Source organism: Streptosporangium sp. NPDC023963, from assembly GCF_040639135.1.
Lineage (GTDB): Bacteria > Actinomycetota > Actinomycetes > Streptosporangiales > Streptosporangiaceae > Streptosporangium.
Genome location: NZ_JBEZZK010000003.1, coordinates 415,569 through 471,830 on the forward strand (window position 1 = coordinate 415,569; position 56,262 = coordinate 471,830).

Consider the following 56,262-nt stretch of genomic DNA (forward strand, 5'->3'; position numbering starts at 1 on the left):
GTCCATGCTCGACAGCACGGCCGTCAGGCCGGTGAGCGCCCACACGGCGACGCCGTCGATGCCGGCGGAGAAGTTCTCCCGCATGTTGCGGCGCGCCCGGACGGCGCTGGTGATGACGGCGACCTCGATGAAGGCGAAGAGCAGCAGCCGCAGGGGGCCGTCGAAGCCGAGCACGTCACCGGAGAAACGCCACATGCCCTGGGCGGAGACGCCCGTCGCGATGCTGGCGGCGACGATGGTGAGGATGTCCTCCGCCGGACGGGGCGCGATGTGACGGTGGTAGAAGCGGACCGCGACGCGCCGGGTCGCGCGCAGCACGAAATACGCCACGACCAGGAGGACGAGGGCGAACACACCGATGATGACCGTGAGAACCGGCTGGTCCGATGCGAAGGTGGTGATTTGATCGATGGGGGGCATCAGTCACTGTCCGTCAGTCTCGATGTCCGACAGGATATCCAGCGATCATTCCAGAATGTCGGCGGCTTGTTCGCGAAACGGGCGCTCACCCGCGTGACAGATGTGAACACAGTTGCGATGAGGATCAGTAAAGATCACGACGCCCGGACGGCCGGGCGGATATCGGCCGGACGGTCTCCCACCCGATCGACACCGGCCCGGCCGACCGGCGGAGGTCAGAACGGCCAGCTCGCGTCGCCGCCCCGCTCCAGCAGCGGGATCAGCCGGAACGACGCGTCGGAGAAGCCGCCGAACTCGTGGCGGCCGCCCGAGCCGGTCGGCATCGCCGCCCGCCGGTAACCCTGCAGGTTGAAGCCGTACATCGGAACGCGCTCCGGCACCGCGCGGGTCACCTCGGCGCCGTGGTGGCCTCTCATGGTCTGCATGTCCGACAGGATGACGACCCGGTCGTGCCCGCGGTAGGCGCGCCTGATTGCGGTGGCGATCTGCGTGCCGTGGCCGACCTCGCCGACACGCCCGCAGAACCGGTCCATCTCCTTCAGGACCGACGCGCCCCGGCCCACCCTGTGATGGAACACGCCGTCGGCGAAGCCGTGGAGGTCCACCCGCTCGCCGCGGGCGGCGAGCGTCACCCCGAACAGCGCCGCCGCCTGGACGGGCGTGACGGCCGAGCGCGCCGAGACCGTGCCGGAGGTCATCGACGCCGACGTGTCCACGAGGACGAGGGTGCGCCCGCCGAACGACGGCACGTTGCCCGTGGCGAGCGTCAGCGCCCTGTCCAGGGCGTGGCCCCAGCGCGTGCTCGGGGCGTTGCGGTACGCGGAGTAGAACCGGAACGGCAGCTGCCGCGACCCGGCGACCTCACCGGGGTCGGTGAGCTTCGCGGCGACCCGTCCCGCCACCTCGTCGGAGACACCGGCCTCGTCGAAGTTCCTCAGGTTCCTGATCAAGGACATGTAGCCCATCGACGGGATGACCGCCTCCCACGCCTCGCGGTCCATCGGGCCCTGGAGCCACCCGGCGAGCGCCTCCCAGGTCATGCCCGCGGCACGCAGGCGACCGGGGTCGGCCAGGACGGCGCGCCGCGCCTCGACCGGCAGTGCCGCCAGCCCCGCGCGGGCGCGCAGCGTCGCCAGCGCGTCGTGGATCGGCTTGTCACGGCCGTGCCTGCGGTCCAGGGCGTGCGCGAACAGCTCGCCCTGCCACGCCTTGTCCGCCGCCGGAGCGGGGTGGACGAGGTCGATGACGTCGGCGAAGCGGAAGCCCCTGGTGCCCGTGTCGTACTTGAGCAGGCCGCGCTCGGTGTACAGGCGCCGCACGGCGTCGGCGACGCCGCGCTTGACCGGCTTGGGGATCGCCCGCCCGTACGTGGACGTCCAGTAGGCGAGGGCCTCGCCGGGCTCGTCGGCGCGCTGCAGGACACCGTCCACCAGCTGCCGGTTGAGGCCGTGCAGACCGGCGGCGAGCCGCGCCCTGACCGACTCCAGCGCGGCGACGACCGGGGCTGTGCGCATGTTCGCCTCACCGCGCAGCCAGGGCAGGAAGCGGGCCGTCCACTCGCCGTCCTCGACCGCGACCCGGTGGACGAGCCGGCGGAACCGGTCGTCGCGGTCACCGGCCTTCTCGTAGAAGGTGTTCTCGCCGACCATGTTCGACACCGCGAGGAGGAAGAGCTCGCCCTTGGCGTCGCGGGCGTATCCGGGGGCGCCCTCGTGGGTGAGACCGGAGGGAACCCGCCCGGTCCTGACCGGGCTGGAGACGGCCGGCCGGTTGGTCGCGGTGTTGAACTTGGACATGGTCGGGCCTTTCTCTGCGGGTTCCGTGTCTCCCGCGCGCCGGTCACGCGCGCACGGCCGTACGCCTCCCGAGATCGAGGTGACCGCGGGTGCCCTGCCTGACGGGCGGCGGCCCCGCTGAGTGGAGCCGCCAGGAATCGAACCTGGAAGTAACCGCGATCGGCGCACCGGGAGGCGCGTGGACGTTTTACCGGGCCTTCCCGAGATCGGAGCCGGCGACGGAACGAAAGCGTGCTGCCTTTACACCACGCGCCGCAGGAGTCGGGCGGCGCGCCGGGAATCGAACCCGGACCATTCGGTCCCAAACCGAAGTAACCGCTGCCTTCGCACCGGGAAGGTCGATATGAATTTGTGGTCTTCCCCGAGGTCGAGATCGGCCGCGGACCTGACGTGCTGCCGTTACACCACAGCGGCCGGAGCCGGAGCCGGGAGTCGAACCCGGACCATCGCTTTGGAAGAGCGAAGTAGCCGCCGCCTTCGCACCGGGGAAGCGCGTATCGAGTTGTCGGGACCTCGTGTTCCGGAGACGGCTCCGGCGCGTTCTTCCCGCGATGTTCTTCTTACGATGTTCTTCTCGCGTTGGACGGCCGGTTTCGTTTCCGAATCCCGAGGCGTTCACAACGGTAGCGACCACCGCCGCACACCACATCTCATTATTCGCCGGAAAATAGGGGTGGCAGGGGCCGGCTACGGGGCGAAAATGTCGGTCCCGGGAGAGACGATGGAAGGTGAACACGGGCCGAACCACCGACGGGGACGCGATCGAAGTTCCGCAGGACCTCCGCGCCTCCCGGGAAAGGATCACGTGATGACGACCCTGATGAACGTGTCCGACCTGGCACAGGTTCTCTTCGCCTCCGAGCTGCAGGCCTCGGACGACCCCTCCCCCGATCAGGTACGGATGATCATCGAAGGCCGGATCCGTGCCTGCCGTGCCGATCTCTCCGACTGCGCCGCCCTCGTCGCCCAGGAGGCCGGGGACCACCCGGAGGCGTACGCGAGCCGGATGCGCTGGGCGCTGTGCGAGGCCGGCCGGGTCCGCCCGTCCCTCTCCCTCTCGACCTGACCACGACTTCTCTTTGATGACTTGACGACCTGACCACGACTCCTTCGCCACCTCACCACGCCGTGCCCGGACGGGTCGCTCGCCAGACGGCCGAGCGGCGTCGTAGCGTCGAGGAATGGACGCCAGAGACGAAGCGGGCACCCCGCGCATCCCCGAAGGCCGGCTGCCAGGCACCCCGGAGGAGCCGTGGGCCGTTCGCGGATCGCTCGGGGCCGATCACGCCCGCGTCCCCGAGCTGCTGGAGGCCACCCGCGCGTACGCGGTGCGCCTGCTCGGCGGGCTCGACGACCGGCCGGTGGCGCGGACGCCGGCCAGGCCCGCGCCCGCGTCCCTGCCGGAGGCGGGGATCGGCCTGGAAGGGGCACTGGGTGAGTTCGCGCGGCGGTGGGAGCCGGGCTTCGCGGCCGGCGCGGGCCCCCGCTACCTGGGCTTCGTCACGGGCGGCGTGACGCCCGCGGCGCTGGCGGGCGACTGGCTGACCGGCACCCTCGACCAGAATCCCACCTCGGGCCTGGACTCGCTCGCCCCCGACCTCGAACGGGAGACGGCCGCCTGGCTGCGCGACCTCTTCGGCCTGCCGCCCGAGCACGAGGGGACGTTCGTCAGCGGCGCGACCATGTCCACCTTCGCGGGCCTGGCGATCGCCAGGGAGTGGCTGGGCGAGCGGCTCGGCGTGTCGCCGGCCGAGGAGGGCGCGGCCGCGCTCGGGCCGGTGACGGTGCTGTCGGGAACCCCGCACTCCAGCGTCGTCAAGTCGCTGTCCATGCTCGGGCTGGGACGGTCGGCGATCCGGCGGGTCGGCCTGCTGCCGGGGCGGGAGGCGGTGGACGTGGCCCGGCTCGCCGAGGAGCTCGACCGGCTGGACGGCGCGCCGGCGATCGTGGTCGCCAACTCCGGCACGGTGAACACCGTCGACTTCGACGACCTGCGCGCCATCGCGGCCCTGCGCGAGCACCACCCGTTCTGGCTGCACGTGGACGCCGCGTTCGGGGCCTTCGCCGCCCTCTCCCCCGAGCACGCCCACCTCGTCGCGGGCCTCGGCGAGGCCGACTCGGTCTGCGTGGACCTGCACAAGTGGCTGAACGTGCCCTACGACAGCGCGATCCAGTTCACCCGCCGCCGCGACCTGCAGACCCGCGTCTTCCAGAACTCCGCCGCCTACCTCGGGCCGGTGGGCGACGACCCCGACTTCGTGCACCTGACCCCGGAGAACTCGCGGCGCCTGCGCGCGCTGCCGGCCTGGTTCACCCTGGCCGCGTACGGGCGCGAGGGGCACGCGGAGATCGTCCGGCGCGACGCGGCCCTCGCCGCCGGGCTCGGCGAGCGGATCGCCGCGATGCCCGGCTACCGGCTGCTCGCCCCCGTACGGCTCAACGTGGTCTGCTTCACCCTCGCCTCCTCCCCCACCCAGGCCCGGGTCGGCGAGGTGGCCGACGCGATCACCGCGTCCGGGGAGGCCTTCCTCACGCCGACGGTCTACGAGGGGGTGCCCGCGCTGCGCGCCGCGTTCAGCAACTGGCGTACCACCGAGGCGGACGTGGAGCGGGTCGCGAAGGTCCTTCGGGAGGTCGCGCTCAAGCCGTGAGTTCGCCCGGCGCACCTGTCGGCGACGACCCTGACCGATTCCTGGCACAGGTCTCGTATCCGAGACACCGGAAAAGTCTCCGATCGATTTTCCCGACGCGACCCTCGTGTCGGCACCGGCTGTGGAGTCACGGTGAGGGAGCGATCTACTACATCTCTCTGCTGTCTCTGCAAAACAGGCCGAGGAAGCCGTGCAGTGTTCTGCCGAGCTCGTGGAGCTCATCTGGGTCGAGGCGGCCCGCGAAGTCTCCAAGCCGGGAGACGTCGGCGGATCTCATCTGGTCGATGAGCACGCGAGTCGCCTTACCGTTCAGTTCGATCTCAGGGCGGAAAATCGCAGGGCCGGCGCTGGTCGATGTGGGGGCGACGACCAGGGTGGAGAGTGTGGCGAAGGTGTCCGACTGCAACACCACCGCGAATCGTTCGCCGCGTTGCTCGTGGCCGACCGTGTCACGAAGAGCGCGTAACCGGTAGACGTCACCCCGCATCCGCGTCACCGAACTCACGGTGGATCGCCCGGATCTCGGCCAGATCATCCGGATCGTTGGCCAGTCTCTCCGCGTCGGCGCGTGCCTGTTCCAGCCAGCGAAGCCGCCCCGCGACGCGGATCGCCTCACGGATCACATCTGCGGTGGATCTGCCCTCGGAGGTCAGCTCGGAGAGAATCCGCTCCGTGTCCTGGTCGATCTCAACAGTCAACATGGCCATATCTTCACTGTACGACGAGGCGTCTCGCAGGCTTTCGATCGAATTTCGTGAACGCTCGGATACTTACCGTGACGACGTTCCGATAAGTCGAACGCCGCCAGTTCCCACCCGCCATGTCCGATCCGGCCGACGGGGTGGCCGAATCGGACAGCGCGGACGGTGGAGCGGTCCCGCCCCGTAGGGAATCAACAGGAAACGGGATCGCCGGGCGACGGGATCTCTAGGGAATCGTGTCCGCGCCGCCGACGCCGGCGCCCGCGGGCGGCGGGGTGGAGGAGGCGGATCCAGCCGAGTAGGAGTACGACGGCCGCGAGACGGCGCCGTCGGCGCGCAGCCAGTCGCTCATGGTGCTGCCGCTGCTCTGCGCCCGCCGGATCGTGGCGATGTCGTAGAAGTTGGTGCTCGCCCAGGTGAGGCTCGCGTCGCCGAAGTCCTCGGTGATCGTCTTGGCGCCCTTCACGTGGTTGCTCTCGGCGTAGATCCTGCCGTTCACACCCAGGCCGATGAAGTAGTCGTCGACGTCCACGTAGTTGGCGAACACGTGGGCGTATCCGAACCGCACCCTCGGGTGGCGGGTGTTGGACCCGTCGAACCAGTTGTGGTGGTAGGTGACGTTCAGGTAGCCGGTGTCCTGGGAGCCGTTGCTGTCGCTGTGGCCGAGCAGCATCGACTTGTCCGTGCCGACGTAGCGGTTGTACGAGACCGTCGCCAGGTCGGACCCCCGCTTGATGTCCACCGAGCCGTCGGCGGACGGGTAGAAGGTGTTGTGGTCGATCCACACGTGGTGGGAGTAGCACTGCACGTTGACGGAGTCGTCCGGGGAGTTCCTGAACGACAGGTTCCGGATGATCACGTTCTGCACGTGGGTGAACCTGTCCCGCTCGGCGGGGTCGCAGAGGTCGCCGCCCCAGGCGACCTCCTCCGGGCCCCAGCCGTTGACGTCGAGCCCGAACCCGCTGATCGTCGCGTTCGCCCCGACGCCGATGATGGTCTTGTTCGACCCGACGTCCAGCATGTCCGCGCCGTTACCGGTGATCGTGCCCGACACCCGGACGATCCGGGGGGTGTCGTCGGCGACGGCCGCCGCCAGCTGCGCGTAGGTGCCGACGGTCACCGTCTGACCGCCCGAGCCGCCGTTCGTGCCGCTGCGGCCGTACTTGCCGAGGGTCGCGAAACCCACCAGGCCGCTCGCGTTGCCCGGGTTGCCCGGGGTGGGGGTGACCGTGGGAGTGGGAGTGGGAGTCGGGGTCGGGGTCGGGGTCGGGGTGGCCGTGGGGTCGGGGTTGCCGCCGCCCGCGGGGGCGAAGCGCCACTGCTTGGTGGCGACCGAGTCGCAGGAGTTCTGCTGGACGAGGGCGCCGGAGGAGGTGGAGTTGTCCTTGGTGTTGAGGCACTTGCCGCCGCCCGCGTTGACCACCCGGTAGTTCGACCCGGAGGCGGTCAGGCTCCACGTCTGGGAGGAGGCGCCGGTGCAGCTCTCCTGCTGAACGGCCTTGCCCGCCGAGGTGCTCGCGCCCTGGACCCCGGCACACTTGCCGCTGTGCGCGGCCCTGAGCTGGAACCCGCCGCCGGCGGCGGTCAGGTTCCAGGTCTGGCCGGCGGCGCCGCAGCCGGACTGCGTGAGCTGCACGCCGTCGGAGCCGCCGGCGCCGGGGACGGTCAGGCACAGGCCGCTGCCCGCGTTGACGAGGGTGTAGGCGCCGGGTGCCGGATCGGCCGCGGCGGCGGAGGTGCCGAACGCCCATCCGGACGCGGCGACCGCGCCGACGATGACGACGGCCACGACCCTCCTGACGAATCTGCTCTTCACAGCCGAACTCCTTGCTGGTCCGGCAGGCCCGCACGGCCTGCGTTCCGGATCCCCCCAGCGAGTGCGCACCGCTCACATGAGTGAACACGTCCGTGTCGACGGACAAGCAACACCATAGGAAAGCGCTTTCCAGCTGTCAATGAGCGGGAAACTTTCACATGGACAGCCGGTCGCGGGGCGGCGGCTCGGCGGGTCCGGCCCTCACGGTCCTCGCGGCGTGCTTCTACCGTGCTGTCATGGACACTCCGGACCTCCTCATCAGGAACGCCACCCTGCGCGGCCGCCCCGGCAGGTGGTCGCTGGCCGCCACGGGCGGGCTCATCGGCCTCGTCGCCGAGGACGACCCCGATCTCGGCCCGGCGACCGGCGTGACCCTCGACGCCGACGGCGCCCTGGTCACCGAGCCGTTCGTGGACGCCCACCTGCACCTGTGCAAGGTCCACACCCTCGACGAGGCCGGGCCCGGCGCGCTCTCGGAGTACACCGGGGGCACGATGGGCGCCGCGATGGGCGCCATCGAGACGGCCGCCGCCGTCAAGACCGGCCAGACCGCGCGATCCGTCCTCGAACGCGCCCGTCCGGTGCTCCTGGAATCCGTACGGCACGGCGTCCGGGCGGTGCAGGCCTTCGCCGACATCGACCCGCGGGCGGGACTCACCGGGCTGGAGGCGCTGCTGGCGCTGCGCGAGGAGTTCCGCGGAGTGGTCGACGTGCGGGTGGTGGCCTTCCCGCAGGACGGCCTGCTCCGCGAACCTGGGACCGAGGAACTCGTCACCGAGGCCGTACGGCGCGGCGCGGACGTGGTGGGCGGCATTCCCTGGATCGAGTGGACCGACACCGACGCCGCCGAGCACGTGAGGCGCATGGTCGATCTCGCCCGGCGGCACGGCCTGCGCGTCGCCATGCTGGTCGACGACGCCGGGGATCCGGGGCTGCGCACGGCCGAGATGCTGGCGCGGGAGCTTCTGGAGCGGAACATGATCGGACGCGGCAGCGCCCAGCACGCCAGGGCGATGGCGCTCTACCCCGAGCCGTACCTGCGCCGTCTGGCCGGGCTGTGCCGCGCCGCCGGACTCGGTTTCGTCAGCGATCCGCACACCGGGCCGCTCCATCTGCCGGTCTTCCGGCTGGCCGACGCCGGGGTCCCGGTCGCGCTCGGCCAGGACGACATCGAGGACGCCTACTACCCGTTCGGGCGGCACAACCTCCTGGAGGTGGCCTTCCTGGCGGCACACCTGCTCGACGCCCGCACCGACGCCGCCCTGGAGCGGCTGTACGACATGGTGACCGTCGACGCCGCGCGGGTCGTCGGCCTGCCCGCCTGCCGCCTGGAGCCCGGCGCCCCCGCCGACCTGGTGATCCTGGAGGGGCGGACCGTCCGCGAGGCCCTGACCCGGCACGCGCCGCCCCGGCACGTCGTCGTCGCGGGCCGGGTCGTGGCCTCGTCCGTCCTGCACACCTCCTTCGGGCCGGGTGTCCCGCGCTGACGGGCGCGGGCGAACGCCGGGCGCCGAACGGCCGAGGCGGAGAGACCGGCACGGCCCGGAAAAACGGGGCCGGGAAACCGGCACGACGCCGTACCGGGCAAGACGGGAGATCAGCACGGCGGGGAACGGGCAAGGCCGGGGAAACCAGCACGATGACGAACCCGCGAAGCCGGAAAAACGAGCAGGGGGACGGACGCGCGAAGCCGGGGAGACCGGCGCCCAGGCGCCCTGGCGGCCCCGGATCCGCGGGATTCTTCCCGCGAAAACAGGCACTCAGGCGGAGACGATCTACTGAACTCTGGCGGTTCCGCCGCGGATGACATCCTTTCGGGACACGAGCCTTCGGCGGGAGCCGGTAGCCGAGCGTTACCGATCGCTCTCTTTCCGCGCCTTTCCGCTACCTCCGGGTAATCCGACCGCCCCAAGGCTTGGGGATCCGCTAGCAGACTCCCGGGACTCCCCCACTTACCGTGAGAGTAGGTTACGCATCGTGTCGGCGTCCTCCTTGACGCGGCACGGCGCTCCGCCAGCCCGGGCATCGCCCAGGGCTCGACCGATTCGACACCGATTCGACGTGGAGTGATCTGCCATGACCATGATCAGGAACGCCCTCGCCGCCGGAGCCATGATGGCCTCCGCTCTCATCGTCCCCATGGCGATGCCGGCCTCGTCCGCCACCGCCGGTACCGTGGCCGTGACCACCCCGGCCGGCGCCACCTCCGTCCTGAAGCCCTGCCGCGAGCACAAGAACCCCGACAGGTGCCGCGCCCGGCGTGAGTACCGGCGCGAATACATGCGCGAGCGCGGGCGTGAGGACCGGCGCGAGCGCGGACGCGAGTACAGAGGCGAACGCCGGCGCGAGGGCATGAGCGAACGCCGGCGCGAAGGTATGAGCGAACGCCGGCGCGAGGGCATGAGCGAACGCCGGCGCGAGGGCATGAGCGAACGCCGGCGCGAGGGCATGAGCGAACGTAAGCGCGATCGCGTCGGCACCGGCAGGGGCGTCGGTATCGGTGGCGGCATCAGCGACAGCGGCAGGGGCTCCGGCCGCGGGATCAACAACTGACAGGCGGCCGGCGTGCGGCTGACGCGGTGACCGGCGGCCAGAAGGCCACCACCGTGACCGCGAGCCACACGCTCGCCTCCCCGTGAGGCGGACCGGGCCCCGTACGCTCGCCTCCCCATGAGGCAGGCCCGGCCAGGCTCACGAAAGACCGTTCCGCGACGGGCGGCCCGACCCACCGAGCATTCGGGGGCGAGCCGCTCGTCACCCCAGGCCCGGCGGGCCCGGGGGTTCGCCCGTGTGCGCCCGTGTGCGCCCGTGTGCGCCCGTCGCGAAACGAGACCGATCACCGTGGAATCCCCGCTTGTACGTGCGGGCCGTGGAATTCCCCGTGTCTCTTCTACGTCTACGGTCAGCGCTCGTGTGTGTACGCGGTCAGTGCGCGGCGGCTTCGTGGGCGTCGACGAGCTGTTTGGGAGCCGTCAGGCACCACGCCTCGGTGACCAGCTCGAACAGCTCATCCGCGTCGATCTTCGCGAGGTGCACCACGACCCAGCCGAACCGGCCCGCGGTGAACTGGATCTCGAACACCTCCGGCCGCTCCGCCACCAGCGCGAGCTGCTCCTCGATCGTCGACTTGAGCCCCACGGTCTCCGTCTTCTCCCACAGGTAGCCGAAGCCCTTGCCCCGCACCTTCAGCGAGACCCACTCACCGCCGTCGCCCTGCTCGGTCTCGGGCAGTTGCTTCACCATCTCCAGGAATTCATCCACGCTCACACCCATGGCCCACGGTTTACCAGAGCGCACCGACATTTATCCCCGATCCCCCTCGGCGTACGTCAGCCCGTGACGCCCGGCTCGCCGTTCTCGATGTGTCCCATCAGGCGGCGGGCGAAGCCGGTGTCCCCGGCGACGGTGATCCACAGGTCGTACCATCCGGTCGCGGCCCGCCACGGCACCCGCGCGGTCTCCCCGGCCGCGAGCCGCAGCGTCCGCGCCGCCCCGCCGTAGGCCAGAGGGGAGATCGTCACGTCGGCCGGTTCGTCACCGGTGTTGACGACGACGACCTCGATCGTCCGCGTGGCCGCGTCGATCACGCTGGACGTCTCCACCGGGTCGTCCGTCCCGCCCCGGAACTCCCTGCGGAAGCCGTTCGGCCCGGTGAGGACGAGGGCGTACGTGGGACACGGGAAGTAGACCACCTCGCGGGCGTGGCCGAGCACGTCGAAGTGCAGCGGCCGGACGAGCTCCCCCATGTAGCCGTACAGCGCCAGGTGCGCGCTCTCCGTACCGGTGTTGCTCATCGCGATCTCGACGGCGCGGCCGCTGGTCCGCGCCGAGGCCTCGGGCCGGTACGGCAGCGCGCGGGCGGGCCTGACACCCGGTTCCCTGCCGGGCATCCGCTGCTCGGCGGGGGCGTCGGGGTACCAGCGGCCGGTCGGGACTCCCTGGGCGGCTGCCGGTGCCGTCGGCGTTTTCAGCACTTCCAGCGCTCCCGATGTTTCCGGCGTTTCCGGCGCGAGCCACGCCTCCGGGCGGGCGAAGTCGAATGCGGAGGTGAGGTCCCCGGCGACGGTCCGCCGCCAGGCGCTGATGTCGGGGGCCCTGATGCCGAGCCAGGTCTCCAGGAACCGGACCGTGGAGCTGTGGTCGAACGTCTGGGAACAGACGTGGCCCCCCACGCTCCACGGCGACACGACGATCATCGGGACGCGCATGCCCAGCCCGATGGGCCGCCCGCCGACGAACTCCCCCGGGGTTCCGTCCGGCGGGACGGGCGGGGGGACGTGGTCGAAGAAGCCGTCGTTCTCGTCGTAGGTGACGAAGACCGCGGTCTTCGCCCACACCTCCGGACTCGAGGCCAGCGCGTCGAGGATCCGGTAGACGACCTTCCCGCTCTCCACGGCCGAGGAGCCCTCCGGGTGTTCGGAGTCGGCGAGCGAGGTCACGACGTACGAGACGGCGGGGAGGCGTCCGGCCGCCACGTCGGCGGCGAACCAGTCCCCCAGCCCGCCCGTCCGGGTGCGGCGCAGCGCCCGGTCGTAGAGCACCCGGTCGGCCGGGTCGAGGTGGGCCACCCTCTCCTCCAGCTCGGCGAGCATCGGCGCGGGGTCCTCGGACGCGCGCACCTTCTCGTAGAAGGAGTGCATGCTGCTCTGCCCCAGTTTCGCCATGACCGCCTTGAACGTGGCGAAGAACTCCAGGTTGTTGCACTGGTAGTTGTCCCACTCCTGGTAGACCTGCCAGGAGTGCCCGGCCCGGGTCAGCAGCTCGGGCACCGTGGTCCAGGAGTAGCCGGGGTGCCCGTCCTCCTCGCAGGCTCCGTTGTCGACGGCCCGCTGTTCGGTGCCGGGCTCGTGGCCCGTGTGGCCGGAGACGTGGTAGTTGCGGTTCGGCGTCGTGGAGCTCAGCACCGAGCAGTGGTACGCGTCGCAGATCGTGAACGTGTCCGCCAGCTCGTAGTGGAACGGGAGGTCGTCGCGGTCGTAGTACGCCATGGTGGACGGGCCCTTGTTGGGCACCCAGGCGTCGTTCCAGCCCATCGCCCAGGCGTTCTGGGTGCCGAGCCAGCTGTGGTCGTGGGTGTCGAGCAACATAGGGTCGGCTCCCGCACGCCCGGCGGCCTCCCTCAGAGAGAAGGGCAGGATTCCGTCCTGCTCGAAGACCGGACGCAGGGCACGGGTGGACACCGCGTTGCGGTCCCCGTAGCCGCGCACCCCGCGCATCCGGCCGAAGTAGTGGTCGAACGACCGGTTCTCCTGCATGACGAAGACGACGTGCTCGAGGTCGGAGAGGGTTCCGGGAGGGGCGGGCCGCGCCAGCAGGCGCACGAGAGAGGGGGGAAGGGCGGACGGTGCCGACATTGACGCATCCCTTTAACGGCATTTCGGGCAAGCCTCAACCTAACAACCCGGCTCCGTCCTTCCCATACCCGGGATCCGACCTCGCGGCCCCGTCCGCGGGCCAGTCGATGTCGTCCGGCAGCGCCAGCCGCACGACCCCGGAATCGGGGACCCGCGATCAGACCCTCCCACCGGTCACGCCCGCCCCGGCCTCGCCTCCCTCGGGACCGTCGACGCGCTCGTGGCGCGCCCAGCGACCGTTCACTTTCAGCTCGGCCGTGTCACCGCCCACGAATACCGTGCACCCCAGGGCGGAGGGCATCAGGCTGGCGGTGGTCACATGAGAACAGGCGAGCCACTAACCCGGTTCGCTGACCGCGCCGTTTCCCTCGTAACAGCTGACCGCGCCGTTTCCCTCGTAACAGGACGTGGAGAAGGCCTGCTCGCCCGGAACTCCGGATAAAACCGGCTCCTCCTGCTTGCCGCGACTCGACCTTCCTCAGGTTCGGGCATCGAGATTCGGGGTGTCGACGGCGACCGTGTGGCGCTACGCGGAGGAGACGGTGGCGTTGCGTCGGCGCGCTCGCCGACGCTCGACCAGGCATTGCGCAAGACCAAGCGGGACCGAGTTGCACTACCCCGTGCTGGACGGCACGCTCAACGCCCAGCCGATGAGGGTTTCACCCCGAGGAGAGCGTCAGGCGTTGAACCGGCCACCTCGCAGCGCGGCGACCGACTCCACGAGACCGGCGTTCTCTAATGCGTGGAGCACATCCTCGATCGTCTCCGGTGGGTTCACCCGGGAGTCCACGATCTACTGGACGCAGGCCCACACGATCCGGTCGTCCATGTCGATCTGGTCGAGCACGAAGTCATCCGGTGATTTGGCTTCCAGGTTCCATATGGCCAGCTCCTCCGCCGGGAAGTCCTTGAGGTTGGATGTGACGATGACCCGCGCACCCGCTTTGATCGCGGCTGCGAGCACGTGCCGGTCACCTGGATCGGGAAGTTTCAGACCTTCCATCAGGGGCTCGTACCCCTCGACCAGACAGTCCCGCACAGCGGCGTTCATGAGATCGCGCAGTCGTGACAGTCTGTCCGCCGGGATGTCGGGACGGTCGGCCGCGAGGTTTCCGAGTGTCTCGTCCAGGATCTCGTTCGTCCATCTCGCCTGCACCATGCCTGCCTGGGCGATGCGGATGAGCAGGTCTCGAAGCGTGTTGCCGTAGAGGACGTTGGCGTCGTAGACCGCGACGAAGGCCACGGTCAAAGCCCCAGTTCTTGGCCGAGCGCGGCGAGATCGTCGGCAGCGGTCCGCCGCTTCAGATCATCGCGCCGCTTGTAGTCCATGAGATCTTCAGCGGTGATGCGACGGTGCTTTCCCACCATCCGGTAGGGGATCGTCCCGGACTCCAGCAATCCGATCAGGTAGGGGCGGGACACATTCAGCATGTCCGCCGCCTGCTGGGTGGTCAGCTCGGCGTGGGAAGGGATGACCGAGACACCGCGCCCCTCCGCGGCCTGGGTCAAAATGTAGGCGAGCAGGCTCACCGCCTCGCGCGGGAGGATCAGGGCGTCTTCGTCGCCGAGTTCGCCGGTGACCGGGATGGCCTCCTTGCCGGGACACCGCATGAGATAGTCCTTGATCCGCCTGACGGCACGGGCTGCGACCTGGGCGTCTATCGCCCCTGGCTCGATCGAGTGCTTGACGTGGATGCCGGTCATGTCCACCTCCCTCTCCTCATCGCATTATCCGAAACAAACGAAATAAACGCAACAGAGGTGGCCGAGGTGCCGGCGATCTCGTAGGGGAACCGACTCGTTCTGCTGCCGCCCGCCCCGCCGACACCGCTTCCTTTGTGCCTTCCTCAACGTGCCGGCAATGGCTCGGCGGACACCGATCAGCCGGTGACTTCGGTGCCGCCGTGCAGGGTGGCGAGGTCGGCGGCGGCGCGGCCGGAGAGCCAGCCGTCACGGTTGTAGGACGGGGCCACCGGGCGTGAGGTCAGCTGGGGGAACATCTCGTCGACCGCCTCGTCGACCGCCTGGTCGCGGGCGGCCAGCACGGGGAGCAGGTCCGTGCCCGAGCTCGCGGCGGCCTCGCGCACCGCCTCCCCGGTGGCCTCGGCCAGGCGCTCGCCGATCCGCTGGGCATAGGAGGTGAGGAACGACTGCCGGAAGGAACGGGTGGTGGAGCGGCCATGGCCGTCGCGGCGGGAACCGGCGTGCACCATGGCGGTGGTGGCCTGCACCAACAGCGAGGTGAACAGCAGTTCTACCGCGTCCAGATCGGCGGGGAAGCCGAGCACGGTGGAGAAGCCGAAATCACTGCTCCATACGGAGCGGCAGCGGTTGGCCGCGGCCACCGTGTCGACCAGCACCGCCTTGGGCCCCTCGTAGGGGGCCTCGACACCGATCCGGCGGCCCGCGGGCTGGTCGGTGGCGCTTTGGCCGTGTGCCGCGGCGGCCAGCAGTGCCGCATCGATGCTGTGCTTGGCCATCAGCCGCTGCGCCGCCGCGGTGAAGGTCTCGGCCTCGGCGGGGAACTCAGTCGACTCGGCCTTGGCCAGCAGCGCCCTGACCCGGGTCAGCATGCGCTCGTCGACGGCTGGGCCGCGTCGCAGGGTGGCGTGCCGGGCGGTGCCCGGCGGCGCGATCAGCCGCTCCAGCCGGGGAAGGGTGGCCAACAGGCAGATCAGCTGGAGCAGGAGGGTGACCAGGGCGGCCCGGTCCAGGCGTTCGCGCTCGCCGCGTGCCCGTGAGTAATCATCGCCTTCCCACCAGACCTTCGCCTCCAGCGCCGACAGCTGGCCGTGCCATTGGGGGTCGACGGTGACCGCGGCATACTTCTGTGCCTCGTCGGCGATCGCGTCGGTCAACAGCCGCACGTGCCGGGCGCCGAACTCCTTGCGGGCCATCCGCGCGACGTCGGCGGGCTGCCAGCCCCGCTGCCAGACGTCGGCCAGCTCGTGCCGGAGCGTGGCGGTCAGCGTGCGGTCGGCGACGCGCCGCCATCCGCTGACTCCGGGCCGCTCGACCAGCGCCGCCGCGCTCCGTTCGAACCCGTCGGTGTCGCCGTCCAACCGGGCGTGCACCGCCTGCGACACCAACTGCTCGGCGAGCACGGCGGGGCTGAGCATCCAGGACTGGTCGAACGGCGAGAACCCGGCCTTGCCGGGGAAGCCGAACGGCGAGAAGTCATGCGGCCCGGCCCCGTGGGGAGCCCCTGTGTCCCTGGGCTGCCGCCGCTTGCGCTCCTTCTCCTTGGCTTTGCGCCGTTCCCGGTTGGCCTTGCCCATCGTCGACTGCTCCTTGTTTCCGCTCGCTGGAGATCTACGTCGTTCCGGGTTGCCCGCGACGCCGGTGAACCGATCACGGTCGCGTGGATCGCCGATCGTGCTCGGGCCAACCCGAGCCATGATGGCACCGACACCGCTGCTCAGACTGCCATCCGCCGTGTTCGGCCGAGGTCGTGTTCGAGGGCTTCGTCGGTGTCACCGTCGTCGACGCGGTGGCGATTCGGCACGGAACCGACTCGTTCGTTCCACTGCCATCCGCCCCGCCCGCTCTCACCGGTGCGGCGGGAACGCGGCCGGCCCTGCCGATATGGATGATTGAGGCGGAAGCGTATGGTCAGCGGTCCGGTTGTTGGAGGCGCCGGATCTGGAGGCGCAGCTCTCGTTCGCGGTGCTCGCGTCGTTGCTCGCGGCGTAGTTCCGATTCGTCGGCGCTCTCGCGGTCCCAGCGCGCCCGGATCCGCCGGATCTCGTACAAGGCGACGCGGGACAGCCAGATGACGCCGATCACGACGGCCATGAGGATGGTCACGTGACCGGCGAGGAACAGCACGAAACCGGCGACGAAATATATCCAGTACGCGGTCTTGACGGCGGTTTCTATCGTGTCGATGTGCTTTTCGAACAGGGTCATGCGTTACTCCGATGGTGGTGGGTGGAGTAGCCGCTCCGGCATGAGAGGGAATGACCGAAATACCAGTTCCGTCCGCTCACGGGGTCATAGACCCACTGGCGGAAGCGCGATACCGGTCGAGTACGGGACTTGCCGACTTAGACGATCAATACCTAACCTGGTATGCGACTTTCTCCTTCATCACGGGGTCATGAAAAGGGCGGGGGTGGCGTGGCCGAGCGGATGGTGCCCAGTCCCCGGCACGAACGGCTGAGGCAATTGCTCGCCGAAGCCGAATACCGGGCCAACGAGGTGCGGCAGGCATACCAGCGCGCCTCCTCGGCAATGCGGTCGGGACAGGTGTGGACGGGGCCGACGGCCACCACCTGGACTATCGAGCTGGAAGACCGGAACCAGCGGCTGGGACGGCTCGCCCAGAGCGTGGTGGACGCGGTCGAGGAGGAGCTGCGCCGCTCCCCTCCGCTGGTGACCGAGGCCGAGGCGAACGCCATGCGCCGGGAGATGGCCGGACGCACGTGACCGTCATGACCATGAGGGGGACCGTTCCATGCCATCGAGCGCCGAATTCTGCGGCATCGACCCCGAACAGATGGGTCAGCTCGCCACCTCCCTGCGCGGCGCCGCCGACAAGCTGACCACCTTCAGCAAGGAGTTCGAGGGAAAGCTTCGCGAGAACGGGGTCGAGACCCCCGCACTCCGGGAGATCACCGACATCGCCGACTGGGGCGGGAGGCAGGTCTCCATGCTCCACGGCCGGATCGACCTGATCAACGCCCTGGGCGACGGCGCCCCGGAGCTGGGCGGAGCGGGCGGCGCGGCTTCCGTGGCGGCGGGCGGGCAGGGGCTCATCCGCCTTCCCGACGAGCTGAAGGACTATGACCTCGCCCAGGGCCTGGCCAGGATGTACGGCGAGGACATCCTGGTGAACTTCCACAGCGACCTGCAGGCCAAGCTCATCCACGAGCACATCGACGACGTCGCCAAAATCGCCGAAAACCCCCAGGCCGCCGCCGCCTTCTTCGCCCTGCTCTCCCCCAAGGTCCGCGACGCGCTGCCCAGCATCATCGCGGCCAGCGGCAGCAAGACCGCCAAGCAGGACCTGGCCACCTTCAGCAAGGCCCTCGGCGCGGCCCTGAACGCCCCTACCCTCGTCCCGGCCTTCGCCAAGGTCAGGAGCGACCTGGTCAAACCGGTCGACGGCAATATCGTCGCGTGGAACCGGCTCGCGCTGCTCAAGGGCGCGAACGCCCCCTCGTCCATCCGCAGCGCGGCGGCCCGCGCGCTGGTCCTGGACGAGTTCGCGAAGAGGCCCGTACAGGAGTGGCGCGCCGGATCCCTGGGCGGCAATAAGTACGACCTGCCTGACGACCTCGTTGCCATGGGCCTGGAGGTGCTCGACGGCGACGGCGCGGCGGTGCGGGACGCCTTCGCCAAGATGGGCGGAACCGACGTCAAACTCAGCCAGGTCGACAAGATGAAGCTGTTCCTCGACTACGCCAAGGGCGTGGGCACCGGGGACGAGGTGGCCGACGCATTCGGCCGGGCGATGGAGGCGGGCACCGAGGCCAAGACCGAAAAGGCCGGCCAGCACAGCCCAAAGGCCGCAGCCTTCGCTCTGGACCTGATAAAAGTCGCGGGCACCTTCGGTGCCGACCTGCCCTGGCCCGCCAAGGATTCCATGGGCGTGGTCGCGAATTCGTATGTCCATGAGATGGTCTCGGGCGGACGCTTCGACAGGGCCGCCGACCGCTCCTCCGGCATGCAGATCCCCCAACATTGGGAAGCCCTCCCCGGGGTGACCCCCGCGTTCTACCTCAGTCCCGGTGACACTTCTCAATTCATGAAAACCTTCGTTGGAGAGGACAAGGTCGCTGACGCGTTCGACTCGACGGTGGCGAAGTTCCGCTATGACGCCTTGCTGAGCGCTGCCAGACTGGACGCACAGGGCAACACTGATTACTTCCGTGACATTTCATTGATGTTCGGTGATTTCGGCAGCGTCGCGTTCAAGACGGCAAAAGACGTGCTCGGCGAAGAAGACGCCATCTCCGATATGACCCGAGATATCACCAAAAACACCGTCGGTTTGATGCTCGGCGGGGTTAGCTTCACGAAGCCTGTATTCGAAGTTGGCTGGGAGTTCACCCAGGCTTATATCGTCAGCACCGCATCGGATAAGTGGGCCGACAGTTTCGAGACACAGGTCCAAGCGGCCACAGAGACCCGGGCCGACCTGGCCAGACGCATGAAGTACGAAATGGCGTACCTTCTCCACAGTGGCGGCTATCCGGCGAGTGAACCTCCCAGTGAACTCCTCAGCGCGGCCACCGGAAATCTCAAAACATATGACGAACTCGTGGCCGAGGCCAGGAGCGAGGCCGTCGGCGACAAGAAGTGGGAACAGGTACTTCAAACAAAGCTGGATGCCTACGATGGCTGGATGGACGATAACGCAAGCCTTGACAAAAAGGTCGAGCATTCCTCACGATTCCAAACCAGCGACCTGGCCGAGAATCTATTGAAGACCCCGAACTAAAATGGGAAGATCTCTTACCGTGGAAGACAAGCGGTCTGTGCGTGCAGCCGCCAGGTAGGCGCTTCCGGAGCCACATAAACGTTAACCATCACTCCCACCTCCTTGCTGCCATAGATAAACCGCCCCTCCGGCGCATCTACCTGGCTGATGTCATACTCCACCTTGTAGCCCAAGATTCGGGAAAGCGTGTTCTCCATAACCCTTTGGGCTTTATCTAGGCGGGAATCCTGTGATTCGTTGACGCGTTCCTCGTCGGCCGTTGCCCGCAATACTCGCTTGACCTTCTCTTCACCGCAAGGAAGATCCTTGTCCGGACGCTGTACGATTCGCAAATTCATGAGCGGGTTCTTGAAGACGTCGTCGGTTTCCAGGCGCTGCGTGTCCCTCTGCAACTCCGCTGCCGCGTCCTTCAAAGATGGTCCGGAAGCACATCCTGCGGTCACCATCACCAGCGCCAGACCGACGGCGAGTAACCGGGTTGAGCGCATTTGGAACCTCCGGGGGTGGTGGGCGCCGGGACGTATCAATCTTTACCCACTCGGCACGTGTTCGCCACACCCTTTCCATACTCGTTCGTCAGCCATGGGGAGTTGCCAGGTCACGCCGACCGCTGTCGTCAGCCAGGACAGGAGCATGTCCTCGCGGGTTGAAGCCGTGATCCGTTCGGCCGGCGGCTCGCTCGTCGTCATGGTTTCGCCTTTCTAATGCTTTCCGATGCTCGCGATGGGAGACCGAAATAGGGCTATCTCATTCATATCCGACCCGATTCGCCTCCGGCCAAGAAATTGGTTTACCGCTTTCTTATCAACACTTTCACGAGGAGGATTCCTGTGCCTAGAATGCCTTATCGGTAGTCGACCGACTACTGGATAGGCAACCCAGGATAGAGCGGACCATGACAGTCGTTGGTTTATGCAGACTGGATTCGATATCATCAGCCGACCAATAAGTCCGTTTTTTCTAATTCGGGAGGAAACGAAATGGATGAGGTGCTGCCCCTCGACCCTGGATCCCCTCGCGTGCGGTTCGGCGCCGAGATGCGTCGGCTGCGGGAGGCAGCCCAGCTCTCGCAGTCCTCCGTAGCCCGGCGACTCGGCTGCACCCAGACTCAGATAAGCCGCCTGGAGGGAGCTACCCGCACACCGTCGAAGTCCGACGCGGAGAAGCTGGACGAGCTCTTCAAGACCGCTGACGGCAACGCCTTCACTCGCCTCCGTCAGCGCATCCTGGCCCAGCCCGGTGGCCCGATCTGGTTCCAGAGCTGGGTCGAGGAGATCGAGCCGACCGCCCTCGTCCTACGTTCTTGGGATCCCCTCCTCGTTCCCGGCCTTCTCCAGACAGAGTCCTATGCCCGCCACGTTCTCAGCCAAGAACCCCGAATGACCTCTCAGGAAGTAGAGGAGCGCATTGAGGCCCGGGTTCAACGTCGCTCCATCCTGGAGCGGGACGACCCGCCCCTGTTCCTGACTCTCATCGACGCAAATGTGGTGCGCCGTCCGGTTGGGGATTCTGAGGTTATGTGCGGTCAGCTCGACTACCTACTGGAGGTTGGCCAGAATCCCGCTGTTTCTATCCAGCTTGTCGATCAGAGATGCCTACCAGGACTCCTGGGAGCTTTTATGATCGCCGAGCTTCCGGACGGGCAGCCAGATGCCATCCATGCCGACTCATCGGCGGAAGGGCATGTCTCGACTGATTCCAGTCTTGTGGCCTCAATATGGAACCGATATGAGGCGATACGGCGATGGGCTTATCCTGATCACATGTCCCTCAAAATGATCGAGGATGTGAGGCGGGAATGGACCTGAGTGCCGCTATGTGGCAGAAGTCATCACGTTCCGGATCGAACGGTGGTCAGTGTGTCGAGGTGGCCTCCAACCTGCCCGGGGTGGTCGCCGTTCGCGACAGCAAGAACCCCGGTGGCCCCAAGCTGCTCTTCGCCCCCGCCGAGTGGAAGTCGTTCATCGGCGGCGTCAAGACCGGCGAGTTCGACACTTTGACCTGACCTTTCATCCCTTCGGCTCGTCGATCGCCGTGCCTTCAGGCCGGTCCTAGGTCCATGGTCCGATGCGGCAGGCGCGGGATGGGACGTAACGTCGGCCTCTCGTCCGCAGAGAGGTAATCCAATGACGTTTCTGGTGACCGGGGCGACGGGCAAGGTCGGTCGGCACGTGGTCGGACACCTGCTCCGTGCGGGTCGGAGGGTACGTGCACTCACCAGGGATCCGGCCGGGGCCGGCCTGCCGGAGTCCGTGGAGGTGGTGCGGGGCGATCTCACCGATCCCGGCACGCTGGGGCCGGCCTTCGACGGTGTCGAGGGCGTGCACCTGCTGACCGCGGGCGGCGACGACTACGCCACGCTGCGGACCGGACCGGAGTTGGCCGGGCTGGCAGAGAAAGCCGGAGTGCGGCGGGTCGCGCTGCTGTGGAACGGCCAGGTGGGTCCGGTGGAGGAGGCCTTCGCGGCGAGTGGTGTCGAGTGGACCGGGCTGCAGGCGGTCGACTTCATGAGCAACACGCTGGCCTGGGCGTCGGCCATCAGGGCGGAGGGCGAGGTGCGTGAGCCGTTCGCCGACGTTCCGGGCGGGGTCGTGGACGAGGCGGACGTCGGCGCCGTTTCGGCGGCGGTGCTCGTACGCGGCGGCCACGCGGGGAGGACATATGCGCTCACGGGGCCTCAGACGCTCAGCCAGCGTCAGCGCCTGGCCGCTATCGCGGAGGCGACAGGCCGTCCGCTCCGCCTCGTCGAGCTCACCGAGGAGCAGGCGCGCCGGCGCTGGCGGCAAGCGGGACACGGTGAGGAGCTCATCGAGTTGCTCGTCTCCTGGCAGCGCGACCCGCCGCCCGAGTCCACCTTCATCTCGCCCGCGGTGCGTGAGATCACCGGTCGCGAGCCGCGTTCGTTCGCGGAGTGGGCCGCCGAGCACGCCGCCCACTTCGGCGCGGAGCCCGCGGAGGCCCCGACCCTGAAGGTCCAGACCCTGAAGGCCACGGAGACCCTGAAGGCCACGGAGACCCTGAAGGCCACGGAGACCGCGGAGACCCTGAAGGCCACGGAGTCGTAGGACCTGGATCTGGACCTCCGCGCCGGAGTGGGTCGTGTCGGTGAGCCACTTCGAGTGTCGGTGAGCCACGTCGAGCAGGTCCTAGATCCACCCCCGCCGGGTGGCCTCCATCGCGACCTGGAACCGGGTCTGCGCCCCCACCCGCTGCATCAGCTTGGTGACGTGCCGCTGCACGGTGCGCTCGCTCCATCCCAGGGCCCGGCTGGCGGCCTTGTCGGTCGCTCCCGAGGCCAGCAGCGTGAGCAGTCTCGCCTCCTCCTCGGACAGCGCCTCCGCGTCGGGGGAGTTCAGCTGGACCGGGACGCTGCGTGTCCACGTCGTCTCGAAGAGGGCCACCAGCGCGTCCAGGAGCGGGGAGGGGTGGATCACATAGGACGCCGCGATCATGTCGTCCACGGGGCTGAGCAGCGGGATGATGGCGAGGCGGTCGTCGGAGATGGCGAGTTTCATCGGCAGGTCGGCGGCGATCCTGGCCTGCTCCCCGTGTCGCATCCCGGCCGTGACGTCCTCCAGCCAGCCGGGGAGCGCGAGCGCGCTCCTGTCGTAGATGACCCGGTACTTCACCCCTCGCTTCAGCAGGGCGAGTTCCACCTGGTTCGGCTCCCTGTGCGCCTGCGGGGCGGCGTAGGGCGGGCGGTCGAACCCCCGCATCTGGGTCCGGGTGTTCTGCTGCATCTGCACCCAGTGGTGGTTGACCTCGTCGCGTCCCGAGACGATCTCGATCAGGTCGCCCGGATGGGCGAACCGGGTGCCCGCGCGGTACATCTTGACCAGCGTCCCGATGTGCAGGCGGACGTCGCGCAGCCCGGCCTCGCGCTCGCGCAGCACGGCCTCCAGCCCGCTGTCCGGTGAGACGGCGACATAGCGGACGGGGCGTCCCGTGGAACGGGTGGCCAGGCCGAGGTCGACGAGCGAGCGCAACGTCCGTCTGGCGGCTGACACCGGGATGTGACAGTCATGGACGAGTTCGGAGACCGTCGCCTGCGTCCTGCGGACGAGTGCGTCGTACACCGCCTCGTCCTGCCGGCTCAACCCGATCGCCTCAAGCATCACACTCTCCTTGCCTGTACGGTGAGCTCCGGCACCGGGAACAGCCCGCCACCTCGCCTGTCGTGTTTACGTCACCTGACAGGAACTCGCCTCTGACCCAGCTTGTCAGGGGATGACAGCTGATGCCAGCGTTCAGGAGCATCACAGCGCGCACCTGAACGAAGGAGTCCCTCCATGTCGCTGTCCGCCCTGCGCTCTCGCGGGCAACGCCTGTCACTCGCCGCACTCCTCGTCCTGGGATCACTCGCCACGGCCCTGCCTGCGGCCCCGGCCATGGCACAGCAGCCCTCGGCGGAGAAGCCTCCCGCTGAGCCGGCCCGGCGAGGAAAGATCGCCCCTGAGCTGATCGACCGCACGAAGACCGCCGGCGCACGTGCCGACGACCGTGTCGAGGCCGCCGTCGTGCTCCGCGCGGGCACCGGTCTCAGCTCAGCGGACCCGAGCGAGGCTCGCAAGGCCCTGACCGAGACGGCCAAGGCCGTGCAGGCCCCCGTCGTCCGGCTGGTCGAGTCCTACGGGGACCAGGTGCTCAACACGTTCTGGATCAAGAACATGGTCCTCGTCCGGGCCAGGCCCGCCACCCTGGAGGCGCTGGCCGCGCTCGACCTGGTGGACCGGATCATCCCCAACTTCGAGCTCAAGGCCCCGCCCGCGCCGCGCGGCGCCGCGAAAGCCAAGGAAGGTGAGTCGGCCTGGGGCATCGAGAAGATCGGCGCCGACCGGGTGCGGAAGGAGCGCGGGCTCACCGGTGACGGCGTGCGCGTCGCGGTCCTCGACACCGGTGTCGACATCGCCCACCCCGACCTCACCGGCAAGCTCGTCACCGACGACGCGTCGAACCCGTCCTACCCGGGCGGCTGGATCGAGTTCGGCCCGGACGGCAGGCCGGTGCCCTCCTCACCCCACGACAGCAGCTACCACGGCACGCACGTGGCGGGCACGATCGCCGGCGGGAACGCGTCGGGCACGCAGATCGGCGTCGCGCCCGGTGCCGAGTTGATGGCGGGCCTGGTCATCCCCGGCGGTAGCGGAACGCTCGCCCAGGTGATCGCCGGCATGCAGTGGGCGATCGCGCCGTACGCCGCCGACGGCACCCCCGCGGGCAAGCCCGCCGACGTCGTCAGCATGTCGCTGGGCGCGGAGGGCTACGCCGACGAGATGGTCGAACCCGCCAGGAACATCTACCTGGCCGGCGCCTTCCCGTCCTTCGCCATCGGCAACGAGTGCCTCGAAGGAGGGTCGGGCAGCCCCGGCAACGTCTACGAGGCCGTGTCCGTCGGCGCCACCGACGCGGGCGACGACGTACCGGAGTTCTCCTGCGGCGGGGTGGTCCGCAGGACCGACTGGATCGACGCGCCCGCCGAGTGGCCCGAGTCGTACGTCGTCCCCGACATCTCGGCACCCGGCGTGGACGTGCTCTCGGCCCTGCCGGGCGGTGAGTACGGATCGCTGAGCGGCACCTCGATGGCGACCCCGCACGTCTCGGGCACGGTCGCGCTGATGGTCGAGGCCCGCCGCGACCTCGGCGTCGACGAGGCGCTGGGCATCCTGGCCGGTACGTCCTTCTTCGACGGGCGCTACGGCGAGCGCCCGAACCCGCGCTTCGGCGCGGGACGGATCGACGCGTACGCCGCCGTCGCGGAGGCGGCTCTCGCGAGCGGCGTCCGGGGCGTCGTCACCGACGAGAAGACCCGCGAGCCGCTCGCCGGCGTGACGGTCACCCGGACGGACACCGGCCGGACCGTCGAGACCGACGAGCGCGGACGGTTCGAGGTGCGGCTGGCCGCCGGATCGTACGACCTGACGCTGTCCAGGTTCGGCTACCGGCAGGAGACGGCCAGGGTCGGCGTCACGGCGGACCGCTTCTCCGACGTCCGCGTCGCGCTGGACCGGACCCGCAGGGGGGAGATCTCGGGGCGGGTGAGTTACGGCCCGACCGGCTCGACGGTGCCGGGCGCGACGGTCACGGTGCTCGGCGTGCCCGACAGCCTCGTGGCGACGACGGACCTCAACGGCCGTTACACGATCCGCGACGTGCCCGAGGGCGACTACCAGGTCGCCGCGGCGGCTCCCGACGTGTCGAGGTCGGAGCCCGCGAAGGTCACCGTACGCGGGACGAGGCCCGCGCGGGCCGACTTCGCCCTCCCGCGGCCCTCGGCCACCGAGCGCGTCTCGGTGACCTCGGACGGCCGCCAGGGCAACGGTGAGGCGTGGTGGCCGAAGATGAGCGCGGACGGCGAGGTGGTGACGTTCGCCAGCCCGGCGTCCGGCTTCGTCCCCGACGACACCAACAACGACCTCGACATCTTCGTGACCGATCTGCGTACCCGGGCGATCGAGCGGGTCTCGGTGGCCTCCGACGGCGCCCAGGGTGACGGCTTCTCGCTGAGCCCGACCCTCAGCGCGGACGGGCGCCTCGTCGGGTTCGGCAGCGGGGCCACCAACCTCGTGCCCGGGGACACCAACGTCCAGACCGACGCCTTCGCCCACGACCGGGAGACGGGGAAGACCGAGCGGGTCTCGGTGGCCTCCGACGGCGGCCAGAGTGACGGGCTCTCCTCGTCACCCTCGTTCAGCGCCGACGGCCGCTTCGCCGTCTTCAACAGCGACGCCACCAACCTCGTGCCCGGGGACGTCAACGGCCGGACCGACGTCTTCGTCCGCGACCGGACCACCGGCAAGACCGAGCCCGTCTCGGTCGGGACCGGCGGCGCCACGGGCGACGGGAACTCGCGCGAGCAGTCCATCAGCGCCGACGGCCGCTTCGTCGCCTTCGAGAGCCAGGCCACCGACCTCGTACCGGGAGACACCAACGGGCACGCCGACGTCTTCGTCCGCGACCGGCAGACCGGGAAGACCGAGCTGATCCCCGCGCCGGAGGCGAGGGAGGCGAGCAGCCCGTCGATCAGCGCCGACGGGCGGATGGTGGTCTACATCGCGAGTGGCGGGATGGAGGGCTACCAGATCTACGTCCACGACCGGCAGACCGGCACGAGGAGGCTCGCGTCGGCGGCGTCCGACGGGAGCATGGCCAACGACTGGTCCTTCGCCCCCTCGCTGAGTGACGACGGGCAGACCGTGGCGTTCTACACCTACGCCACCAACCTCGCCGCCGGTGACACCAACGGGCGGACGGACGTGTACGTGCGCGACCTCAAGGCGGGCACCACCACGCGGGTCTCCGCGGGTCCCAAGGACGTCGAGGGTGACGGCTCGGCCGGCATACCGTCGATCAGCGGGGACGGGCGGTACGTCGCCTTCGAGAGCAGCTCCGCCAACCTCGTCGGTGACGACACCAACCGGAAGTCCGACATCTTCGTCCACGACCGGACTCCGGGCCCCGAGCCCCGCTTCGCCCTGGCCGACCTCGACGTCAGCCCGGACCACACCCGCCCCGGCCGCCCGGTGCGGATCACCGCGTGGGTGAAGAACGTGGGAGAGAGGGCGGGCGGGTACGACGCCGTCCTGCGGGTCGACGGCGAGGTCGAACGGCGGCAGACCGTCCAGGTCCGCGCCGACAAGGCGGTGCGGCTCTCGTTCGACGCGCGCCGGAGCGACGCGGGGACGTACACCGTGGAACTGGGCCCGCTCACCGGCCGGTTCGTGGTGGCGGGCCACTGACGGACCGTGAACGGCCACTGACCGGACGCGGGTGACACCGCTCCGCCAGGTGACCTCGCCCCCGGCCGGTCGCGGCGCACCAGCCCGCGACCGGCCGGGGGCGAGGATTCTCACGCCGGAAAGAGGACTCCCACGCGGGAACCGGAAAGAGGACTCCCACGTGGGGAAGAGGATTCTCACACCGGAAAAAAGGGGCTTCCTGCTCTACCTCGGGCTGAAGGCCGCGGCCTTCATGATCGCTTTCTATCCCCAGTTCGTACCGGCCGACCGGCCGCTGTTCTCCACCACCGCGCTCCTCGCGCTCCTGCAGGTGGCCGTCGAGATCGCCCTGTACCTCGCCCTGGCGGCGGTGGTGGGGCGCGCGGGCGCGTGGTTCCGCAGGCCCGTGGTCCGTCGCCGGCTGGAGGCCGTCAGCGGCACCGTTCTCATCGTCCTGGGCCTGCGCATGGCCGCCGCGACCCGCTGACGCCGCGCGGGCTCGTACCCTCCTGCTTGCACCTCCCCCAGAGGGAGGCGCCAGGGTGGGGGCATGAACGGCGACACGCTCTACTCGATCGGTGATCTGGCCCGGCGGACCGGGCTGACGGTCAAGACCGTTCGGTTCTACTCCGACCGCGGGATCGTGCCGCCGACCGGTCGCAGCCCGGCCGGTCACCGCCTCTACGGCATCGACGCCGTCGCACGCCTGGACCTCGTACGGACGCTGCGCGACCTGGGAGTGGACCTCCCCACGATCCGCAGGGTCGTGGAACGGGAGATCTCGCTTCCCGAGGTGGCCGCGGCGCACGCCGAGGCTCTGGCGGTGCAGATCCGGACGCTGCGCCTGCGGCGCGCGGTGCTGACGGCGGTGACCAGGCGCGGGTCCACCCCCGAGGAGATGGATCTCATGCACAAGCTGGCAAAGCTCTCCGAGGACGAACGTCGGCGCCTGATCGGCGACTTCCTCGACACCGCCTTCGGCGGCCTGGACGCCGACCCCGGATTCGCGGGGATCAGGCGCTCGATGACCCCCGAACTGCCCGACGACCCCGAACCCGAGCAGGTCGAGGCCTGGGTGGAACTGGCCGAGCTGTCCCAGGACCCGGAGTTCCGCGGCGTCATGCGGCGTCTGGCCGAGCAGCACGCGGCCGAGCGCGCCCGGGACGCCACCGGCGGACCGCGCCGCGATCCCGTCGCGATGGTCCGCGACCAGGCCGGCCCCGCGCTGGTGGCCGGCATCGCCCCTGCCTCGCCCCTGAGCGATCCGGTCGTCGCGGCGGTCACGGCACGGTACGCGCACGTCGTCGGCCGCCCCGACGACGCCGGTCTCCGGCGCCGGTTGCTGGTCCGGCTGGAGAGCGCGAACGACCCCCGCAGGGAGTCGTATCTCCGGCTGCTCTCAGTGATCAACGGCTGGCCGGCCCCGGAAAGCCTGACGCCGGTGCTCGACTGGTTCATCCAGGCCCTGCGCGTCCGCACACCGGGGTGACGCGCTCCTCGGCGGCGGACGCGGGGTGGCACCGATGCTCGAGCGGCCGTGCGTCGTTCCCGGATCCGCCCTACCGTTGGGCTCCCGGACCGGATACGCCGGATACGGGCGAAGGCGGGACTCATGCGGCGAACGGGCGCGGTGGCGGCGGTGGCGGCGGCGGTGGCGCTCGCGCTGGTCTCAAGCGGGTGTACGTCAGGGGCGGGCGATCCGGTGAGCACGCCCACCGTCGCCGCCGTACCCGTGGTCTCGCCCGCCGGCAGGAGCGGGAAGGCGGTGGTCGTCTCACCGGAGGACTGCCCCGAGCCCGCCCGTGCCGCCGACGGCTTCCGGACGGCCTCCGTCCGGCCGAGCTGGAAACCGCTCTCGGTGACCGAGGAGGAGGGCACCCTCCACAGCGGCGCGATGGCCTCGGACGGGGTGTTGTGGGCGCTGCACGACACGCGGAAGGCCCCCATGACACTGAGGCGGTGGCAGGACGGCCGATGGGAGACGGCAGCCGCGCCGTCCAGGGTGAAGGCCGTCAAGGCCCTGGCGGCGAGTCCCGGCGGCGGGATCTGGGCGGCCGAGCCGGGGGCCGGGTCGTGGCACGGAACGGGAACGTGGAAGGTGGGCGTACGCGAGGGAGACGGGTGGCGGGAGCTGGCCCTGGCCCTGTCCGATCAGGAGATGGGGAACAGCGTCGCCCACGCGCACGGCGGCTGGGTGAGCTTCGGCAGTGTCGCCGTCCACTGGGACGGCGCGAGCTGGAAACGGCTGGCCCTGCCCGTCGGCCAGAGGCCCGAGGGAGCCACCGACGCGTACCGGCTGTTCGGATCGGGCGAGGAGCTCTGGGCCGTACCCACCGAAGGGTCCAAGGCCGTACGGCTGCGCGACGGCGTGTCACAGGTGGTGGAGTTCGCGCTGCGGATCGACGCGAAGGAGGCCGTCCACGGCTCCCAGGGCGGCGCCTTCCGCCCGCAGGCCGTCGCGGTCACCGGTACGGACGAGACGTGGGTGCTCGGCGCGGCGGCGTTCGGCACCCACTACCTGGACGAGAACGAGGACACCGACGCCGGACGGCTGGTGGCGCTGCGCCACACGCGGGGCAGGTGGAGCTGCACGTGGGGTCCCTTCCATCGGGAGGAATTCAGGGGCGCGTTCACCGAAGCGGTGCCGGACGGGGACGGCGGGCTGTGGGCGGTGACGGCGGAGTCGACGCTGTGGCACCTGCGCGGCGGGCGCTGGACCAGGGAGCGCCTGCCGGTGGACGGCGGGGCCGGAGAGCATCTGCCGGTGGACGGCGGAGCGGGGGAGCGCCTGCCGGTGGGCAAGGGCTCGGAGCCGAGCGTCACCGACCTGGTGGCCACCGGCCGCGAGATCTACGCGCTGGGCTCGGTCACCTCGGGGGGGCGATCCCACGGGGCGCTCTGGCGCACCGGTCAGGCCCGCCCCTGAGCCCGGCACTCCCCCGGTACGCCCAAGCCCCGGCAAGCCTCACGGTCGACCCGCCCAGTGCGGCTATTTCGGCTGGTAGCAGCAGAGGCGACCAGTTCGTAGTGTCATGCGCAGTTCCTCGCCGAGGACCGGGTCGGCGGCGGCGATGCGGCTGACGGCGCGCCGGAGGGCCTTGCCGACCGAGACGCGGGCGCGTTCCTCGTTGCCGGTGAAGTTCCGGGTCCGCCCGGCCAGACCGGTCGCGGACGCCAGCTCGTCGATCAGCCAGTCGCGCTCGGCCCGCAGCCGCTCGGCCCGGACGACGTCGTTGGCGGACTCGTATCCGTCGATCTCCTCCTGCAACAGCGACAGCCGCTTGCGGTAGGCCCTGATGGCCTCCTCGTCCAGGGCCGGCTGGGCGGTCCCGGTGCCGGCGTCCACGGCCGCCCCGCCGCGAGGTACCGGGCCCGCGGCCAGCTCGATGGCCGGAATCTCGTACCGGGGATTGGCGAGCAGGATCGCGAGGTAGGCCATCCCCAGGCTGTGCTCGACGTGCGCGCTCCGCGAGCCCAGCCCGATCCTCCACCGGCGGCCTTCGCGCCGGCACTCCATGAGGGGTAGCCGCCCGCCGTGCCCGGCGGCGGTGACGGCGGCGTGCGGTCCCCTTCCACCGGGCAGGACCATGCCCAGCTCGGCCGCCTCGCTCGTGGCGACCGCCATCTGCCGGCCCGCCTCGGCGGCGTCCCCGGTCCCGGCCCGGAGCGCCAGCGCCTGCGCCCACCGCACGCGCGACAGGACCGCCGCCGGCCAGTGCCCCATGGCCAGATTGCCCCGTACGGCCATCTGCAGATGCTCGACCGCCCGCTGGGCGTCGCCCATGGTCAGCGCGGCCACGCCCAGCGCGTGCCGGGCGGAGCCGAAGCACGCGACGCCGAGACTGGCCACCATCGGAAGCCCGGTGAACGGGCCGAGCAGCTCGTAGGCCGCCGCCGAGGCCTCGGTGTCCCCCAGCAGGTGCGCGGCCTCCACGACGCCGTGCATGGTCACCAGCCAGCTGCTGGATCGGGGCAGCAGGGCCAGATCGCCGCCCCGCAGCCGCGCCAGCGCGCCGGCCGCCTGCCGGTGGTCTCCGGCGGTGGCCGCGGCGACCGCCAGCGCGGCCAGGTAGGAGTTGTCCACGGCGCTGAGCGTCGGCGAGTTCACCTCCTCGGCCAGCATCGGGACCAGCTCGGCGATGCGGCCCTGGTACCAGCGGATGGCCACCATCTGCGCGCCGTACCAGCCGGCGGCGTCCGCGTCGCCGGCCCGCCTTCCCCGTTCGGCGCAGGCGGCCGCCTCGGCCTCGGCCTGCTCCAGCCGCCCCGCGCGGATGCCGAGCATCACATCGATCGCCCGCACCACGAACCCGATCGCCAGGTGGTCCCGCTGGGCCAGCAGGCCGCGCAGTTCCGCCAGGTGGCGTTCCGCGTGCGGGTCCGCGTCGAGAACGTGGTCGACGGTGCGCCACAGCAATCCCATCAGCAGATCGCCACGGCACGAGGTCCGGAAGCCCGCGGCGATCAGTTCCCGGGCGAGTTCGTGCCGCGTCTCGCTCTGGCCGGGACCCAGCAGGCAGTGGTGGGCCAGGCTGACCGCCTCGCTCCACGCCGCCGGATCGCCCGCCCGCCTGGCCTCCTCCAGCGCGGCGAGGACGGCGGTGTGCCCGCCCGACCGGTAGTCGGCCTCGGCGGCCAGCCGTACCCTGAGCCGGAGAGCGGGTGACGACCGCGGGTCCACCACCGACAACGCGTGCCGCAGCCGCGCCTCGATCGACGCGGCGGCCATGACACCACGGTGTTCGTGCACCCACAGACCGGACAGTCCCAGCGCCGCGAGGGCCATCGCCTGACCGTCGCCCTCGCTCTCGGCCGCGCGGTACGCCGCGTCGAAGCACTCCCGGCTGGACCGCAGGTCGCCCTCGACGCACCGGGCGTGTGCCCCGGCGAGAAGCAGCGACCCGGTGTCGTCCGCCGCCGCCGACGTCACCCCGTGGTACGGCGGGCAGCCGCCGGTGCGGGACCGGCGGGACACGGGGCCTCGCCACCCCCTGTCCGCTTTGTCGTGGGCCGGGTCATGGACCAGGACCGGTGGCCGGCGATCCACGGCGGGCCTCAGCTCTCGGTGAGGCGGGACGCACGCCCCTCCGGGCCGGCGGGCGAGGCGGGGGCCGCACGGTCGGCGGCGTCCGTGGCGATCTCCACAGCGGCGGGCATGTCAGGACTCCTCGGATCGGTGTGCGATCAGGCTGCCGCCGGGCGGTTGCACTCGTCTTGCAACGTCCTTGCGTGCGAATCGCCGTCCCTGTCGCATGCCCTCACCGGGGTCCGACCTCCGTGCCACTCACCTCCGGCCCGGGATCCGGGATCAGTAACGGCCGTGCACCGTGTTCGTCCTCTTCGTCATGCGGGAGTATCCGGGGGCGTTGAAGACGACCTTGGCGTAGACCTCGTCACCGGCGCCCTCCAGCGAGGAATCGTCCTCGTCGAGGAGGGAGCACCGGATCGTGGGGGCGGAGATGATGATCAGCCCTCCCCCGTTCCGGTCCGATCCCGCGCTCAGCTGCGCGTTGCCGGCCTTGTACAGCCGGTTGTCGTAGACGGCGTCCTCACCCCAGATCTCGACCTGAGCCGTCGCGCCGTTGTCGACCAGGTACTGCGCCTGGGCCTGCGTCATGCCGACCTTGCCGAAGGTGAGGACCTTGCAGCCGGCCGCCTCCTTGGTGATCGTCAGCCGGGCGGTCAGGACGCCGGGTACGTCGGCGGCCTGGGCGGGCGCGGCCGCGAGACCCACGGTCAGCGCCGTGGCGGCACCCAGCGCGGCGGCCAGGCGGGCGACTCTCTTGACTGCGGACATCATCGTTCCTCCGTTGTTCATCTGAGCTGGGACCTTCATCCGAGCTGGGACCGACGCGACTGCTTGCGCGTCCTGACGTAGCGGTTGGTCGCGGGAAGCCAGCACGTCACGACGGCCAGCAGCGCGCCCAGGGTGGCCAGGGCGGCCAGGAATCCGGTGATCGGGGACACCATGTCCGTGAGGTCCCTCAACCCGAGGAGAACGACGACGGGGGTGAGGACGCTCAGCACGACCCGGGCCCACGTCCTGCCGTCGCGGACGGGCAGCAGGAGCAGGACGAAAACCGCCGCGAAGAAGAGCCAGACGTACGCCCGGGCCTGGAGAGAGCCGAACGCGGCCTCCACCGCGGCGTCCACGACGGAGCCCACGGCATCCGGGCCGACCTCGACGCCGAGTTCGTCGCGCACGTAGCTCTGCAGCAGACTTCTGCCCGCGATCAGGGAGACCGCCGCCGACGACAGCATGGACGCCGCGGCCACCGCGGTGGCCAGGGTGGCGGTCAATAACGTCCCCGGCCTGCGGGGTTTGTACGCGCTACCGCCCGCCGTCTGGCGCGCGGTGGGAATGTGGTCGGTCATTTGTCTTCCTTTCGATGTTTCGTACGGCTCATCCGCAGAAAGGCGACGTTCCGTGGAACGCGCCAATCCGCTCTTCGGGAGAAGGACCGGCGAGCCGGATACCCCCAAGGTGTTCCATCCGGTTCCACCGCCCGTTCCATCTCGGGCCCGCCTCTCCTCCTCAGCGGGCTCCGTGGTGTCCTCGGCGCGGCGGGAGCGACCGGGCGGGGCACGACCACCGGCGGCACGAGCAGTCCGCCGATCGGCTCGGCGGGGTACCGCGGACCCGGTGTCCGGGCGGGAATCCACGCGGCACCGTCCCCGCAAACACGAAGGGCCCTGACCTGTTCACACAGGTCAGAGCCCTTCCCGGGGTTCGCTCGTCACCCGTCCGCGACGTCCGCGCCCTCCCTGACGTCCGTGACGCCCCCGACGTCCGCAACGCCCATGGCGTCCACGGCCTCCCAGCGCAGCAGGTCGCCCGGCTGGCACTCGAGCACCTCGCAGAGCGCGGCGAGCGTCGTGAAGCGCACCGCCTTGGCACGGCCGTTCTTGAGCACCGCCAGGTTGGCGGGCGTGATCCCGACGCGGTCGGCGAGCTCGCCCACGGACATCTTCCGCCTGGCCAGCATCACGTCGATGTCGACGGTGATCGGCATCAGATCACCTCTTCCAGCTCGGCCCGCATCCGCGCCGCCTCGACGTCGCGCGCGACGGCCTGGGCCAGCAGCATCCGCAGCACGAGCACGATGAGCGCGACCCCCAGGATCGCCACGACGACCCCGCATATCAGGAGGACCACCCCAGGGGCGACGGGGTCGCCCGGCGCCAGGAGGACCGCGTACGCGAACACCACGAGGGCGGCCGCCACGAGCGCGCCGATCACGATGTGCACGTACCGGAAGGCGGCGTGGGAGAACACGGTTCCGCGTCGCACCATCGTCACGAGCCGCCACACGCAGACCAGGACGACCTGGACCGTCACGACACCCAGGACCGTGATCACGAGAAACGGGGTGCGCAAGTACGCGTAGTCCGCGTTGAGCTGCTCCATGTCGATGGCCAGCAACGGCACCATCACCGCCTGTACGAACACCGAACCGGCGAGCAGCACCACGAGCACGGCGCGCAGCGCGAGCACTGTCAACTTTCCCATCGTCTCCCCTTCAATCGACTAGCGATGGAAATGTATCGATATTCGATAGGCACGGCAAGTTTTCAGGCCGGTCGGGGAGGTGAGACTCCGGTACGGGCGCGGAACTCCGGTACGGGCGCGCGGACGATCGGTGGTCGCCGAAACGCGCGAGCGGTCTCACCGGAGAGGTGGTTCCCGCCGTTTCCGGGCGCGACGGAGCGCTCCGGCACGTCTTCGCGGCGCTCCGGCACGCCCGGAGCCGCCGGGCAACGGCTGCGCGCGTCCCCGGCGGCGAGCTAGCGGCGTTTCAGGATGAGCACCTGTCCGCAGGGACGCGAGAGACGTCCATCACCATGTGCCTGTTGCCGGAAGCCCGCCAGAAGAGGAGCGGGCCGCCCGGCGCGGAGCCGCCGAGGCGGATGGGATCCGGCAGGTCGGCGGCGTCCGTCTGCTTCCGGGGCGGGTCGATGAGAGCCGACAGCCCCGTGCAGCGGTCGTACAGCACGGCCGCGGATCCGAGGGTTCCCACCGACCTGCCCGTGGACAGGATCAGGGACTCGCCGCCACGGACGAAGGGCGGGTCGAAGAACCCCAACCTGTCGTGCAGCAGGGCCTCCGCCATGTGCGTGCCGGGGACGAGCGTCCTGCCCGAACCGTCCACCCGCTGCATGACGACCTTCGTCAGCTCGTACATCGCCGGTTCGAGCTCGCTGACGCACCACTCGGGTCCGCAGCGCCTGGAGAGCCCGCCCGTGTCCGCCACCTCGCGGCGTTCGCCGGTGGCGAGGTTGAGCAGGCTGTCCCGGCCGTCGTGTGCCCACGGCCAGGAGGCCATGTAGTGGTGCCCCTCGCTGGAGACCGACTCCACCGGCCCTCCGGCGAGGGAAACGCGACGCACGGCTCCCGGAGAGTGCGTCCACCAGATGACATGGCCGTCGGCGATCTCGAAGCCGGCGAGAGCCGTCGGAGAATATCCCTGGCCGGGGAACTCGGCGAGAAGTTCGCGGGGCCCGCCGGAAGCGGGCATGGCCCAGATCTGCATTCGCGCCGGAGCACCGTCGCCGCTCACCCGCGCCATCCACGCGACGTGGCCGTCCCCGGAAGCCGCTTTCGCGATCCAGTGCCCGGCCGGTCCCTCCGGAATCCTGGCCAGCACGCGGTGCCGGCCGGTCCACCGGTCGTAACTCACCAGGACGGGATGCCTGCCGCCGGGATTGGCGAGGAGGACCTCGTGCGAGCTGAGCATGACCATCGGCTGGACCGCGCGCACATCCTTGATCCACCCCGGTGTCTCGAAGAACGCGTCCGGCCACACTCTCTCGGCCTGCGGGAAAGCCGGCACTTTCGGCAGGGTCGCGGGGCGGGCCGGAGGTTCGTACGGGGTCGAGCACGCGGAAGCCGTACCGGCCGCGAGCGTGAGCGCCAAGGACAGCACGAGAAACCGCGAACACCTCAAACGCCTCATGGGCAGTCTGACGTGTGGCCGCTCCGGCGGGTTCCCCCGGCCCGAGAACCCCCTGCGGGCATGAAGGCCGTCCGGAACCTCCCGGTCCCGGACGGCCACGCACGCGCGGCGCCGGGAGTCCTAAGGCGCCGTGACCCGCAGGTCGTCGAGGGTCGCGGTGCTGGAGTGCATGCGGAGACCGACCTTGCCGGCCGTCAGCTCGGCGGCGGGGGCGGTCCAGGTGAGCACCTGGTTCCCGTCGACGAAGCCGGTGACGGTCGAGCCGGACACGGTCGCCCTGAGCGTGCGGAACGCGCCGGGAGTGATCGGGACGGAGGCGCCGGCGACCTGGGTCAGCGTGCCCCCGACCTTCCTGTACAGGTCGGCGGTGTCGGTGCCGTCGTTGAGGCGGAACAGGTAGAAGTTGGCGGCGTCGGCGTACCGGAGGACCAGGCCCGCGTTGGCGTTCGCGTTGTCCAGCCGGACCCGTCCCTGGACGGTGTAGTCGGTCCAGCCGGCGGAGCCGGTGACGGACAGGCTCTCCGCGGCGGCGGTGGAGGTCTGGGAGTACGCGCCGCTCGCGACCGACCACGAGCCGCCGGTGCTCGTCCAGCCCGCCGCGTCGCCGTCGCCGAAGTCGTCCGACAGCAGGGTGGTGGCGGGGGCCGCGGCCGACTCGTGCGCGCCCCGGTCGGGAGAGCCCTGGTAGAGCGCGGTCCCGAAGAAGTCCTGGGTGCCGGGCGAGGAGACCGCGACGCCGCTGTCGATCCCGGGCGAACCCGGCTGGAGCTTGTAGGCGCCCGCGGAGGCCAGTCCCGACGCGCCGCCCGGCGCGACGAACCGCGGGCTGGCGATGATCTTGTACGGGTCGTTGGGCTGGTTGGCGTTGGTGCCCGAGTAGAGGTTGTGGTCGTAGGTGACGTTGCCGCTGATGCTGTAGGCCCCGCTCCCCTGGTTGACGAAGACGTTGTTCGTGTAGGCCACCTTGCCGGTCGACGTCCCGGTCATCTGGCCGGTCTGCCCGGCCGAGCGGTAGAAGACGTTGTTGTGGACCTTCAGATCGCCCGACCCGCTGACCAGGTGGAACACCCCGACGCTGCGGTCCAGGTCGTTCTGGGAGATGTTGTAGCGGAACACGTTGTCGTCGGTCTGGTCCATGACGAGCAGCGTGCCGCCCTCGTTGTCCTGGCTGTAGTTGTACTGGTAGACGCTGCGGTAGACCCGCTGGTCGAAGTCCCAGGGCTGGCCGTCGCCGTCGAGCCTGCGGGTGCGGAAGGCCTGGTTGAACTGGAAGACCGCGTCGGTCGTGGCGTACATCCACTGCGCGGCGACGACCGCGATGTCGTCGAGGTAGGGCAGGGTCGAGGTGGTGGACTCACCGATCCGGTCGGTGGTGTTGCGCTCGACGAGCGGGGCCAGCCCCGACCGGACGAGGATCCCGTCGCGGTGGATCCGGGTGACGGTGTTGCCGCGGATCACCAGGTCGCGGAAGGCGTCGAGGTCGTGCGCCCACGTGGTGTTGAGCAGCGCGTCCGTCATGGTCTGGATGCCGGTGTCGGCGACGTTGTCGACGGTGTTGCCCTCGATGAGCACGTCCGTCCAGGTGCTCTCGGGCCCGGTGGAGGTCCCGCGGGCGTGGAAGTTGATCCCGCCGGTCCGGCGGTCGGTGCCGAACACGTCGTGGATGTAGGTGTTCTTGACGTGGATGTGGGTGAAGTCCCCCGCGCCGGTGCCCTCGCCGACGACGAGGACCCCGCTGCGCCGCCGGTCGGTGGGCTGCTGCCCGCTGGTGATCTCAAGCCCGCCGATCTCCCAGTGCGAGACGTTCTTCAGCCGCACCCCGAAGCCCTCGCCGTCGACGGACGTGTCGGCGAAGTCGATGCGGGGCTTCGCCCCGGTGCCGTACTGGCCGAGGACGATCGGCGCCCCGGCCGCGCCCGAACCGCGCAGGTCGAGGTACTGACCGGTCCAGACGCCGCCGGACCTGAGCAGGACGCTGTCGCCCGGACCGAAGGTCTGGGCGTTGACCTTGCCGAGCGTCTTCCAGGCGGTCGAGGAGGAGGTCCCGGCCGCGCTGTCGGAGCCGCCGGTCGCGTCGACGTAGTAGGTGGTCCCGGCGGCGCGTACGGTCGCGGTCACGTCAACGGCGGGGGCGCGTACGGTCGCGGTCACGTCAACGGCGGCGGCGCCACGGACGGTCCCGCCTCCGGCCGCGTGGGCGGGCTGGGGCAGGAGCAGGGCGGCGACGAGCGCCAGGACGGCTGCGGCGTTGGGGAGCCCCACGCTGATACCTCTGATTCGTATTAGTAATATCTGACCTGCAGAAATATGAGCTCCCCCGATTCGTAACGGGAAGATAATCCGCGGCCTTCACGGCCGTCAAGAGCGGATTTCCGGCATGTTTCAAGATTCTTTCGCCGGGAGTGTTGACAGCGCCCCGTCCGTCTTGCAACGGTTTCGCCAATACGAATCAGCCAGTCACCCTCTCCTGGCTGTTCCCCCTCAACTGATACGAATCAGGAGATCGCGATGGACGGAGTGCGGCGCCGGGCCCGTCAAGCCGACGTGGCCAAGCTCGCGGGCGTCTCCCAGGCGACGGTCTCCGCGGTCATCAACGGCCGGGGTCCGGAGACCGGGATCCCGGAGCAGACCGTCCAGCGCGTCCTGGAGGCGGTGCGCCAGCTCGGCTACGTCGCCAATCCGGCGGCACGCAGCCTGCGCGGGAAGCGCAACCGGCTGCTCGGGGTCTACACCTTCGAGTCAATCTTCCCGCTCGACCAGCTGGACTTCTACCACGAGTTCCTGGTCGGCATCGAGCAGCAGGCCGTCGCCGACGGCTACGACCTGGTGCTGTTCGCCTCCACCGAGGATCTCGACGGCCGCCGCCGGGTCTACAGCGACGGGGTGAACCGGCTCGCGCTCGCCGACGGCAGCGTGCTGCTCGGCGTCGAGCCCGGCTCCACCGAGCTGGCCAGACTCGCCGCCGAGGGATACCCCTTCGTTCACATAGGGCGCAGGACCGTGCCCGGCACCGAGATAGCCTGGGTCGGCGCCGACTACGCCAGCGCCACCAGGGACACCGTCGGCAGGCTCGCCGCGCTGGGCCACCGGCGCATCGCCTACGTCACGGGACCGGACCGGATGGAGGTCTTCCTCGACAAGGAGGCCGGCTACCGGGCCGGCTGCGCCGACGTGGGGCTGCCCGAGCTGATGTACGTCACGTCGCAGCTCGACCCGGCCTGGGTCGACGCCGCGCACGCCGGCGGCGTCACCGCCGTCCTGGCCGAGAACGAGCCCCTGGCCAGGCAGCTCGTCGCCGCGCTGGGCGAGCGCGGCCTGTCCGCTCCCGCGGACATGTCGGTGGTCGTCCTGGTGACGATGACCGAGAGCGGCTGGAGCAGCCTGCGGATCCCCCGCAACGAGATGGGCCGGGGCGCGGTGAAGATGCTCACCCGGATCCTGGCCGGTTCCGACGACCCCGGCGACCACCAGCAGTTACTGCCCTGCGGCCTCCCCGAGGACCACATGATCGGCCCGCCCGGAGCCTGACCACAGCTCACACGATCATTCCCCCCGGGGCCTGACCACAATCGAACACTCCCAGCTCCCGGCGATCCAGCGCCGGGAGCCGACCTCCCACACTCCGAAACCCCCCATACTCCGAAACAGGAGAAAATCATGATCACCAACCGGTGGACAGCCGTCGGCAGACGCGGATTCCTCGCCGTCGCGGTCAGCGCGGGCGTTCTTCTCGCCGCGACGGCCTGCGGGACGGGCGGCGGAGGCAGCGGGAGCGGCGGCGGCGCTGCCGACACGCTGACCGTCTGGTTCCCCGGCAACTCCGCCCCGGAGATCGAGCTCGTCACCAAGACGCTGGTGCCGGAGTTCGAGTCCGCCAACAAGACGAAGGTCCAGGTGACCTTCGTCGACTGGGCCCAGATGTCGCCCAAGCTCAACGCCGGTTTCGCCGGCAACAACGCCCCCGACGTGTTCGGCCACGGCCCGGCCGCCGCCGCCGGCTTCGCCGCGGCCAAGCGGATCGAGCCGCTCGACGCCCGGATCGCCGCCCTGCCCGAGGCGGACAGGACCGACCTCGCGCCCTACCTGGCGAGCGGCCAGGTGGCCGGCGGGCAGTACCTGATCCCGCTGGGCGGCAGCGGCGTCCTCGTCGCCTACCGCAAGGACCTGTTCGACAAGGCCGGTGTCGCCGAGCCGGCCACCTGGGCCGAGGCCGCCGAGGCGGCGAGGAAGCTGACCGTCCGAGAGGGTGGAGCGATCCAACAGGCGGGCCTGATGCTCCAGTCCGCCAAGATCCAGCGGGTGCAGAGCTTCCAGGGGCTGATCGGCTCGGAGGGCGGCGAGCTGCTGTCGGCCGACGGCAGCGAGGTCACCTGGAACTCGCCGGAGGGTGTGAAGGCGCTGGAGTACTTCGCCGGGCTCTACAGCGGCGACGGCAAGGTCGGCGACCAGCTCGGCCTCGACTTCGCCAACCAGCCCGCCGGGCAGAACCCGCTCGCCACCGGCAAGGCGGCGATGGTCACCGCGACCACCGGGCAGATCCTCCAGATGGTCAAGGCCGTGCCCGACCTCGCCTCGAAGATCGGGGTGCTGCCGCCGCTGAAGGCCGTCGACGCCAAGACCTTCGGCGGGGCGACCACCGGCCTGTTCGTCAACGCCGACTCGAAGAAGAAGGACCTCGCCTGGAAGTTCGTCGAGTTCATGGTCTCCAAGGGCGTGAACGAGCGGTACGCCGAGAGCGTCGGCGGGCTGCCGGTGCGCGCCTCGGCCGCCCAGGGCGCCTACGTCACCGGGCAGCCGCTGCTGAAGCCGTTCATCGACGCCGCGCCCGCGTACGTGGGCAGCCCGAACGTCCCGGCCTGGGTGCAGGTCCGTGACGTGCTCGACAAGCACCTGGAGACGGCGCTCGCCGGGAAGGCGACCGCGAAGCAGGCGCTGGACGACGCGGCGGCCGAGGCCGGACCGCTGCTCGCGGCCCAGTGATGACTCTCCTCACCAAGCACGGAACCAAACACGGCAAGACCCGGTCCGCGGCGCCGCCGCGGACCGGGGCCCGCGGGAGCGGGAGAGGCCCGACCGGCCGCCGCAAGCTCGTCGGGCTCGCCTTCACCGCCCCGGTCCTGGCCTACATGGCGGTCTTCCAGCTGTTCCCCGTGCTGTACGGGTTCTACCTGAGCTTCACCGGCTACAGCCCGCTCGACCGCGGCGCGCCCCGGCTGGTCGGCGTCGACAACTACGCGGCGCTGCTCGGCTCGGCGGACTTCCTGAAGTCCCTGCGGGTGACCGCCCAGTTCGTCGCGGAGGTGCTGCCGTTCGCGGTCGGCATCGCGCTCGGACTGGCGCTGCTGGCCAACCGGAAGATGCCCGGCATCGGGCTGTTCCGGGCCGGATTGTTCCTGCCCCGCATCGTCCCGCTGACGGCCGTCAGCCTGGTCTGGCTGTGGATGTACTCCCCCGACGGCTGGTTCAACGACCTCGCGGGCTCGCTCGGCCTCGATCCTCGTGACTGGCTCCTCGACGAGGACACCGCCCTGCACTCGGTCGCGGTCATGCGGATCTGGAAGGCCCTCGGCGGCAACATGGTGCTGTTCCTGGCCGGGCTCCAGGCGATCCCGGTCACCTTGTACGAGGCCGCGAAGATGGACGGCGCGAACGCCTGGGCCCGGTTCCGGCACGTGACGCTGCCCGGCCTGCGGCCGGTCATGGTCTACGTGGTCACGATCAACATCGTCTACCTGTCGCAGTCGTTCGCCGAGATCTTCATCCTCACCGGCGGCGGGCCGCTCGGCTCGACGACGACCACCAACTACCTGATCTACCAGGAGGCGTTCCAGAACAACCGGTTCGGCTCCGCCAGCGCCATGGCGTTCGTCCTGTTCGCGGCCATCTTCGCCTTCGCGCTCGTCGCGATGCGCGGGAACGGGCGGAAGTGATGCGCAGACCAGGATCGATCCTCGCGCTGGTCATCGCCACGCTGCTGGTGCTCGTCCCGTTCTGGTGGATGGTCTCGATCGCCTTCAAGCCCGAGTCCGAGGTGTTCTCGTCCGAGCCGCGGCTGCTGCCGCGGAACCCGGTCCTCGACAACTTCTCGACCGCCCTGGACGCGGGCAACCTCGGCACGGCGATGACGAACTCGCTGATCGTCGCCCTGCTGGTCGTCGTCGCCAACTGCGTGTTCGCGCTCCTGGCCGGGTACGCCTTCGCCAAGCTCCCCTACCGGGGAAGCAACGCGATCTTCATGACGATCGTCGCGACCACGATGGTGCCGGTGGCGGTGACCCTCATCCCGCTGTTCCTGATCGCGAAGGGGATCCCGCTGGCGGGCGGGAACGACCTCACCGGGCAGGGCGGCTCCGGGCTGCTCGACTCGCTGGCCGGGCTGACCCTGCCGCACCTGATCGGGCCGCTCAACGTCTTCCTGGCCCGGCAGTACTTCCTCGGGCTCCCCGACGAGCTGGGCGAGGCCGCCCGGGTCGACGGCGCGAGCGAGTTCAGGCTCTTCTGGAAGATCTATCTGCCGCTGGCGAGGCCGCTGGTCGCGACCGTCGCGGTGTTCGCCTTCACCGCCGTCTGGGACGACTTCCTCTGGCCGCTCGTCGTGACGAGCTCGCCCGGGACACAGACCGTCCAGCTGGCGCTGAGCAAGTTCCTGACCGGCGGAAACGTCGCCTACGGACCCGCCATGGCCGGCTCGGTGCTGGTGCTGCTGCCGATCCTGGCCGTCTTCGTCTTCAACCAACGCAGTTTCGTCGCCGGCCTGTCCGAGGGCGGCGTGAAGGGATGATCATGCAGGAGACGCACACGCCGGTGCTGGTGGTCGGAGGGGGTCTCGGCGGTGTCGCCGCGACGCTGACCGCCGCGAGGCTCGGCCGGCGGGTGGTGCTCACCGAGGAGACCGACTGGCTGGGCGGCCAGCTGACCAGCCAGGCGGTCCCGCCGGACGAGAACCCGTGGATCGAGTCGCGGTACGCCTCGTCGAGCTACCGCAGGCTGCGTCAGGGCGTCCGCGAGTACTACCGCCGCAACTACCCGCTCCGCGCCTCGGTGGCCGCGCAGCGCCTGCTCAACCCGGGTCTCGGCGTGGTCAGCGGGCTGTGCCACGAGCCGCGGGCGGCGCTGGCCGTCATCGAGGAGATGCTCGCGCCGTACCGGACCTCCGGGTTGGTCACCGTCCTGCTGCGGCACACGCCCGTGGCGGTCGAGGTGACGGGCGACCGGGTCGAGGCGGTCACCTTCACCCGGCCCGACGGGACCGAGCTGGTCGTGGCGGCCGACTACGTGGTGGACGCCACCGAGCTCGGCGACCTGCTGCCGCTGGCCGGGGTCGAGCACGTGATCGGCGCGGAGGGCGTCGCCGACACCGGCGAACCGCACGCCGCGCCGGTGGCGAACCCCCTCGACCAGCAGGCCGTCAGCTGGTGCTTCCCGCTGGAGTACCGGCCGGGCGAGGACCACACGATCGACCGCCCGGCGGGCTACGACTACTGGAGCACCCAGCGGGCCCCGTTCTGGCCGGGGTCCCAGCTGTCGTGGACGGACGTGGAACCGATCGACCTGTCGGTACGCTCGCGCGGCCTGTTCCACGACAACGGGCACATCCCCGGAAAGCACGACCTGTGGCACTTCCGCCGGATCGTGGCCGCGGAGCAGTACGAGCCCGGCACCATCTCGCACGACGTCACCCTGGTCAACTGGCCGCAGATCGACTACTGGGACCGGCCGCTGATCGGTCCCGGCGCGGACCGTGAGGCCGCGCTGGCGGGTGCCCGCGACCTGTCGCTGTCGTTCCTGTACTGGATGCAGACCGAGGCCGGATACCCGGGCCTGCGGCCGCGTCCCGATCTCGTCGGGACCGAGGACGGCCTGGCCAAGGCGGTGTACGTCCGGGAGGCACGGCGGATCAAGGCCGAGTTCACCGTGCTGGAGCAGCACGTCGGGGTGCAGGCGCGCGGCCCGCTCGCCGGGTCCGAGGTGTTCGCCGACGCGGTCGGGATCGGCTCCTACCGGATCGACCTGCACCCCAGCACGTCCGGCCGCACCTACGTGGACGTCGACTGCTACCCCTTCCAGATCCCGCTCGGCGCGCTGCTGCCCCAGCGCGTCGACAACCTGCTGCCCGCCGGCAAGAACATCGGCACCACCCACGTCACCAACGGCTGCTACCGGCTCCACCCCGTCGAGTGGAGCATCGGCGAGGCCGTGGGCGCGCTGGCCGTCCAGGCCCTCGCCGCCGACCTGCCGCCGCGCAAGATCCGCGCCGATCCGGCCCGGCTCGCCGACTTCCAGCGGACGCTCACCGACACCCTCGGCGTCACCCTCGCCTGGTCGCGGGAGATCAGGACCACCCCGTGCGGCCGCCAGCCCGCCGTACCCCAGCTCGTGGAGGACTGACATGACCGCGACAAGCCGTACCCCAGCTCGTAGAGGACTGACATGACCGCAGCGACCGGCCCGGCCTTTCCCGCCGGGTTCGTCTGGGGCGCCGCCTCCGCCGCCTACCAGATCGAGGGCGCCGCCCGCGAGGACGGGCGCGGACCGTCGATCTGGGACACCTTCTCCCGGACGCCGGGACGGGTGGCCTCCGGGCACACCGGCGACGTCGCCTGCGACCACTACCACCGCCATTCCGACGACGTCGAGCTCATGAGATCGCTCGGCCTGGCCGCCTACCGGTTCTCCGTCGCCTGGCCGCGGATCCAGCCGGACGGCTCGGGCCCGGTCAACCCGCGCGGCCTGGACTTCTACGACCGCCTCGTCGACTCCCTGCTCGCCGCAGGCATCGACCCGTACGTGACGCTCTACCACTGGGACCTGCCCCAGGCGCTGGAGGACCGGGGCGGCTGGACGGCCCGCGACACCGCCTACCGCTTCGCCGACTACGCCACGGCCGTCCACGCCCGGCTCGGCGACCGCGTCCGCACCTGGACGACGCTCAACGAACCCTGGGTCGCGGCCTTCCTCGGGTACGGCAGTGGCGTCCACGCCCCCGGCAGGACCGACCCGGGCGACGCCTTCCGCGCCGCCCACCACCTGCTGCTCGCGCACGGCCTCGGCACCCGGGCGCTGCGCGAGGCCGGTGCCCGCGAGCTGGCCCTCACCCTCAACCTCTCGCCCGTCGCCGGCGATCCGGCCGCGGCCGAACGCGTCGACCTGCTGCTCAACCGCCAGTTCCTCGACCCCGCCCTGTGCGGGGAGATGCCCGAAGACCTCCTGAAGATCATCGATCGGCACGCGGGCCTCGGCCACCTGCGCGAGGGCGATCTCACGCTGATCCACCAGCCGATCGACCTGCTCGGCATCAACTACTACTGCCCCCAGTACGTCGCCGACGTCCCCGGCGCCCCGGCCGACCCCGCCTGGCCGGGCAGCGAGGACGTCTCCTTCGTCCACCCCGGCGGCCCCAGCACCGCGATGGGCTGGCCCATCGACCCGGCGGGCCTCACCACCCTGCTGACCCGCCTGTCCCGCGACCACCCCTCCGTGGGCCTGCTCATCACCGAGAACGGCGCGGCCTTCGACGACGACGCCCCCTCGGGCGGCCGGGTCGCCGACCCGGACCGCGTCGCCTACCTCGACTCCCACCTCAGGGCGGCCCACGCCGCGCTGGCCGAGGGCGTGGACCTACGCGGCTATCTCGTCTGGTCCATCCTCGACAACTTCGAATGGGCCGAGGGCTACCACAAGCGCTTCGGCATCGTCCACGTCGACTTCACCACCCAACGGCGCCTGCCGAAGGACAGCGCCCTGTGGTACCGCGACCTCGTCACCACCGGAGTGATCCCTGACGTGATCACCGGCTGACCTCCGGCCCGGCCGCCGGGCCCTCGTGACCGGTTCCAACTCCGGACTCGGCGAGGCGATCGCCCGGCTGCTCGCCGCCGAGGGCGCCGAGGTCGTGGTGCACGGACGAGACGGCGCCCGCGCCCGCAAGGTGGCGGAGGACATCGGCGCGGTCGCCGTGGCGATCGGCGACCTCGCCACGGACGAGGGCGCCGACGCGGTGGCCGCCACCGCCGGCGAGGTCGACATCCTGGTCAACAACGCCGGCGCGTACGACCACCTCGGCTGGGCCGACGCCACCCCGCAGGTGTGGGCCCGGACGTACGAGGTCAACGTGGTCTCCGGGGTGCGCATGATCCAGCGGCTGGTGCCGGGGATGCGCGAGCGCGGCTGGGGCCGGGTGATCCAGATCGGCGGCGGCCTCTCCTCGCAGCCGATGTCGATGCAGCCCCACTACAACGCCTCGCTCGCCGCACGGCACAATCTCGCCGTCTCCCTGGCGCGGGAGCTGAAGGACACCGGGGTGACGTCCAACGTGGTCGCTCCCGGGGCGATCCGCGTCGACTCGGTGGAGAGGCTGCTCACCGAGATCGCGCCGGAGCACGGCTGGGGGGAGTCGTGGGAGGAGATCGAGCGCAACGCCGCCCGCGACTTCGTCCCCAATGACATCGGCCGGTTCGGCCGCCCGGAGGAGATCGCGGGTGCCGTCGCGTATCTGGCCGGCCCGTATGCCGACTACATCAGCGGCGCCACGCTCCGCGTGGACGGCGGTACGATCCGTTCGGTGATCTGACGGATTCCCGGAAGGCTCTCCTCCCGTGCCGACCCATGACGACATGTCCATCGATGACGACGAGACCCCCACCGCCCGGCATCCCGGACGCGCCGGTGGAGGCGGTGCCGGCCGCCCGGCGGGCCCGCGGCGAACGACGTGCCCCGGCCTGACGCGCGGCGACGGCACACCCGGCAGGACCGGAGCCCGAAGGAAGGCCGGCAAATGAAAATCGTCCTCGACGACCTCTCCGGTCCGGAGATCGCCGGATTTCTCGACGAGCACGTCCAGGAGATGCGATCCATCACGCCCCTGGAGAGCAAGCACGCCCTTGACCTGGACGGGCTCCGCAAGCCCGAGATCACGTTCTGGTCGGTCATGGACGGTGACAGCCTGGTGGGCTGCGGTGCGATCAAGAGGCTGGACGCGGGCCACGCCGAGGTGAAGTCGATGCGCACCGCGCCGGCGCGCAAGCGGAGCGGGACCGCTTCCCTGCTGCTGGAGCACATCATCACCGAGGCGAGACGCATGGGTTTCACCCGGCTGAGCCTCGAGACCGGCGCGAGCGAGTTCTTCCTGCCCGCCCGGAAGCTGTACGAGAAGTTCGGGTTCGACTACTGCGAGCCGTTCGCGGACTACCGGCCCGACCCGTACAGCGTGTTCATGACCAGGACACTTTGAAAGATCCTGATCTACGGGTCCTGACGATCGCCCGGCCCGGTGCCGCGGCCGGGCAGGTTCACCGGGTCACCGATCCCAGTTCGTCTCGCGTCTCCTCTTCATCGCTGAACGTCGTCGCCGGACGAAAGAACCACATGATCCACGCGAATCCCGTCCATGGATCGCGATGAGCGCGGAAAGCCGGAGACCCGGAACCCGTGCTCAGGGCCCGGAAAGCGGGACGACGGCTCTCCCGGGATGCGAAACTTCCGAGGTCGCATCAGGAAGGGAGCCAGGACGGCCACCAGGGCGGTTCGCAATCACCCGTGATCCCTTCGACGGCCACGTCGTGAACGATCATAACCATCGGCCCGGCGATCGAGACCAGGGCGGCCAGAAGCATCAGAGTCGCCTTCAGCCAGTCGCGGTTCGCGAACGACGACAGGTGGGCAAGCAGAATGATCGGCAACGAGGCGAGCAGGGAGATACCGGAAAGGACGGGAAAGATAACGAACCGACTCGCCGCCCAGATCAGGCCGGCCAAACCCTCCCCGGCACTCAAATCACCAAGACAGTAACCCTGCGTCCTGGCCACCAGCACGATGTCCAGGCAGGTTCCCAATGTCGCACACTTCAACGCGATAAACGCCGATATCCCACAGCCCGTGGCCCAGAGCACATCACTCGCCCCTGAGGCGTCTCGCTCAGTCACGGCGCAATCAAAACAGACGCCTATGCTCTCCGAGCGCAGGGAATGTGAGGATACGGTGCAGATCCCCTCGGTCATCCCCCTACGGATGTTCCGGGCACGAGCCCCAGGAGCCGACCTGCCGAGCTTCGTCCGGGGCGGCGGCGGGAAACGAGGCGATCCGGCACCACGCCGAGACCAGGGTTCGTACCCGCGCCGGCCGGCGGCCATTACCGGGTGCGGGCCGTTGACATATCGCCGGTGATTCGTAAAAGAAATGACCTCTCGCGTGCCCGCCGATCCCCATTGATCCTCGCGTGAGGACTCTCGGCGCTCCAGCCCCGGCGGAGCCCTCATCGATCCCGGATAGCATAATTCGGTTATGGATTATGGAAGAGTTCGCGAAGTCGTCGCCAAGGGCTGGAACGAGGACGTGCTGCCCAGCCTTTCCGGTCTGGTGGAGATACCCGCGTTGTCGGCCGCCTTCGACGCCGGCTGGGAGCGGAACGGCCATCTGCGAGCCGCCGCCGACCACGTACGGGACTGGATCGCGGCGCGTGGCCTGCCGGGCGCCCGATGCGAGGTCGTCCAGTCCGACGGACGCGCACCGCTGCTTCTCGTGGACGTGCCCGCGACCGCCGGCACCACGGCACGCGGCACCGTGCTGCTCTACGGCCACCTCGACAAGCAGCCCCCGCTCGGCGACTGGTCCGACGGGCTGGGTCCGTGGCAGGCGGTGGTGCGTGACGGACGGCTCTACGGCCGCGGCGCGGTCGACGACGGATACTCAGGCTACGCGGCGACGACCGCGTTGACCGCGATCCGGGCGGCGGGCGGCGAACACGCCCGGGTGGTCCTCCTGCTGGAGACCGGTGAGGAGTCCGGCAGCCCGGACCTGCCCTCATACCTGGAGCATCTGTCCGACCGCCTCGGTGACGTGTCCCTGGTGATCTGCCTGGACGGCGGCGGTGGCGACTACGAGCGGATGTGGCTGACCGAGAGCCTGCGCGGCGCGGTGCAGGCGACCGTCACGGTGCGGGTCCTGGAGACGTCCGTGCATTCGGGGGTCGCCAGCGGTATCGTGCCGAGTTCCTTCCGCGTCATGCGCCGGCTGCTCGACCGGGTGGAGGACTCCGTGACCGGCGAGGTCACCGTCCCCGAGATGAACGTGCCGATCCCCGAGGAGGCGCGGGCCAAGGCCGAGGCGCTCGCCGCGCTGGAACCGGGAGCCGCCGCGCGCCGGTACCCCCTCGTCGACGGGATGCGCGCGGCCTCGGACGACGACGTCGAACTCATCCTCAACAACACCTGGCGGCCGACGCTGTCGGTGATCGGCGCGGCCGGGCTCCCGGACCCCGCGGTGGCGGGAGCCGTACTGCGCGCCTCGACGTCCCTGCGGCTGAGCTTCCGGACCCCGCCGACGGTCGACGCCGAGGTCGCGCGAGCCGCGCTGGTGAGGATCCTGACGACCGAGGTGCCGTACGGCGCGCGGGTCGAGGTGGGCGACTTCCTTCTGCTGAACGGCTGGCAGGCCCCGGCGGCCGCGCCCTGGCTGGCCGCGGCGCTGGAGGAGATCGGCGACCGGGTGTTCGACGAGCCGTGCCGCGGTTTCGGCATCGGCGGCGGGATCCCGTTCATGGAGATGCTCGGCCGGCGCTATCCGGACGCCCAGTTCGTCGTCACCGGCGCGCTGGGGGCCGACTCGAACATGCACGTGCCCGACGAATGGCTGAACATCGCGTTCGCCGAGCAGGTGACCGAGGCCGTCGCGCACATCCTCGACGCGCACGCCCGCAACTGACCACTCGCCTTCCCGCGCCGGTGGCGATGGTGGTGGCCGGCACCCGGCCCGCGATGACGAGACCGTGGGCGGCCCACCGGCCGCCACCGCCCGGTCTCACGAGGTGAAAACGCTTCGTCCCCGCCCTCTAACCTTACAGGTTACGGAATATGAGCCCTCGTCACAGGATGTCCCTGCACCTGGAAGAAATGAACGGGTCAAAGGAATGACGAACCGAAACCCGCCGGTGCGGAATGACCATTTACCGCCCATCACCTAACCCCAAAGGGAAGTGATCTTGGTGACGACACGGCGTAGGATCAGCGTGCTGTTGGCGACGGCCGCGGCCGCGGCAATGGGCCTTGCCACCACCCCGGCCCCGGCCAGCGCCCTCGCGTGGGAATGCGCGTCGGGATATTCCTGCTACTACGACAGCGCCAACGGAGTGAGCAGGATCTGGATCGCGCCCAGCGGCGGTAAGTGTTTCGACCTGGGGACGATGGGCCTCAACGACCGGGTCTCCTCCGTTTACAACAGGGGCAACGGAGCGGTCCACCTCTACAACTGGCTGGGCTACTGGGACTACCTGGAGTCGGTCCCCCGGGGCTCGACGAGGAACCTGGGCTCGGCCAGCAGCAACAAGGTGGACCGGGTCTGCGTCGACGCCTAGTGTCCTGCGCCGGAAATTCGCCGGCGATATCGGGCAAGTGATTCGACAATCTCTTCGGCGGTCTTCCACACGAACGGCCGAGAATTGTCATTCCACTGGCTGATCCAGGCGCGGATGTCCTTTTCCAGAGCTTCGACGCTCTTGTGGGCTCCGCGCCTGATCAGCTGCTCGGTATCGACGCGTCGCCCGCCGACGCCGCAGGCAACGAGCCGTCGTCGCCGGCGGCCGCTCCGTCGTCCGGCGACCCCTCTCCACCCCTGCGCCCGCTTCATCGACCTCGGCCCCGGCTGTCGCGACCATCGCACCGGCCCCGAACGCAATAAGAGCGTGACTCATTTGGGCCTTGGTTGTTAGATCGTTCGTGGATGCGTTCCTTCGACGACTGGCTCTGCCACCGCCAGAACAACCCGTACACCGTGCGCCAGTGTCCGTAACAGGCTGGCACGTCCCGCCACGGCGAACCAACCCGAATTCGCCACCGAATTCCGTCGATCAGCTGTCGTCTACTCCATTTCGGTGGTCGGCCCGGCTTCTTCCCCTTGGGCAGCAGCGGTTCCAGCACCGCCCACTGCGCGTCGGTCACATCGAACCGCCTCGTCACCGCCACGCTGAATGGCACGTCGAGCCGTACCACAGGCGCGGTTAGTGCACGATCTTGTTCGATGGGTACCACTCCTCGCCGGCGGGCTCACCCGCGAGGTTCCAACTCCATGACACAGTCGGCGTGATGCGCAGGTAGGTGCCGGGGCCGACCATGCCGACCCGCTCGAAGGGCTGCTCGGCGTCGCCGTACACGCGGATGCCCCGGGCGATGAACGGTTCGAGCGATACGAGGTCGTCAACCACCAGCGCCACCTTGTGGTTTCCGGAGGCGATGTTGCGGAACTTTCGGGTGTCGCGCACGGTGCCGGCACCGCCGACCCACAGGAAGGTCCCGTCGAACTCGACGGCCACGGGCACGACGTCGGGCTGTCCGCCCTCGCCGAGGGTCGCCAGCCGTCCGAGCGGCTGCGAGCGCAGGTACGCGATCTCTTCATCGGTGAAAGCCATTGCGACAAACTACACCGTTCAGTTTAGTCTTGTGCAATGGGTGAGAACCGCTCCGACCGCAAGCATCGTGCCATCCTCGACGCCGCGACGGAGGTGTTCCTGCGCAACGGCTACCTGGGCACCACCGTGGAGGAGGTGGCCGCGGTCGCCGGGGTGTCGAAGCCGACCGTCTACAAGCACTTCACCGACAAGCGGCAGCTGTTCCTCGAGATCGTCGCCGCCACCGTCGACGAGGCCGGCCAGGTCGTCCAGGACGCGGTATCCGGCCTCGCCGACACACAAGATGTCGAGGCGGACCTGCGCGAGCTGGCCCGGCGGCAGCTCGCGCTCGTGCTGCGCCCGCGCGTCCTCCAGCTCCGCCGACTGGTGATCGGCGAAACCTCTCGCTTCCCCGAGCTCGGCCGCACCTTCTACGAACGCGGTCCCGGACGAACGATCGCAGCGCTGGCCGATGCGTTCGCCGACCTCGACGCCCGGGACGCGCTGCTGGCCGCCGACCCGGTCACCGCCGCGACCCAGTTCAACTGGCTCGTCATGTCCGCACCGGTCAACCAGGCAATGCTGCTCGGCGATGACCGCGCCCCCACCGCCTCGGAGCTGGACCACCACGTCGAGGGCGCGGTACGGGTCTTCCTCGCCGCGTACGGCCCGGCGACACGCCCACGGGAATCGCCCGGCTCATCTGAAGACGTTCACCGCGTGGGATCCGGGATCGTCCGCATAGACCACCATCGGTAGTTGCCGCCGCCAGCCGGACAAGAGACGGCCGCCCGTCCAGAGGCGCCTGTCCGCCGATCCGAAACCTGCCGTGTCCACTGTCATCACGTCAGGCGGGCATCTATTCCCAGCCACTTATGACACACGGCCTAGCGGCAGTTGCCGCCGGTCTTCGGCGCCTCCTGGCAGGCCCTCATTTGCTACCGCCGACTCGCCAAATGAGTCACTGTCTAAGCACGACCACATCGGCCGGCGAAGCCCTCGGCTACAACCATCCGCCGGAAAGCACCGGACGCGGGGCGGGCCGGCGACCGTTCGCATCCGTGGCACGGCCTGGTCGCCGCGGCGGAGAAGACCGTGGTCACCCGCAGCCGCTGCCTGCATACCGCGAGAAGACCGTGGTCAGCCGCTGCCGGCATACCGCAGGGCCACGCCGCACCGGCGCGCTCGCCGAACGGACCCGCCGCGAGCATGCGCAGCACACCCCCCTCGACCAGGACCTCGGGCCGGGCGAATGTGCCCGGCATCCGGGCCGGGGGTCAACCCGGTCACCGGGCCGGGGGTTCAACACGGTCGAACGCCACGCCCGCGCGGCGTCGCCGGGCTGACCCTGCCCCGCGGCAACGGCTTCCGGAAGGCACCGACACCGAGGTCGAGCTGCTGAAACGCCGGAGATACGGCCGAGCCGGCCTCGCCCTGCCCCTACAGCGAATCGCGTTGTCCCGGCAACGCTCCGTCCCCACCGGATTCGTACCGGAGCCGCCTGGTCGACGGACCCTCAGGCGGGGTCGGGCAGCATGATCGGCTTGATCAAACCGGCCATCGTCTCGAGCCGGGCCATCTGCTCGTCGTCCAGGGGTGGCGGCGTCTCGCCGTCCCTGGCGGGCATCGCGTGGTCGGCGAAGACCTGCTCGGGCCCGGGCGGGGTGAACATGAAGAGCATCCTCGCGGCGTGCATACGCTTGTTCTGGAAGCTGTGGCGAATGCCCCGCGGAACGTGGATGAAGTCGCCCGCGACGGCGGTGAACCGGTGGTCGCCGTCCAGGAACTCCAGCTCGCCGTCGAGCATGTAGAAGGTCTCCTCCTGCTCGGGGTGGCTGTGCGGAGCCGGCCCACCGCCCGCGGGGACGGTGGCCTCGATGAGGCCGAAACCGCCGTTCGTCTGCGCTCCCGTCGCCTTGATCGTGTAGACGTCGCCGACGGCCCACACGGTCGGGCCCTGCCCGGAAGGTACGTAGAGGGCGCCGCGGGTGGTGTACCGGGGGTCGTCGGAGGTCTGGAAGGTAAGGCTCACATCAATCTCCTGCTCTTTTCACCAGGTAAGTTTCGGGAGGCCGGGAACAAGCTGCCGTTCACCCCGAGACACCCGCAAGAAGGCAGTTGTGTGTGCTGTAGTACCAAGGAAGGAACCGACATGGCGGAAATCGCCGAGCAGGCCGCGGAATTGGAGTCCTCCTGCGACGAACTCCGGAGCATTCTTTCGCGCGTGGGCGAGAAGTGGGCGCCCCTGGTGATGGCGGAGCTCGTCTCCGGGCCGCGGCGCTTCAACCAGTTGCGGCGGCTGCTGGCGCCCATCACCCAGCGCATGCTGACGGCCACACTGCGCGGCCTGGAGTGCGACGGGCTGATCACGCGGACCGTGCACCCCACCGTCCCGCCCCAGGTCGAGTACGACCTCACCGACGCCGGGCGGGAGCTGCTGGCCATCATCAGCCGGGTTGCGCGCTGGACCGACAAGCACCTCGAGACCATCCACAACGCCAGGGCGGCATGCCGTGGCCGGTGAGCAGGCATTTTTTGACAGATTGAAACTGGATGCCTAGTGTCCAGGTTGTGCGAACGGGCAAGGGTGTCGAGTGGGCGATGCATACGCTGCTCAATCTGGCATGGCTGGGGGACGGCGAGCCGGTGGCGACCGCGCAGCTGGCCGCCGGTCACGGCCTGTCGGCGTCCTACCTGAACAAGCAGCTTCAGCAACTGGTCAAGGGGGGCCTGCTGGAGTCCGTTCCAGGTGCGCGGGGCGGCTTTCGCCTGGCCCGCCCCCTGGCGGCGATGTCGGTGCTGGACGTGGTCCTCGCCATCGAGGGGGATGCGCCGCTCTTCCACTGCGCCGAGATCCGCCGGTGCGGCACCATCGGTGAGCGATGCCCCGATGCCGGCTTCGCCCAGCCGTGTGCGGTGAAGGTCGCCATGGGACGAGCCGAAGCGGCCTGGCGGCAGGCGCTGGCCGAGCAGAGTCTCGCCGACGTGCAGGCCGCGGCCGACGAACACACTCCCACCGTGGGGGCACATGTTCGCCAGGCACTCGGGCACGGCTGACCCTTTTTCCGCGCGGCGTGACCGCGCGATCCTTTCGGAGATGAACCTGGATAAAAGATAGCTAGATTTTTGATGATGGATTCACCCGTGCGCGGCGCCATCAAGGAAGTGGTGCCATAAAGGAAGCGGTGCCGTAGAGGAAGCGGTGCCGTAGAGGAAGCGGGGCCGTCAAGGAGGCGACGCCGTAAAGGAACATGCCGCCGGCCCTGTGCGAGCGGAAGGGCGCGGGTCGGCACTCACGTCGAGGGCCGCGAGAGCCCCGGCCGATCGCCATGCGCCGCCCGCCGATCACAATCACCTGTTGAACCGGTGACGCACGGCGTGCGACTCACCGACGTCAAGAAAGATGAACCTCAGATGGATCTGAAACTCGAACTCATCGTGCTGCCCGTATCCGACGTCGATCGGGCCAAGGCCTTCTACGAGGCGGCGGGATTCCGTCTGGATCTCGACAAAGCCGTCAGTGAGAACTGGCGCGCGGTGCACCTCACGCCGCCCGGCTCCGAGTGCTCGATCATATTCGGCAACGGGATCACCTCCGCCGCGCCCGGCTCGGTCCAGGGCCTCTACCTCATCGTCTCCGACATCGAGGAGGCCCGCGCCGAGCTCGTCGGCCGCGGCGTCGAGGTCAGCGAGATCTTCCACGATGCCGGAGGGATCTTCTACCGCGGCCACGACGGCGGAGAGGTCACCCACCGGCTCGAGGGCCAGAGGCGGATGGCCGGCCCCCACCCCGACCGTGCCGATTACGGCTCCTACGCCACCTTCAGCGACCCGGACGGCAATGGCTGGGTGCTCCAGGAGGTCAGGAAGCGGGCCCCCGGCCGCTGACACCGCGTCGGCCCTTCAACGCCGCCAAAGGTCGTGACCAGCCCAGATGGCACCGTGAGACACACCTACGGTCCTGGCCACCTTTGGCGGCCGCCGCGACGGGTCATACCGACCACCTTGCTACCAAAATCCGCATACCGGTAGAAGCCAGGTTGTGCTTCAGCCTGACGACGCCTCCGGGGCCGAACGTGCAGGATCGGGGCCGGACGTGCAGGATCGGGGCCGAACGTGCAGGATCTCGGCCGCCTAGCGTTGCTTGAGGCGGAGTGCCTCTTTGCGGACCTCGACCTGGAGGGCCTGCTCGCGCTCCAGCCACGCCGGGTTCTCCGCTTTCAGCGCGTCGATCTCAGCGGTGGTGAGCGGTCCGGTGATCCCACCCCTGAGCAGGCCGGCGATGGAGACCTTGAGTTTCGCGGCGATGACCTGCTTGGAGTGCGGGCCGTTGCGGCGCAGGTCGACGAGCCAGGCGGGTGGCGACGACTGCAACTCGTTCAGCTCGTCCCTGGAGACGACACTCGCCTGAAACTCGGCGGGAGTGGCCGAGAGGGGGACACCCAGTTTCTTGGCCGCGGTCGCGGGCTTCATCGTCTGGATGGTCTTCGGTTTGGACGAGGTCATGGCGTCAAGAGTAGTCAGCCGGAACAGGTTCCCTCGACATCGGTACCCTGAGGAAGTGACTGATGGAGAGACCGGCAGGACGTTTCGACTGGCTTACGTGCCCGGGGTGACACCCGCGAAATGGGTCAACGTCTGGACCGAGAGATTGCCCGACGTGCCGATCACCCTGGTCGCGGTTCCCGCCGCCGAGGCGGTGGGGCTCCTGCGGGAGGGCGGCGCCGACGCCGGATTCGTCAGGCTGCCGGTCGACCGGGACGGGCTCAGCGTGATTCCTCTCTACACGGAGACCACGGTGGTCGTGGTTCCCAAGGACCACGCGGTGGCCGCCGCCGACGAGGTGTCCGTCACCGACCTTGTCGACGACGAGGTGTTCCATCCTCTGGACGACACCATCGAGTGGACGGTCCGGCCCGGGCTGCCCGCGTTCACCCGCCCGGTCACCACGGAGGACGCGGTCGAGCTGGTGGCGGCCGGCACCGGGATTCTCCTGGTCCCGCTGTCGCTGGCACGCCTCCACCACCGCAGGGA

Annotated in this window: 54 protein-coding genes (2 of these 54 running past the window's edge); 28 read left to right on the forward strand and 26 right to left on the reverse strand. The window is 69.8% G+C overall.

Features of this window, described 5'->3' with window-relative positions; genetic code table 11:
• Together AB0F88_RS13055 and AB0F88_RS13060 are read right to left on the reverse strand one after the other, a co-directional pair.
• Positions 1-420: the beginning of a hypothetical protein gene (locus AB0F88_RS13055; protein ID WP_362681671.1), read on the reverse strand. It extends 846 nt beyond the left edge of the window; 420 of the gene's 1,266 nt are visible here — the first part of the coding sequence; it begins with the start codon at positions 418-420; its stop codon lies off the left edge, out of view.
• Positions 421-635: 215 nt separating this feature from the next.
• Entirely contained in the window at positions 636-2,216 is a 1,581-nt protein-coding gene (locus AB0F88_RS13060) for a TROVE domain-containing protein (RefSeq protein WP_362681674.1), read from the reverse strand.
• 808 nt (positions 2,217-3,024) lie between these two features.
• On the opposite strand from AB0F88_RS13060, the gene AB0F88_RS13065 reads away from it, so the two are divergent.
• Together AB0F88_RS13065 and AB0F88_RS13070 are read left to right on the forward strand one after the other, a co-directional pair.
• Positions 3,025-3,282, forward strand: a complete 258-nt coding sequence (locus tag AB0F88_RS13065; RefSeq protein ID WP_362681677.1) for a hypothetical protein — start codon at positions 3,025-3,027, stop codon at positions 3,280-3,282.
• Between the two features lie 115 nt (positions 3,283-3,397).
• The gene (locus AB0F88_RS13070) at positions 3,398-4,867 is read left to right on the forward strand and encodes a pyridoxal-dependent decarboxylase (RefSeq protein WP_362681680.1); all 1,470 of its coding nucleotides are present in this window, start codon (positions 3,398-3,400) and stop codon (positions 4,865-4,867) included.
• Positions 4,868-5,015: 148 nt separating this feature from the next.
• Here the strand turns inward: AB0F88_RS13070 and AB0F88_RS13075 are convergent, their stop codons facing one another.
• The 3 genes from AB0F88_RS13075 to AB0F88_RS13085 all read right to left on the reverse strand — a co-directional run bounded on the left by AB0F88_RS13075 (position 5,016) and on the right by AB0F88_RS13085 (position 7,384).
• Positions 5,016-5,354, reverse strand: coding sequence for a type II toxin-antitoxin system PemK/MazF family toxin (locus AB0F88_RS13075; protein ID WP_362682490.1), 339 nt, complete (start codon positions 5,352-5,354; stop codon positions 5,016-5,018).
• The gene (locus tag AB0F88_RS13080) at positions 5,344-5,568 is read right to left on the reverse strand and encodes a hypothetical protein (protein WP_362681683.1); all 225 of its coding nucleotides are present in this window, start codon (positions 5,566-5,568) and stop codon (positions 5,344-5,346) included. Before AB0F88_RS13080 ends, AB0F88_RS13075 begins: the two co-directional genes overlap by 11 nt.
• A gap of 226 nt (positions 5,569-5,794) precedes the next feature.
• Positions 5,795-7,384, reverse strand: a complete 1,590-nt coding sequence (locus AB0F88_RS13085) for an RICIN domain-containing protein (protein WP_362681686.1) — start codon at positions 7,382-7,384, stop codon at positions 5,795-5,797.
• 236 nt (positions 7,385-7,620) lie between these two features.
• On the opposite strand from AB0F88_RS13085, the gene AB0F88_RS13090 reads away from it, so the two are divergent.
• A complete protein-coding gene (locus tag AB0F88_RS13090) occupies positions 7,621-8,871 on the forward strand; it encodes an amidohydrolase family protein (protein ID WP_362681689.1) in 1,251 nt (416 codons plus the stop codon).
• Positions 8,872-9,460: 589 nt separating this feature from the next.
• On the forward strand, positions 9,461-9,937 hold the full coding sequence (locus AB0F88_RS13095; RefSeq protein WP_362681692.1) for a hypothetical protein: 477 nt from the start codon (positions 9,461-9,463) through the stop codon (positions 9,935-9,937).
• A 372-nt stretch (positions 9,938-10,309) separates the two neighbouring features.
• Here AB0F88_RS13095 and AB0F88_RS13100 read toward each other — a convergent pair whose 3' ends face one another.
• The 7 genes from AB0F88_RS13100 to AB0F88_RS13130 form a co-directional block, all read right to left on the reverse strand.
• The gene (locus AB0F88_RS13100) at positions 10,310-10,657 is read right to left on the reverse strand and encodes an MmcQ/YjbR family DNA-binding protein (protein ID WP_362681694.1); all 348 of its coding nucleotides are present in this window, start codon (positions 10,655-10,657) and stop codon (positions 10,310-10,312) included.
• A 56-nt stretch (positions 10,658-10,713) separates the two neighbouring features.
• A complete protein-coding gene (locus AB0F88_RS13105; protein ID WP_362681697.1) occupies positions 10,714-12,738 on the reverse strand; it encodes a phosphocholine-specific phospholipase C in 2,025 nt (674 codons plus the stop codon).
• A gap of 157 nt (positions 12,739-12,895) precedes the next feature.
• Positions 12,896-13,057 (reverse strand): hypothetical protein, encoded by a 162-nt coding sequence (locus AB0F88_RS13110; protein WP_362681700.1) that lies wholly within the window; start codon positions 13,055-13,057, stop codon positions 12,896-12,898.
• Between the two features lie 474 nt (positions 13,058-13,531).
• On the reverse strand, positions 13,532-13,981 hold the full coding sequence (locus tag AB0F88_RS13115) for a PIN domain-containing protein (protein WP_362682493.1): 450 nt from the start codon (positions 13,979-13,981) through the stop codon (positions 13,532-13,534).
• 2 nt (positions 13,982-13,983) lie between these two features.
• The gene (locus AB0F88_RS13120) at positions 13,984-14,442 is read right to left on the reverse strand and encodes a helix-turn-helix domain-containing protein (RefSeq protein ID WP_362681703.1); all 459 of its coding nucleotides are present in this window, start codon (positions 14,440-14,442) and stop codon (positions 13,984-13,986) included.
• A 176-nt stretch (positions 14,443-14,618) separates the two neighbouring features.
• Positions 14,619-16,016 (reverse strand): DUF2786 domain-containing protein, encoded by a 1,398-nt coding sequence (locus tag AB0F88_RS13125; protein WP_362681706.1) that lies wholly within the window; start codon positions 16,014-16,016, stop codon positions 14,619-14,621.
• Between the two features lie 334 nt (positions 16,017-16,350).
• Positions 16,351-16,647: a hypothetical protein gene (locus tag AB0F88_RS13130; RefSeq protein WP_362681709.1), complete on the reverse strand. Its 297-nt coding sequence runs from the start codon at positions 16,645-16,647 to the stop codon at positions 16,351-16,353.
• Positions 16,648-16,857: 210 nt separating this feature from the next.
• Here AB0F88_RS13130 and AB0F88_RS13135 point away from each other — a divergent pair, with 210 nt between their 5' ends.
• Together AB0F88_RS13135 and AB0F88_RS13140 are read left to right on the forward strand one after the other, a co-directional pair.
• Entirely contained in the window at positions 16,858-17,166 is a 309-nt protein-coding gene (locus tag AB0F88_RS13135) for a hypothetical protein (protein WP_362681712.1), read from the forward strand.
• Between the two features lie 28 nt (positions 17,167-17,194).
• The gene (locus AB0F88_RS13140) at positions 17,195-19,183 is read left to right on the forward strand and encodes a hypothetical protein (RefSeq protein WP_362681715.1); all 1,989 of its coding nucleotides are present in this window, start codon (positions 17,195-17,197) and stop codon (positions 19,181-19,183) included.
• Positions 19,184-19,197: 14 nt separating this feature from the next.
• Here the strand turns inward: AB0F88_RS13140 and AB0F88_RS13145 are convergent, their stop codons facing one another.
• The gene (locus AB0F88_RS13145; protein ID WP_362681718.1) at positions 19,198-19,671 is read right to left on the reverse strand and encodes a hypothetical protein; all 474 of its coding nucleotides are present in this window, start codon (positions 19,669-19,671) and stop codon (positions 19,198-19,200) included.
• 492 nt (positions 19,672-20,163) lie between these two features.
• Here AB0F88_RS13145 and AB0F88_RS13150 point away from each other — a divergent pair, with 492 nt between their 5' ends.
• The 3 genes from AB0F88_RS13150 (at position 20,164) to AB0F88_RS13160 (ending at position 22,248) form a co-directional block, all read left to right on the forward strand.
• Positions 20,164-20,991, forward strand: coding sequence for a helix-turn-helix transcriptional regulator (locus AB0F88_RS13150; protein ID WP_362681721.1), 828 nt, complete (start codon positions 20,164-20,166; stop codon positions 20,989-20,991).
• Entirely contained in the window at positions 20,982-21,188 is a 207-nt protein-coding gene (locus tag AB0F88_RS13155) for a DUF397 domain-containing protein (protein WP_362681724.1), read from the forward strand. Before AB0F88_RS13150 ends, AB0F88_RS13155 begins: the two co-directional genes overlap by 10 nt.
• Positions 21,189-21,309: 121 nt before the next feature.
• Positions 21,310-22,248 (forward strand): NAD(P)H-binding protein, encoded by a 939-nt coding sequence (locus AB0F88_RS13160; RefSeq protein ID WP_362681727.1) that lies wholly within the window; start codon positions 21,310-21,312, stop codon positions 22,246-22,248.
• Positions 22,249-22,329: 81 nt separating this feature from the next.
• Here AB0F88_RS13160 and AB0F88_RS13165 read toward each other — a convergent pair whose 3' ends face one another.
• Positions 22,330-23,298, reverse strand: coding sequence for a helix-turn-helix domain-containing protein (locus AB0F88_RS13165; RefSeq protein WP_362681730.1), 969 nt, complete (start codon positions 23,296-23,298; stop codon positions 22,330-22,332).
• Positions 23,299-23,472: 174 nt separating this feature from the next.
• Here AB0F88_RS13165 and AB0F88_RS13170 point away from each other — a divergent pair, with 174 nt between their 5' ends.
• From AB0F88_RS13170 to AB0F88_RS13185, 4 genes are all read left to right on the forward strand, one after another.
• Positions 23,473-26,919, forward strand: a complete 3,447-nt coding sequence (locus AB0F88_RS13170; protein WP_362681733.1) for a S8 family serine peptidase — start codon at positions 23,473-23,475, stop codon at positions 26,917-26,919.
• 160 nt (positions 26,920-27,079) lie between these two features.
• The gene (locus AB0F88_RS13175) at positions 27,080-27,385 is read left to right on the forward strand and encodes a LysE family transporter (protein WP_362681736.1); all 306 of its coding nucleotides are present in this window, start codon (positions 27,080-27,082) and stop codon (positions 27,383-27,385) included.
• 63 nt (positions 27,386-27,448) lie between these two features.
• Complete coding sequence (locus AB0F88_RS13180) at positions 27,449-28,387, forward strand: MerR family transcriptional regulator (RefSeq protein WP_362681739.1); 939 nt, start codon at positions 27,449-27,451, stop codon at positions 28,385-28,387.
• Positions 28,388-28,510: 123 nt separating this feature from the next.
• On the forward strand, positions 28,511-29,824 hold the full coding sequence (locus AB0F88_RS13185; protein ID WP_362681742.1) for a hypothetical protein: 1,314 nt from the start codon (positions 28,511-28,513) through the stop codon (positions 29,822-29,824).
• Positions 29,825-29,887: 63 nt separating this feature from the next.
• Here AB0F88_RS13185 and AB0F88_RS13190 read toward each other — a convergent pair whose 3' ends face one another.
• The 7 genes from AB0F88_RS13190 to AB0F88_RS13220 form a co-directional block, all read right to left on the reverse strand.
• The gene (locus AB0F88_RS13190; RefSeq protein ID WP_362681745.1) at positions 29,888-31,873 is read right to left on the reverse strand and encodes a hypothetical protein; all 1,986 of its coding nucleotides are present in this window, start codon (positions 31,871-31,873) and stop codon (positions 29,888-29,890) included.
• Positions 31,874-32,206: 333 nt separating this feature from the next.
• Complete coding sequence (locus AB0F88_RS13195; protein WP_362681748.1) at positions 32,207-32,695, reverse strand: hypothetical protein; 489 nt, start codon at positions 32,693-32,695, stop codon at positions 32,207-32,209.
• Between the two features lie 35 nt (positions 32,696-32,730).
• Complete coding sequence (locus tag AB0F88_RS13200; RefSeq protein ID WP_362681751.1) at positions 32,731-33,273, reverse strand: hypothetical protein; 543 nt, start codon at positions 33,271-33,273, stop codon at positions 32,731-32,733.
• A gap of 362 nt (positions 33,274-33,635) precedes the next feature.
• The gene (locus AB0F88_RS13205; protein WP_362681754.1) at positions 33,636-33,911 is read right to left on the reverse strand and encodes a helix-turn-helix transcriptional regulator; all 276 of its coding nucleotides are present in this window, start codon (positions 33,909-33,911) and stop codon (positions 33,636-33,638) included.
• The gene (locus AB0F88_RS13210) at positions 33,911-34,408 is read right to left on the reverse strand and encodes a DUF2975 domain-containing protein (protein ID WP_362681757.1); all 498 of its coding nucleotides are present in this window, start codon (positions 34,406-34,408) and stop codon (positions 33,911-33,913) included. Before AB0F88_RS13210 ends, AB0F88_RS13205 begins: the two co-directional genes overlap by 1 nt.
• Positions 34,409-34,694: 286 nt before the next feature.
• Complete coding sequence (locus AB0F88_RS13215) at positions 34,695-35,729, reverse strand: hypothetical protein (RefSeq protein WP_362681760.1); 1,035 nt, start codon at positions 35,727-35,729, stop codon at positions 34,695-34,697.
• Between the two features lie 243 nt (positions 35,730-35,972).
• Positions 35,973-38,114: a family 16 glycoside hydrolase gene (locus tag AB0F88_RS13220; RefSeq protein WP_362681763.1), complete on the reverse strand. Its 2,142-nt coding sequence runs from the start codon at positions 38,112-38,114 to the stop codon at positions 35,973-35,975.
• A gap of 246 nt (positions 38,115-38,360) precedes the next feature.
• Here AB0F88_RS13220 and AB0F88_RS13225 point away from each other — a divergent pair, with 246 nt between their 5' ends.
• The 8 genes from AB0F88_RS13225 (at position 38,361) to AB0F88_RS13260 (ending at position 47,082) form a co-directional block, all read left to right on the forward strand.
• On the forward strand, positions 38,361-39,380 hold the full coding sequence (locus AB0F88_RS13225; RefSeq protein WP_362681766.1) for a LacI family DNA-binding transcriptional regulator: 1,020 nt from the start codon (positions 38,361-38,363) through the stop codon (positions 39,378-39,380).
• Positions 39,381-39,509: 129 nt separating this feature from the next.
• Positions 39,510-40,832 (forward strand): extracellular solute-binding protein, encoded by a 1,323-nt coding sequence (locus AB0F88_RS13230; RefSeq protein WP_362681769.1) that lies wholly within the window; start codon positions 39,510-39,512, stop codon positions 40,830-40,832.
• Positions 40,832-41,782, forward strand: a complete 951-nt coding sequence (locus tag AB0F88_RS13235) for a sugar ABC transporter permease (RefSeq protein ID WP_362681772.1) — start codon at positions 40,832-40,834, stop codon at positions 41,780-41,782. The genes AB0F88_RS13230 and AB0F88_RS13235 overlap by 1 nt, the downstream gene beginning before the upstream one ends.
• Positions 41,782-42,633: a carbohydrate ABC transporter permease gene (locus AB0F88_RS13240; RefSeq protein WP_362681775.1), complete on the forward strand. Its 852-nt coding sequence runs from the start codon at positions 41,782-41,784 to the stop codon at positions 42,631-42,633. Before AB0F88_RS13235 ends, AB0F88_RS13240 begins: the two co-directional genes overlap by 1 nt.
• Before the next feature lie 2 nt (positions 42,634-42,635).
• Positions 42,636-44,240 (forward strand): FAD-dependent oxidoreductase, encoded by a 1,605-nt coding sequence (locus AB0F88_RS13245; RefSeq protein WP_362681778.1) that lies wholly within the window; start codon positions 42,636-42,638, stop codon positions 44,238-44,240.
• 42 nt (positions 44,241-44,282) lie between these two features.
• Positions 44,283-45,650 carry a GH1 family beta-glucosidase gene (locus tag AB0F88_RS13250; protein ID WP_362681781.1) on the forward strand — a complete coding sequence of 456 codons (1,368 nt, stop codon included), beginning with the start codon at positions 44,283-44,285 and terminating at the stop codon, positions 45,648-45,650.
• 25 nt (positions 45,651-45,675) lie between these two features.
• Positions 45,676-46,422, forward strand: a complete 747-nt coding sequence (locus tag AB0F88_RS13255; RefSeq protein WP_362681784.1) for an SDR family NAD(P)-dependent oxidoreductase — start codon at positions 45,676-45,678, stop codon at positions 46,420-46,422.
• Between the two features lie 204 nt (positions 46,423-46,626).
• Positions 46,627-47,082, forward strand: a complete 456-nt coding sequence (locus tag AB0F88_RS13260; protein WP_362681787.1) for a GNAT family N-acetyltransferase — start codon at positions 46,627-46,629, stop codon at positions 47,080-47,082.
• A 259-nt stretch (positions 47,083-47,341) separates the two neighbouring features.
• Here AB0F88_RS13260 and AB0F88_RS13265 read toward each other — a convergent pair whose 3' ends face one another.
• Entirely contained in the window at positions 47,342-47,773 is a 432-nt protein-coding gene (locus AB0F88_RS13265; protein ID WP_362681790.1) for a hypothetical protein, read from the reverse strand.
• A 358-nt stretch (positions 47,774-48,131) separates the two neighbouring features.
• Between AB0F88_RS13265 and AB0F88_RS13270 the strand changes: the two genes are divergently transcribed.
• On the forward strand, positions 48,132-49,550 hold the full coding sequence (locus AB0F88_RS13270; RefSeq protein ID WP_362681793.1) for a M20/M25/M40 family metallo-hydrolase: 1,419 nt from the start codon (positions 48,132-48,134) through the stop codon (positions 49,548-49,550).
• Between the two features lie 280 nt (positions 49,551-49,830).
• On the forward strand, positions 49,831-50,199 hold the full coding sequence (locus AB0F88_RS13275; protein ID WP_362681796.1) for a peptidase inhibitor family I36 protein: 369 nt from the start codon (positions 49,831-49,833) through the stop codon (positions 50,197-50,199).
• Between the two features lie 268 nt (positions 50,200-50,467).
• On the opposite strand, the gene AB0F88_RS13280 is transcribed toward AB0F88_RS13275, so the two are convergent.
• Complete coding sequence (locus AB0F88_RS13280) at positions 50,468-50,872, reverse strand: transposase (RefSeq protein ID WP_362681799.1); 405 nt, start codon at positions 50,870-50,872, stop codon at positions 50,468-50,470.
• Positions 50,842-51,249: a PPOX class F420-dependent oxidoreductase gene (locus tag AB0F88_RS13285; RefSeq protein ID WP_362681802.1), complete on the reverse strand. Its 408-nt coding sequence runs from the start codon at positions 51,247-51,249 to the stop codon at positions 50,842-50,844. Before AB0F88_RS13285 ends, AB0F88_RS13280 begins: the two co-directional genes overlap by 31 nt.
• 36 nt (positions 51,250-51,285) lie before the next feature.
• Between AB0F88_RS13285 and AB0F88_RS13290 the strand changes: the two genes are divergently transcribed.
• Complete coding sequence (locus AB0F88_RS13290) at positions 51,286-51,987, forward strand: TetR/AcrR family transcriptional regulator (protein ID WP_362681805.1); 702 nt, start codon at positions 51,286-51,288, stop codon at positions 51,985-51,987.
• A 757-nt stretch (positions 51,988-52,744) separates the two neighbouring features.
• On the opposite strand, the gene AB0F88_RS13295 is transcribed toward AB0F88_RS13290, so the two are convergent.
• A complete protein-coding gene (locus AB0F88_RS13295) occupies positions 52,745-53,260 on the reverse strand; it encodes a cupin domain-containing protein (RefSeq protein WP_362681807.1) in 516 nt (171 codons plus the stop codon).
• Between the two features lie 192 nt (positions 53,261-53,452).
• On the opposite strand from AB0F88_RS13295, the gene AB0F88_RS13300 reads away from it, so the two are divergent.
• The 3 genes from AB0F88_RS13300 to AB0F88_RS13310 all read left to right on the forward strand — a co-directional run bounded on the left by AB0F88_RS13300 (position 53,453) and on the right by AB0F88_RS13310 (position 55,116).
• Positions 53,453-53,752: a helix-turn-helix domain-containing protein gene (locus AB0F88_RS13300; protein ID WP_362681810.1), complete on the forward strand. Its 300-nt coding sequence runs from the start codon at positions 53,453-53,455 to the stop codon at positions 53,750-53,752.
• Between the two features lie 47 nt (positions 53,753-53,799).
• Positions 53,800-54,285 (forward strand): Rrf2 family transcriptional regulator, encoded by a 486-nt coding sequence (locus tag AB0F88_RS13305; RefSeq protein WP_362681813.1) that lies wholly within the window; start codon positions 53,800-53,802, stop codon positions 54,283-54,285.
• Positions 54,286-54,642: 357 nt separating this feature from the next.
• The gene (locus AB0F88_RS13310) at positions 54,643-55,116 is read left to right on the forward strand and encodes a VOC family protein (protein ID WP_362681816.1); all 474 of its coding nucleotides are present in this window, start codon (positions 54,643-54,645) and stop codon (positions 55,114-55,116) included.
• A 246-nt stretch (positions 55,117-55,362) separates the two neighbouring features.
• Here the strand turns inward: AB0F88_RS13310 and AB0F88_RS13315 are convergent, their stop codons facing one another.
• A complete protein-coding gene (locus tag AB0F88_RS13315; protein ID WP_362681819.1) occupies positions 55,363-55,734 on the reverse strand; it encodes a DUF5997 family protein in 372 nt (123 codons plus the stop codon).
• A gap of 55 nt (positions 55,735-55,789) precedes the next feature.
• Here AB0F88_RS13315 and AB0F88_RS13320 point away from each other — a divergent pair, with 55 nt between their 5' ends.
• Positions 55,790-56,262 carry the 5' portion of a LysR family substrate-binding domain-containing protein gene (locus AB0F88_RS13320; RefSeq protein WP_362681822.1) on the forward strand. It continues 274 nt past the right edge of the window, so 473 of the gene's 747 nt are visible here — the first part of the coding sequence; it begins with the start codon at positions 55,790-55,792; the stop codon falls past the right edge of the window.

What these genes read in the sequence shown, in the direction of transcription:
- AB0F88_RS13070 (WP_362681680.1), top strand. Translation starts at nt 3,398, where the DNA reads ATGGACGCCAGAGACGAAGCGGGCACCCCGCGCATCCCCGAAGGCCGG.
- AB0F88_RS13315 (WP_362681819.1), bottom strand. Translation starts at nt 55,734, where the DNA reads ATGACCTCGTCCAAACCGAAGACCATCCAGACGATGAAGCCCGCGACC.
- AB0F88_RS13185 (WP_362681742.1), top strand. Translation starts at nt 28,511, where the DNA reads ATGCGGCGAACGGGCGCGGTGGCGGCGGTGGCGGCGGCGGTGGCGCTC.
- AB0F88_RS13195 (WP_362681748.1), bottom strand. Translation starts at nt 32,695, where the DNA reads ATGTCCGCAGTCAAGAGAGTCGCCCGCCTGGCCGCCGCGCTGGGTGCC.
- AB0F88_RS13205 (WP_362681754.1), bottom strand. Translation starts at nt 33,911, where the DNA reads ATGCCGATCACCGTCGACATCGACGTGATGCTGGCCAGGCGGAAGATG.
- AB0F88_RS13060 (WP_362681674.1), bottom strand. Translation starts at nt 2,216, where the DNA reads ATGTCCAAGTTCAACACCGCGACCAACCGGCCGGCCGTCTCCAGCCCG.
- AB0F88_RS13080 (WP_362681683.1), bottom strand. Translation starts at nt 5,568, where the DNA reads ATGTTGACTGTTGAGATCGACCAGGACACGGAGCGGATTCTCTCCGAG.
- AB0F88_RS13290 (WP_362681805.1), top strand. Translation starts at nt 51,286, where the DNA reads ATGGGTGAGAACCGCTCCGACCGCAAGCATCGTGCCATCCTCGACGCC.
- AB0F88_RS13285 (WP_362681802.1), bottom strand. Translation starts at nt 51,249, where the DNA reads ATGGCTTTCACCGATGAAGAGATCGCGTACCTGCGCTCGCAGCCGCTC.
- AB0F88_RS13225 (WP_362681766.1), top strand. Translation starts at nt 38,361, where the DNA reads ATGGACGGAGTGCGGCGCCGGGCCCGTCAAGCCGACGTGGCCAAGCTC.
- AB0F88_RS13150 (WP_362681721.1), top strand. Translation starts at nt 20,164, where the DNA reads ATGGATGAGGTGCTGCCCCTCGACCCTGGATCCCCTCGCGTGCGGTTC.
- AB0F88_RS13235 (WP_362681772.1), top strand. Translation starts at nt 40,832, where the DNA reads ATGACTCTCCTCACCAAGCACGGAACCAAACACGGCAAGACCCGGTCC.
- AB0F88_RS13210 (WP_362681757.1), bottom strand. Translation starts at nt 34,408, where the DNA reads ATGGGAAAGTTGACAGTGCTCGCGCTGCGCGCCGTGCTCGTGGTGCTG.
- AB0F88_RS13095 (WP_362681692.1), top strand. Translation starts at nt 9,461, where the DNA reads ATGACCATGATCAGGAACGCCCTCGCCGCCGGAGCCATGATGGCCTCC.
- AB0F88_RS13065 (WP_362681677.1), top strand. Translation starts at nt 3,025, where the DNA reads ATGACGACCCTGATGAACGTGTCCGACCTGGCACAGGTTCTCTTCGCC.
- AB0F88_RS13260 (WP_362681787.1), top strand. Translation starts at nt 46,627, where the DNA reads ATGAAAATCGTCCTCGACGACCTCTCCGGTCCGGAGATCGCCGGATTT.
- AB0F88_RS13165 (WP_362681730.1), bottom strand. Translation starts at nt 23,298, where the DNA reads ATGCTTGAGGCGATCGGGTTGAGCCGGCAGGACGAGGCGGTGTACGAC.
- AB0F88_RS13090 (WP_362681689.1), top strand. Translation starts at nt 7,621, where the DNA reads ATGGACACTCCGGACCTCCTCATCAGGAACGCCACCCTGCGCGGCCGC.
- AB0F88_RS13240 (WP_362681775.1), top strand. Translation starts at nt 41,782, where the DNA reads ATGCGCAGACCAGGATCGATCCTCGCGCTGGTCATCGCCACGCTGCTG.
- AB0F88_RS13160 (WP_362681727.1), top strand. Translation starts at nt 21,310, where the DNA reads ATGACGTTTCTGGTGACCGGGGCGACGGGCAAGGTCGGTCGGCACGTG.
- AB0F88_RS13245 (WP_362681778.1), top strand. Translation starts at nt 42,636, where the DNA reads ATGCAGGAGACGCACACGCCGGTGCTGGTGGTCGGAGGGGGTCTCGGC.
- AB0F88_RS13125 (WP_362681706.1), bottom strand. Translation starts at nt 16,016, where the DNA reads ATGGGCAAGGCCAACCGGGAACGGCGCAAAGCCAAGGAGAAGGAGCGC.
- AB0F88_RS13180 (WP_362681739.1), top strand. Translation starts at nt 27,449, where the DNA reads ATGAACGGCGACACGCTCTACTCGATCGGTGATCTGGCCCGGCGGACC.
- AB0F88_RS13250 (WP_362681781.1), top strand. Translation starts at nt 44,283, where the DNA reads ATGACCGCAGCGACCGGCCCGGCCTTTCCCGCCGGGTTCGTCTGGGGC.
- AB0F88_RS13120 (WP_362681703.1), bottom strand. Translation starts at nt 14,442, where the DNA reads ATGACCGGCATCCACGTCAAGCACTCGATCGAGCCAGGGGCGATAGAC.
- AB0F88_RS13230 (WP_362681769.1), top strand. Translation starts at nt 39,510, where the DNA reads ATGATCACCAACCGGTGGACAGCCGTCGGCAGACGCGGATTCCTCGCC.
- AB0F88_RS13130 (WP_362681709.1), bottom strand. Translation starts at nt 16,647, where the DNA reads ATGACCCTGTTCGAAAAGCACATCGACACGATAGAAACCGCCGTCAAG.
- AB0F88_RS13075 (WP_362682490.1), bottom strand. Translation starts at nt 5,354, where the DNA reads ATGCGGGGTGACGTCTACCGGTTACGCGCTCTTCGTGACACGGTCGGC.
- AB0F88_RS13105 (WP_362681697.1), bottom strand. Translation starts at nt 12,738, where the DNA reads ATGTCGGCACCGTCCGCCCTTCCCCCCTCTCTCGTGCGCCTGCTGGCG.
- AB0F88_RS13170 (WP_362681733.1), top strand. Translation starts at nt 23,473, where the DNA reads ATGTCGCTGTCCGCCCTGCGCTCTCGCGGGCAACGCCTGTCACTCGCC.
- AB0F88_RS13155 (WP_362681724.1), top strand. Translation starts at nt 20,982, where the DNA reads ATGGACCTGAGTGCCGCTATGTGGCAGAAGTCATCACGTTCCGGATCG.
- AB0F88_RS13100 (WP_362681694.1), bottom strand. Translation starts at nt 10,657, where the DNA reads ATGGGTGTGAGCGTGGATGAATTCCTGGAGATGGTGAAGCAACTGCCC.
- AB0F88_RS13145 (WP_362681718.1), bottom strand. Translation starts at nt 19,671, where the DNA reads ATGCGCTCAACCCGGTTACTCGCCGTCGGTCTGGCGCTGGTGATGGTG.
- AB0F88_RS13270 (WP_362681793.1), top strand. Translation starts at nt 48,132, where the DNA reads ATGGATTATGGAAGAGTTCGCGAAGTCGTCGCCAAGGGCTGGAACGAG.
- AB0F88_RS13140 (WP_362681715.1), top strand. Translation starts at nt 17,195, where the DNA reads ATGCCATCGAGCGCCGAATTCTGCGGCATCGACCCCGAACAGATGGGT.
- AB0F88_RS13310 (WP_362681816.1), top strand. Translation starts at nt 54,643, where the DNA reads ATGGATCTGAAACTCGAACTCATCGTGCTGCCCGTATCCGACGTCGAT.
- AB0F88_RS13200 (WP_362681751.1), bottom strand. Translation starts at nt 33,273, where the DNA reads ATGACCGACCACATTCCCACCGCGCGCCAGACGGCGGGCGGTAGCGCG.